General features: G+C 57.2%; 59 protein-coding genes (2 of these 59 running past the window's edge). 31 read left to right on the top strand and 28 right to left on the bottom strand.

Features of this window, described 5'->3' with window-relative positions; genetic code table 11:
* From ACR0DS_RS08575 to ACR0DS_RS08605, 7 genes are all read left to right on the top strand, one after another.
* On the top strand, positions 1-669 hold the 3' portion of the coding sequence (locus tag ACR0DS_RS08575; RefSeq protein ID WP_480486668.1) for a BMP family lipoprotein. It extends 330 nt beyond the left edge of the window; 669 of the gene's 999 nt are visible here — the last part of the coding sequence; its start codon lies beyond the left edge, outside the window; it ends in the stop codon at positions 667-669.
* 95 nt (positions 670-764) lie between these two features.
* The gene (locus ACR0DS_RS08580) at positions 765-2,294 is read left to right on the top strand and encodes an ABC transporter ATP-binding protein (protein WP_480558831.1); all 1,530 of its coding nucleotides are present in this window, start codon (positions 765-767) and stop codon (positions 2,292-2,294) included.
* Position 2,295: 1 nt separating this feature from the next.
* On the top strand, positions 2,296-3,390 hold the full coding sequence (locus tag ACR0DS_RS08585; RefSeq protein WP_480558829.1) for an ABC transporter permease: 1,095 nt from the start codon (positions 2,296-2,298) through the stop codon (positions 3,388-3,390).
* Positions 3,390-4,358: an ABC transporter permease gene (locus ACR0DS_RS08590; protein WP_480558827.1), complete on the top strand. Its 969-nt coding sequence runs from the start codon at positions 3,390-3,392 to the stop codon at positions 4,356-4,358. The genes ACR0DS_RS08585 and ACR0DS_RS08590 overlap by 1 nt, the downstream gene beginning before the upstream one ends.
* A gap of 90 nt (positions 4,359-4,448) precedes the next feature.
* A complete protein-coding gene (locus tag ACR0DS_RS08595; protein WP_480506749.1) occupies positions 4,449-5,372 on the top strand; it encodes a sulfite exporter TauE/SafE family protein in 924 nt (307 codons plus the stop codon).
* A gap of 91 nt (positions 5,373-5,463) precedes the next feature.
* The gene (locus ACR0DS_RS08600; protein WP_480475128.1) at positions 5,464-6,384 is read left to right on the top strand and encodes a sulfite exporter TauE/SafE family protein; all 921 of its coding nucleotides are present in this window, start codon (positions 5,464-5,466) and stop codon (positions 6,382-6,384) included.
* Positions 6,385-6,386: 2 nt separating this feature from the next.
* Positions 6,387-7,154 carry a TIGR02186 family protein gene (locus ACR0DS_RS08605; protein ID WP_480483180.1) on the top strand — a complete coding sequence of 256 codons (768 nt, stop codon included), beginning with the start codon at positions 6,387-6,389 and terminating at the stop codon, positions 7,152-7,154.
* Between the two features lie 3 nt (positions 7,155-7,157).
* Here ACR0DS_RS08605 and ACR0DS_RS08610 read toward each other — a convergent pair whose 3' ends face one another.
* The 6 genes from ACR0DS_RS08610 to ACR0DS_RS08635 all read right to left on the bottom strand — a co-directional run bounded on the left by ACR0DS_RS08610 (position 7,158) and on the right by ACR0DS_RS08635 (position 14,066).
* Entirely contained in the window at positions 7,158-7,886 is a 729-nt protein-coding gene (locus ACR0DS_RS08610) for an SDR family oxidoreductase (RefSeq protein WP_480486666.1), read from the bottom strand.
* A complete protein-coding gene (locus tag ACR0DS_RS08615; protein ID WP_480558825.1) occupies positions 7,868-9,415 on the bottom strand; it encodes an ATP-dependent DNA helicase in 1,548 nt (515 codons plus the stop codon). The genes ACR0DS_RS08610 and ACR0DS_RS08615 overlap by 19 nt, the downstream gene beginning before the upstream one ends.
* Before the next feature lie 60 nt (positions 9,416-9,475).
* Positions 9,476-10,114, bottom strand: coding sequence for an acyl-homoserine-lactone synthase (locus ACR0DS_RS08620; protein ID WP_480475120.1), 639 nt, complete (start codon positions 10,112-10,114; stop codon positions 9,476-9,478).
* An 82-nt stretch (positions 10,115-10,196) separates the two neighbouring features.
* Positions 10,197-10,916, bottom strand: coding sequence for a helix-turn-helix transcriptional regulator (locus ACR0DS_RS08625; RefSeq protein ID WP_209506490.1), 720 nt, complete (start codon positions 10,914-10,916; stop codon positions 10,197-10,199).
* A gap of 367 nt (positions 10,917-11,283) precedes the next feature.
* On the bottom strand, positions 11,284-12,567 hold the full coding sequence (gene ccrA / locus ACR0DS_RS08630; protein ID WP_480475116.1) for a crotonyl-CoA carboxylase/reductase: 1,284 nt from the start codon (positions 12,565-12,567) through the stop codon (positions 11,284-11,286).
* Positions 12,568-12,701: 134 nt separating this feature from the next.
* On the bottom strand, positions 12,702-14,066 hold the full coding sequence (locus ACR0DS_RS08635) for a 1-acyl-sn-glycerol-3-phosphate acyltransferase (protein ID WP_480483172.1): 1,365 nt from the start codon (positions 14,064-14,066) through the stop codon (positions 12,702-12,704).
* A gap of 51 nt (positions 14,067-14,117) precedes the next feature.
* Between ACR0DS_RS08635 and ACR0DS_RS08640 the strand changes: the two genes are divergently transcribed.
* From ACR0DS_RS08640 to deoD, 3 genes are all read left to right on the top strand, one after another.
* Positions 14,118-16,178, top strand: coding sequence for a methylmalonyl-CoA mutase family protein (locus ACR0DS_RS08640; protein ID WP_480558823.1), 2,061 nt, complete (start codon positions 14,118-14,120; stop codon positions 16,176-16,178).
* 124 nt (positions 16,179-16,302) lie between these two features.
* Positions 16,303-16,620 (top strand): H-NS histone family protein, encoded by a 318-nt coding sequence (locus tag ACR0DS_RS08645; protein ID WP_267363820.1) that lies wholly within the window; start codon positions 16,303-16,305, stop codon positions 16,618-16,620.
* A gap of 18 nt (positions 16,621-16,638) precedes the next feature.
* Positions 16,639-17,349, top strand: coding sequence for a purine-nucleoside phosphorylase (gene deoD / locus ACR0DS_RS08650; protein ID WP_480558821.1), 711 nt, complete (start codon positions 16,639-16,641; stop codon positions 17,347-17,349).
* 24 nt (positions 17,350-17,373) lie between these two features.
* Here deoD and ACR0DS_RS08655 read toward each other — a convergent pair whose 3' ends face one another.
* From ACR0DS_RS08655 to ACR0DS_RS08710, 12 genes are all read right to left on the bottom strand, one after another.
* Complete coding sequence (locus tag ACR0DS_RS08655; RefSeq protein WP_480483164.1) at positions 17,374-18,237, bottom strand: urea carboxylase-associated family protein; 864 nt, start codon at positions 18,235-18,237, stop codon at positions 17,374-17,376.
* A 290-nt stretch (positions 18,238-18,527) separates the two neighbouring features.
* Positions 18,528-18,668, bottom strand: coding sequence for a hypothetical protein (locus tag ACR0DS_RS08660; protein ID WP_480483162.1), 141 nt, complete (start codon positions 18,666-18,668; stop codon positions 18,528-18,530).
* A 122-nt stretch (positions 18,669-18,790) separates the two neighbouring features.
* The gene (locus tag ACR0DS_RS08665; RefSeq protein WP_152456842.1) at positions 18,791-19,570 is read right to left on the bottom strand and encodes a succinate dehydrogenase iron-sulfur subunit; all 780 of its coding nucleotides are present in this window, start codon (positions 19,568-19,570) and stop codon (positions 18,791-18,793) included.
* Between the two features lie 31 nt (positions 19,571-19,601).
* A complete protein-coding gene (locus ACR0DS_RS08670) occupies positions 19,602-20,228 on the bottom strand; it encodes a sulfotransferase (protein WP_480558819.1) in 627 nt (208 codons plus the stop codon).
* 96 nt (positions 20,229-20,324) lie between these two features.
* A complete protein-coding gene (sdhA, locus tag ACR0DS_RS08675) occupies positions 20,325-22,130 on the bottom strand; it encodes a succinate dehydrogenase flavoprotein subunit (RefSeq protein WP_480558817.1) in 1,806 nt (601 codons plus the stop codon).
* 18 nt (positions 22,131-22,148) lie between these two features.
* Complete coding sequence (gene sdhD / locus ACR0DS_RS08680; RefSeq protein ID WP_480475100.1) at positions 22,149-22,520, bottom strand: succinate dehydrogenase, hydrophobic membrane anchor protein; 372 nt, start codon at positions 22,518-22,520, stop codon at positions 22,149-22,151.
* A gap of 13 nt (positions 22,521-22,533) precedes the next feature.
* Entirely contained in the window at positions 22,534-22,920 is a 387-nt protein-coding gene (gene sdhC / locus ACR0DS_RS08685) for a succinate dehydrogenase, cytochrome b556 subunit (protein WP_480475098.1), read from the bottom strand.
* Between the two features lie 215 nt (positions 22,921-23,135).
* A complete protein-coding gene (locus tag ACR0DS_RS08690) occupies positions 23,136-23,798 on the bottom strand; it encodes a DUF1194 domain-containing protein (RefSeq protein ID WP_480558815.1) in 663 nt (220 codons plus the stop codon).
* Between the two features lie 54 nt (positions 23,799-23,852).
* Entirely contained in the window at positions 23,853-24,881 is a 1,029-nt protein-coding gene (locus ACR0DS_RS08695; protein WP_480558813.1) for a MaoC family dehydratase, read from the bottom strand.
* A complete protein-coding gene (locus tag ACR0DS_RS08700) occupies positions 24,881-25,087 on the bottom strand; it encodes a DUF1737 domain-containing protein (protein WP_480538983.1) in 207 nt (68 codons plus the stop codon). Before ACR0DS_RS08700 ends, ACR0DS_RS08695 begins: the two co-directional genes overlap by 1 nt.
* A gap of 12 nt (positions 25,088-25,099) precedes the next feature.
* The gene (locus ACR0DS_RS08705; protein ID WP_480558811.1) at positions 25,100-25,654 is read right to left on the bottom strand and encodes an NnrU family protein; all 555 of its coding nucleotides are present in this window, start codon (positions 25,652-25,654) and stop codon (positions 25,100-25,102) included.
* A 6-nt stretch (positions 25,655-25,660) separates the two neighbouring features.
* Positions 25,661-26,518, bottom strand: a complete 858-nt coding sequence (locus ACR0DS_RS08710) for an HpcH/HpaI aldolase/citrate lyase family protein (RefSeq protein ID WP_480558809.1) — start codon at positions 26,516-26,518, stop codon at positions 25,661-25,663.
* A 169-nt stretch (positions 26,519-26,687) separates the two neighbouring features.
* Here ACR0DS_RS08710 and ACR0DS_RS08715 point away from each other — a divergent pair, with 169 nt between their 5' ends.
* Complete coding sequence (locus ACR0DS_RS08715) at positions 26,688-26,993, top strand: hypothetical protein (protein ID WP_480486649.1); 306 nt, start codon at positions 26,688-26,690, stop codon at positions 26,991-26,993.
* Here the strand turns inward: ACR0DS_RS08715 and ACR0DS_RS08720 are convergent, their stop codons facing one another.
* A complete protein-coding gene (locus ACR0DS_RS08720; RefSeq protein WP_267363195.1) occupies positions 26,994-27,749 on the bottom strand; it encodes a sulfite exporter TauE/SafE family protein in 756 nt (251 codons plus the stop codon).
* Positions 27,750-27,910: 161 nt separating this feature from the next.
* On the opposite strand from ACR0DS_RS08720, the gene mdh reads away from it, so the two are divergent.
* From mdh to lpdA, 11 genes are all read left to right on the top strand, one after another.
* Positions 27,911-28,873 carry a malate dehydrogenase gene (mdh, locus tag ACR0DS_RS08725; protein WP_267363196.1) on the top strand — a complete coding sequence of 321 codons (963 nt, stop codon included), beginning with the start codon at positions 27,911-27,913 and terminating at the stop codon, positions 28,871-28,873.
* 308 nt (positions 28,874-29,181) lie between these two features.
* Complete coding sequence (gene sucC / locus ACR0DS_RS08730) at positions 29,182-30,375, top strand: ADP-forming succinate--CoA ligase subunit beta (RefSeq protein ID WP_267363198.1); 1,194 nt, start codon at positions 29,182-29,184, stop codon at positions 30,373-30,375.
* 79 nt (positions 30,376-30,454) lie between these two features.
* On the top strand, positions 30,455-30,988 hold the full coding sequence (locus ACR0DS_RS08735; RefSeq protein ID WP_480483144.1) for a hypothetical protein: 534 nt from the start codon (positions 30,455-30,457) through the stop codon (positions 30,986-30,988).
* Between the two features lie 131 nt (positions 30,989-31,119).
* On the top strand, positions 31,120-31,947 hold the full coding sequence (locus ACR0DS_RS08740) for a glycosyltransferase family 25 protein (RefSeq protein WP_480558807.1): 828 nt from the start codon (positions 31,120-31,122) through the stop codon (positions 31,945-31,947).
* 13 nt (positions 31,948-31,960) lie between these two features.
* Positions 31,961-32,842: a succinate--CoA ligase subunit alpha gene (sucD, locus tag ACR0DS_RS08745; protein WP_209506539.1), complete on the top strand. Its 882-nt coding sequence runs from the start codon at positions 31,961-31,963 to the stop codon at positions 32,840-32,842.
* A 122-nt stretch (positions 32,843-32,964) separates the two neighbouring features.
* Positions 32,965-33,462 carry a DUF805 domain-containing protein gene (locus tag ACR0DS_RS08750; protein WP_480558805.1) on the top strand — a complete coding sequence of 166 codons (498 nt, stop codon included), beginning with the start codon at positions 32,965-32,967 and terminating at the stop codon, positions 33,460-33,462.
* Positions 33,459-34,001, top strand: coding sequence for a DUF805 domain-containing protein (locus ACR0DS_RS08755; RefSeq protein WP_480558803.1), 543 nt, complete (start codon positions 33,459-33,461; stop codon positions 33,999-34,001). Before ACR0DS_RS08750 ends, ACR0DS_RS08755 begins: the two co-directional genes overlap by 4 nt.
* The gene (locus tag ACR0DS_RS08760) at positions 33,998-36,955 is read left to right on the top strand and encodes a 2-oxoglutarate dehydrogenase E1 component (RefSeq protein ID WP_480483137.1); all 2,958 of its coding nucleotides are present in this window, start codon (positions 33,998-34,000) and stop codon (positions 36,953-36,955) included. The genes ACR0DS_RS08755 and ACR0DS_RS08760 overlap by 4 nt, the downstream gene beginning before the upstream one ends.
* Positions 36,956-36,958: 3 nt before the next feature.
* Positions 36,959-38,464, top strand: coding sequence for a 2-oxoglutarate dehydrogenase complex dihydrolipoyllysine-residue succinyltransferase (gene odhB, locus ACR0DS_RS08765; RefSeq protein WP_480558801.1), 1,506 nt, complete (start codon positions 36,959-36,961; stop codon positions 38,462-38,464).
* Between the two features lie 2 nt (positions 38,465-38,466).
* The gene (locus ACR0DS_RS08770) at positions 38,467-38,736 is read left to right on the top strand and encodes a hypothetical protein (RefSeq protein ID WP_480483134.1); all 270 of its coding nucleotides are present in this window, start codon (positions 38,467-38,469) and stop codon (positions 38,734-38,736) included.
* A gap of 72 nt (positions 38,737-38,808) precedes the next feature.
* Positions 38,809-40,197 (top strand): dihydrolipoyl dehydrogenase, encoded by a 1,389-nt coding sequence (gene lpdA, locus ACR0DS_RS08775; RefSeq protein WP_480483132.1) that lies wholly within the window; start codon positions 38,809-38,811, stop codon positions 40,195-40,197.
* Between the two features lie 21 nt (positions 40,198-40,218).
* On the opposite strand, the gene ACR0DS_RS08780 is transcribed toward lpdA, so the two are convergent.
* On the bottom strand, positions 40,219-40,797 hold the full coding sequence (locus ACR0DS_RS08780; RefSeq protein ID WP_480558799.1) for a TetR/AcrR family transcriptional regulator: 579 nt from the start codon (positions 40,795-40,797) through the stop codon (positions 40,219-40,221).
* A 102-nt stretch (positions 40,798-40,899) separates the two neighbouring features.
* Between ACR0DS_RS08780 and ACR0DS_RS08785 the strand changes: the two genes are divergently transcribed.
* Positions 40,900-41,493 carry an NAD(P)H-dependent oxidoreductase gene (locus tag ACR0DS_RS08785; protein WP_480483129.1) on the top strand — a complete coding sequence of 198 codons (594 nt, stop codon included), beginning with the start codon at positions 40,900-40,902 and terminating at the stop codon, positions 41,491-41,493.
* A gap of 19 nt (positions 41,494-41,512) precedes the next feature.
* Here ACR0DS_RS08785 and ACR0DS_RS08790 read toward each other — a convergent pair whose 3' ends face one another.
* The 4 genes from ACR0DS_RS08790 to ACR0DS_RS08805 are packed head-to-tail and all read right to left on the bottom strand — an operon-like array spanning position 41,513 to position 44,418.
* A complete protein-coding gene (locus ACR0DS_RS08790; protein ID WP_480483127.1) occupies positions 41,513-42,118 on the bottom strand; it encodes a pyridoxamine 5'-phosphate oxidase family protein in 606 nt (201 codons plus the stop codon).
* Positions 42,105-42,845, bottom strand: a complete 741-nt coding sequence (locus ACR0DS_RS08795) for a lysophospholipid acyltransferase family protein (protein ID WP_480558797.1) — start codon at positions 42,843-42,845, stop codon at positions 42,105-42,107. Before ACR0DS_RS08795 ends, ACR0DS_RS08790 begins: the two co-directional genes overlap by 14 nt.
* A complete protein-coding gene (locus tag ACR0DS_RS08800) occupies positions 42,845-43,744 on the bottom strand; it encodes a cell division protein FtsX (protein WP_480558795.1) in 900 nt (299 codons plus the stop codon). The genes ACR0DS_RS08795 and ACR0DS_RS08800 overlap by 1 nt, the downstream gene beginning before the upstream one ends.
* Positions 43,741-44,418, bottom strand: a complete 678-nt coding sequence (locus ACR0DS_RS08805; protein WP_480476894.1) for a cell division ATP-binding protein FtsE — start codon at positions 44,416-44,418, stop codon at positions 43,741-43,743. Before ACR0DS_RS08805 ends, ACR0DS_RS08800 begins: the two co-directional genes overlap by 4 nt.
* 182 nt (positions 44,419-44,600) lie before the next feature.
* On the opposite strand from ACR0DS_RS08805, the gene ACR0DS_RS08810 reads away from it, so the two are divergent.
* A complete protein-coding gene (locus tag ACR0DS_RS08810; RefSeq protein ID WP_480558793.1) occupies positions 44,601-45,323 on the top strand; it encodes a zinc-ribbon domain-containing protein in 723 nt (240 codons plus the stop codon).
* Between the two features lie 3 nt (positions 45,324-45,326).
* Here ACR0DS_RS08810 and ACR0DS_RS08815 read toward each other — a convergent pair whose 3' ends face one another.
* From ACR0DS_RS08815 to argH, 4 genes are all read right to left on the bottom strand, one after another.
* Entirely contained in the window at positions 45,327-47,870 is a 2,544-nt protein-coding gene (locus ACR0DS_RS08815) for a TIGR02302 family protein (RefSeq protein ID WP_480558791.1), read from the bottom strand.
* Between the two features lie 36 nt (positions 47,871-47,906).
* Positions 47,907-49,172: a diaminopimelate decarboxylase gene (gene lysA / locus ACR0DS_RS08820; RefSeq protein WP_480545890.1), complete on the bottom strand. Its 1,266-nt coding sequence runs from the start codon at positions 49,170-49,172 to the stop codon at positions 47,907-47,909.
* A gap of 304 nt (positions 49,173-49,476) precedes the next feature.
* Positions 49,477-49,677, bottom strand: coding sequence for an argininosuccinate lyase (locus ACR0DS_RS08825; protein WP_480486634.1), 201 nt, complete (start codon positions 49,675-49,677; stop codon positions 49,477-49,479).
* The gene (argH, locus tag ACR0DS_RS08830; RefSeq protein ID WP_480558789.1) at positions 49,674-51,062 is read right to left on the bottom strand and encodes an argininosuccinate lyase; all 1,389 of its coding nucleotides are present in this window, start codon (positions 51,060-51,062) and stop codon (positions 49,674-49,676) included. The genes ACR0DS_RS08825 and argH overlap by 4 nt, the downstream gene beginning before the upstream one ends.
* A gap of 21 nt (positions 51,063-51,083) precedes the next feature.
* Between argH and ACR0DS_RS08835 the strand changes: the two genes are divergently transcribed.
* The 7 genes from ACR0DS_RS08835 to ACR0DS_RS08865 all read left to right on the top strand — a co-directional run.
* A complete protein-coding gene (locus tag ACR0DS_RS08835; protein WP_480558787.1) occupies positions 51,084-51,650 on the top strand; it encodes a TlpA disulfide reductase family protein in 567 nt (188 codons plus the stop codon).
* Positions 51,651-51,723: 73 nt separating this feature from the next.
* Complete coding sequence (locus tag ACR0DS_RS08840) at positions 51,724-51,849, top strand: hypothetical protein (protein ID WP_480558785.1); 126 nt, start codon at positions 51,724-51,726, stop codon at positions 51,847-51,849.
* Between the two features lie 114 nt (positions 51,850-51,963).
* Positions 51,964-52,350: a hypothetical protein gene (locus ACR0DS_RS08845; protein WP_480558783.1), complete on the top strand. Its 387-nt coding sequence runs from the start codon at positions 51,964-51,966 to the stop codon at positions 52,348-52,350.
* Positions 52,347-53,318, top strand: a complete 972-nt coding sequence (locus ACR0DS_RS08850; RefSeq protein ID WP_480558781.1) for a sterol desaturase family protein — start codon at positions 52,347-52,349, stop codon at positions 53,316-53,318. The genes ACR0DS_RS08845 and ACR0DS_RS08850 overlap by 4 nt, the downstream gene beginning before the upstream one ends.
* A 91-nt stretch (positions 53,319-53,409) precedes the next feature.
* Positions 53,410-53,598 carry a hypothetical protein gene (locus tag ACR0DS_RS08855; protein ID WP_480475045.1) on the top strand — a complete coding sequence of 63 codons (189 nt, stop codon included), beginning with the start codon at positions 53,410-53,412 and terminating at the stop codon, positions 53,596-53,598.
* A 103-nt stretch (positions 53,599-53,701) separates the two neighbouring features.
* On the top strand, positions 53,702-54,535 hold the full coding sequence (locus ACR0DS_RS08860; protein ID WP_480558779.1) for an EAL domain-containing protein: 834 nt from the start codon (positions 53,702-53,704) through the stop codon (positions 54,533-54,535).
* Positions 54,536-54,725: 190 nt separating this feature from the next.
* Positions 54,726-55,690, top strand: partial view of an acetyl-CoA C-acetyltransferase gene (locus ACR0DS_RS08865; protein WP_209598663.1) — the 5' portion only. It continues 211 nt past the right edge of the window; the window shows 965 of its 1,176 coding nt (coding positions 1-965); the start codon lies at positions 54,726-54,728; the stop codon falls past the right edge of the window.

The following is a 55,690-nucleotide window of genomic DNA, read 5'->3' on the forward strand; positions in this document are numbered from 1 at the left end:
GACGTGAACTGGCTGGACATCCCCAACATCCGCCAGATCGGCTTTGCCGAGCATGAAGGATCGTACCTGGTTGGCATGATGGCAGCGATGGCATCGAAATCGGGAACCGTTGGCTTTATCGGCGGTATGGACATTCCGCTGATCCGCCACTTTGGTTGCGGATACGCACAAGGCGCCAAAGCCGTGAACCCGGACATCAATGTTGTCGCCAACATGACCGGCACCACCCCTGCGGCATGGAACGACCCGGTAAAAGGTTCGGAACTTACAAAAGCACAGATCAGCCAGGGTGCTGACGTGATCTATGCCGCGGCTGGCGGTACAGGTGTTGGCGTTCTGCAAACGGCAGCCGACGAAGGCATCCTGTCGATCGGCGTGGACAGCAACCAGAACCACCTGCATCCGGGCAAGGTCCTGACGTCGATGCTGAAACGTGTGGACGTCGCGGTGTATGACGCGATGAAAGCAGGTGACGCCGTAGAAACCGGCGTGTTCACCATGGGACTGGCCGAAGAAGGTGTAGGCGTCGCCATGGACGATAACAACAAAGAGCTTGTTTCGGTCCAAATGAACGATGCGGTGGAAGAAGCCCGCAAAGCCATCATCAACGGCGATATCACCGTTGTCAGCTATTACGAGAACGACAGCTGCCCCGCACTGCAGTTCTGATATCGCGCGGGGCGGAAGGAACCCTTCCGCCCCGCCATCCACTCTGCCATCCGTGCCACCTGCCGGATGGGCTTTTCGGCAGTTGAGGGTAAGACATGACCGTCCCCGCCATTGAGCTCAAAGGGATCTCCAAATCCTTTGGGCCGGTTCAGGCCAACAAAGACATCTCAATCAGCGTCGCCCCCGGTACGATCCATGGGATCATCGGTGAAAACGGTGCGGGCAAATCCACGCTGATGAGCATCCTCTACGGCTTTTACAAAGCCGACAAAGGTGAAATTTGGATCAACGGGACAAAGACCGAAATCCCTGACAGCCAGGCGGCTATCGCCTCGGGCATCGGGATGGTGTTTCAGCACTTCAAGCTGGTGGAGAATTTCACTGTTCTGGAAAACATCGTTCTGGGTGCCGAAGATGGCGGCCTTCTGGCTCCGTCTCTGGCCAAGGCCCGCAAAGAACTGAAAGAACTGGAAGAAGAATACGAACTGTTCGTTGACCCCGACAAACGCATTGATGAGATCGGTGTGGGGATGCAGCAGCGTGTCGAAATTTTGAAGGCATTGTATCGCAAGGCCGAGATTCTGATTCTGGATGAACCGACTGGCGTTCTGACCCCGGCAGAGGCTGACCAGCTGTTCCGTATTCTGGATCGTCTGCGGGCCGAAGGGAAAACGATCATCGTGATCACCCACAAGCTGCGCGAAATCATGGAAAACACCGATACCGTCTCGGTCATGCGCCGTGGGCAGATGACAGCTACGGTGAAAACTTTGGACACCAGCCCTGAAGAACTGGCCGAGCTGATGGTAGGCCGCAAGGTTTTGCTGCAAGTCGACAAGGTGCCTGCGACGCCGGGCAAACCCATCCTTGAGATCGAAAAGCTGAGCGTTTTCGATTCCGCCGGTGTTGAACGGGTCAAAGGTATCGACCTGACCGTGCGTGCCGGTGAGATCGTCGGTATTGCCGGTGTGGCGGGCAATGGGCAGTCGGAACTGCTGGAGGTTCTGGGCGGGATGCGTCCGGGACAAGGCTCGATCAAGCTGAACGGCGAACCGCTGGCCCTAAGCGGAGCCGGATCTGACGGTCAGGCGCGTCGTGCACAGCATATAGCGCATGTGCCGGAAGATCGGCAGCGTGAAGGCCTGATTATGGATTTCCACGCGTGGGAAAACGTGGCCTTTGGCTATCACCGGGACCCCGCTTATCAGCGGGGCCTGTTCATGGACAATGCCGCGTTGCGTGCTGATACCGAAGCCAAGATCGAGAAATTCGATGTCCGGCCACCGGATCCTTGGCTTGCAGCCAAGAGCTTTTCGGGTGGAAACCAGCAGAAAATCGTCGTTGCCCGCGAAATCGAGCGAAACCCTGACCTGCTGCTGGTCGGCCAGCCGACGCGCGGCGTTGACATCGGCGCGATCGAATTCATTCACAAGCAGATCGTAGCCCTGCGCGATCAAGGCAAGGCGATCCTGCTGGTTTCGGTTGAGTTGGAAGAGATATTCTCGCTGTCCGACCGGATCGCAGTGATGTTCGACGGGCATATCATGGGTGAACGGCTGCCCAATGAAACAGATGAAAAAGAACTTGGCCTGCTGATGGCCGGTGTTGCAGGAGAGGCCGCGTAGGATGGAAAAAATGCCTAAATGGGCCGATGTCGTTCTGATCCCGCTGATCAGTCTGATGCTGGCCGCTATCCTGTCGGCGCTGGTCATCCTCGCCATCGGAGAAAACCCCGTCGAAGCTGTTAAGCTGATGGTTTCGGGCGCGTTGGGGTCAACCTATGGCTGGGGCTATACGCTCTATTACGCGACGAATTTCATGTTTACCGGTCTTGCGGTCGCCGTCGCATTCCACGCCCGCTTGTTCAACATCGGTGGCGAAGGTCAGGCGATGCTGGGCGGTCTTGGGGTGGCCATGGCTTGCATTTACGTCGACTGGCCGCATTGGAGCATTGCATTGCTTGCGGCCTGCGCCGCATCAATGCTGTTCGGCGCGTTTTGGGCCGCTATCCCGGCCTATCTTCAGGCCAAGCGCGGCAGCCATATCGTGATCACCACGATCATGTTCAATTTTATTGCCGCTGCCTTTCTGAACTACATGCTGGTCAATGTCATGCGCCCGCAAGGGTCGCAGGACCCGGCAACCGCACGGTTCCCCGAATCCGTCCATCTGCCAACATTCCAGTCAATGTTCTCAACCGCAGAGAACGTGGTGTTCCGGGGGGCTCCGGTAAACATTACGTTCTTCATCGCTTTGCTGGCCTGTGTCGTCGTCTGGGCGCTGATCTGGCGGACCCGGCTGGGCTATGAAATCCGTGCTTACGGCCACTCAGAAACCGGCGCGGTCTATGCCGGCATCTCGCCGGTTCGCATTACCATTGTTGCGATGCTGATCTCGGGTGCGCTGGCAGGTCTGATGGCCATCAACAACGTTATGGGCGAGGCGGAGCGCCTTGTCCTGAACTCGACCGAGGGTGCTGGGTTCATCGGGATTGCAGTGGCCCTTATGGGGCGATCACATCCTTTCGGCGTATTGCTGGCCGCGCTTTTGTTCGGGTTCCTGTATCAGGGCGGGGCCGAGCTGGCACTGTGGGCATCGATCCCCCGCGAACTGATCGTGGTCATTCAGGCGCTGGTGATCCTGTTCACTGGGGCACTGGACAACATGGTACGGATGCCGCTTGAGAAACTGTTCCTTGGTATGCGGAAGAGGGCAGAGTAATGGACTTCTTTGTAACCCTCATCCAGGTTCTGGATTCGACCATCCGCCTTTCCACGCCGCTTTTGCTGGCCTGTTTGGCCGGTCTGTATTCGGAACGGGCTGGCATTTTCGACATCGGGCTGGAAGGTAAGATGCTGGTAGCCGCGTTCTTTTCTGCGGCTGTCGCGGCGGTTACAGGGTCAGTCTGGCTGGGCCTGCTGGCTGGTATCGGATCGTCACTGGTGCTGTCAGGACTGCACGGGTTGGCATCGATAACCTTCCGGGGCAACCAGCTGATCTCGGGTGTCGCCATCAACTTTCTTGCCTCGGGCCTGACGGTGCTTGTCGCCCAAAGCTGGTTCCAGCAGGGCGGTCGCACGCCCTCGCTCTTTGGTGGCGGCCGGTTCGAGCCTATCAATTTTCCATTTTCCGACGCGCTCGGAGGGGTTCCGATTGTCGGCCCGATCTATTCCGAACTGCTCTCAGGCCATTCCATCCTTGTCTATGTCGCATTCCTGATGGTCCCAGCGACATGGTGGGTGCTCTTCCGCACACGGTTCGGCCTGCGCCTGCGAGCTGTGGGTGAAAACCCGGCAGCGGTCGACACAGCAGGCGTGTCCGTGGTTGGCCTGCGCTTCGCAGCCGTCGCGATCTGTGGTGTACTTTGTGGTATTGCAGGTGCTTACCTGGCAACGGCTTTGCAGGCTGGGTTCGTCAAGGAAATGACCGCTGGTCGTGGCTTTATTGCGCTGGCCGCCTTGATCTTTGCCAAATGGCGCCCGTGGCACGCCATGTGGGCCTGTTTGCTGTTTGGCCTGCTTCAGGCGGTAGCACTTCGGTTCCAAAACATCGATCTTGGCGGCGTAGTGATTCCGGTCCAGGTGATGGACGCCCTGCCCTATATCCTGACAGTTGTTATTCTGGCCGGTTTTGTCGGCAAGGCCGTGCCACCACGGGCAGGCGGAGAGCCCTACATCAAAGAGCGCTGATAAGGCCAGTTCCGAATGGAGTTTCAGTCCTGTTCGCTGCAAGGCGGCATGCAGAGTTGATTTTGCATGCCGCAACCGTTCTAAGAGGGTATGCACGTATACCTTCCCATAGCCGAAGTTTCTGTCAGCCCATTCCTGCTGTTGGGGATCGGTGGGGTCGTCGGTGTTTTATCTGGCATGTTCGGTGTCGGCGGAGGATTTTTGATCACTCCGCTGCTGTTTTTTATCGGCATTCCCCCGGCGGTTGCCGTTGCGACATCAGCCAATCAGGTTGTCGCTTCTTCCATTTCGGGATTGCTGGCGCATCTCAGGCGCAAGACCGTGGACCTGAAAATGGGAAGCGTTCTGCTGACCGGAGGGTTGTTTGGCGCGGCCCTGGGTATGGTGGTTTTCAATTTTCTCAAGCATCTCGGACAGGTCGATCTGGCTGTACAGATTTGCTATGTCGTGTTTCTGGGGGCCATCGGAACCCTGATGTTCATTGAAAGCCTTGCCGCCATCCGAAAAGCCAGAAAGTCCGGGAATCAACCTGCCCCCAAGCGACGCCAGCGCACATGGGTTCACGCACTGCCCTTCAAGATGCGGTTTCGGGCATCAAGCCTGTACATCTCGGTCATACCACCTGCACTGGTCGGGTTTGGTGTTGGCATCCTGTCGGCGATCATGGGTGTCGGCGGCGGGTTCATCATGGTACCCGCGATGATCTATGTTCTTGGCATTCCGACAAAAGTGGTTATCGGGACATCCCTGTTCCAGATCATTTTCGTCGCCGGTTTCACAACCATGATACATGCGTCGACAAATTTCAGCGTCGACATAGTGCTTGCCCTGTTCTTGTTGCTTGGCGGCGTTCTGGGCGCGCAATTGGGGACGCAGATCGGTGCACGTCTGAAAGCCGAACAGCTGCGCATTTTGTTGGCGTTGCTGGTCATAGGCGTTGCCGGAAAGATCGGATTTGACCTTCTATTGCCGCCGTTGGAGATCTTTTCTCTGGCAGAGCCTGGAGGGGTATGATGTTGTTTTCCCCGTACCACGCGACAATAACCGCTCTTGAATTCGAGTTTGATAGAAGGCAAGCCAAGACCCAGCGCAAAGTGACGGTATCATGCATATTTACCTGCCCATAGCCGAAGTCTCGGTAAATGCATTTCTACTCCTTGGTCTGGGTGGAATGGTTGGAATTCTGTCGGGGATGTTCGGGGTCGGCGGCGGGTTTCTCATGACGCCGCTGCTGTTTTTCATTGGCATACCACCGGCTGTTGCGGTTGCGACAGAGGCCAATCAGATTGTTGCATCGTCCTTTTCCGGGGTGCTGGCCCATTTTCGACGAAAGACCGTTGACCTCAAGATGGGTACGGTTTTGTTGACAGGCGGTCTAGTCGGGGCTGCATTGGGCGTTGTTGTCTTTAACTATCTAAAAAGCCTGGGCCAGGTCGACCTTCTGGTAACCCTTTGTTACGTGGTCTTCCTTGGTATCATTGGCAGCCTGATGTTCATCGAAAGCCTGAGGGCGCTGCGCAAAGCCAAGAAAGGCGGGGCAGCTCCAGCCAAGCGCCGCCAACGTGGCTGGGTTCATTCGATGCCCTTCAAGATGCGCTTTCGCACATCAGGTCTTTATATCTCGGTCATTCCACCGGTTGTAGTTGGTCTAAGCGTCGGGGTCTTGTCCGCGATTATGGGGGTCGGTGGCGGCTTCATCATGGTCCCGGCGATGATTTACCTGCTGGGAATGCCCACGAAAGTCGTTGTCGGCACATCGTTGTTTCAGATCATCTTCGTAACCGCATTTACCACGATGCTGCACGCGACCACCAACTATACAGTGGACATTGTCCTGGCGGTTTTGCTGCTGGTCGGGGGCGTCATTGGCGCCCAGATCGGAACCGTAATCGGTTCGCGCATGCCGGCAGAACAACTACGCGTTCTGTTGGCGGCGCTGGTTCTGGTCGTCTGCGGCAAGCTGGCCCTTGATTTGCTTCTTGAACCATCCGAGCTTTATTCGCTTGGCAACAGCGGGGGGCATTAAGAATGCTGCGCTATGTCTTTGCCGCTTTGTGCCTGTTCTGCCTGCCCGCCGCAGCCGATGAAGAGCAGGTCGTCCTGGGCCTCAGCCAGGATCGTGTTGCGATCACTGCCGACTTTGACGGGTCTGAGATCCTCATTTTCGGGGCCATCAAACGGGAATCACCCATTCCGCCAGGCCCACCAGTCGCGGTTATTGTAGCGGTTGCAGGCCCGTCCGAGCCCGTAACGGTTCGCCGCAAAGAGCGAAAGCTTGGGATTTGGGTAAACACCGATAGCGTTCTGGTCGACCTGGCACCAAGTTTCTACGCAGTTGCCACCAGCGAACCGTTGGATCAAATTCTGACCGATACCGAAGACCTGCGTCACCGCATTTCGATCGAACGCGCGATCCGGTCGGTCGGAGCGGCGATGCACATCCGTGGTGCTCAGGATTTTGCAGATGCCGTGATCCGTATCCGTGAATCTGAACAGCTGTATTCCATCCGCGAGAACACTGTGGCCGTGGACGAACAAACCTTGTTCCGGACGTCAATTGACATGCCTGCGGACCTGACCGAAGGGGATTACTCAGCTCGGATCTTCCTGACCCGCGGAGGAGAGGTTGTATCGCAATACGAAACCAAAATCGACGTCCGCAAAGTCGGGTTGGAGCGGTTTCTGTACAATATGTCCCGTCAGCAACCCGTTTGGTACGGGCTGATGTCATTGGTTATCGCAATTGCCGCGGGTTGGGGCGCGTCGACAGCGTTCCGACTGTTGCGGGAAAACTGACACTCACCCCCTGCCGATATAGGGCATGGTCGTGGCCATGACCGTCATGAACTGCACATTCGCCTCGGGCGGCAGGGTGGCCATATGCAGAACGGAACGCGCGGCATCTTCAACCGCCATGGTTGGGTCCGGCGTCTGGCCTGCCGCCTGCGCCGCATCCACCAGATCCTGAACCATCTGCGTGCGTGCATTGCCGATATCGATCTGACCACATGCAATTCCAAAGGATCGCCCATCCAGTGAAAGGCTGCGCGTCAGCCCGGTAATGGCATGTTTGGTCGCCGAATAATGTACAGAATTCGGGCGCGGAACATGCGCAGCAATCGAGCCGTTATTGATGATCCGCCCGCCCTGCGGGCTTTGATGACGCATGATCCCAAAGGCCTCGCGCGCGCATAGAAACATACCGTTCAGGTTGACGTTGACGGTTTGATACCAATCGTCCAGCGCGATTTCGTCGACTGTGCCGCCGCGGGCAAAAATACCAGCGTTGTTAAACAGAACATCAAGTCGCCCTGTCCGATCCATGAAGGCGTGGAACGCCTGTTTGACGGCGTCCGGGTCGGTCACATCTGCGGGTAATGCTATGGCCGCCGGGTATTCCTGCGCGAGGGCATTCAGCTTGTCCGCGCTGCGCGCCAGCAGCCCGACCGTCCAGCCCTGCACCAGAAAAAGCTCGGCGGTGGCCCGACCTATGCCAGAGCTTGCACCAGTTACGATGATGGAACCCATGTCTCTTCTGTCTCCAGTGTGAGTGAAACTGCGGGGACCGCGCGCAAATCATCAATCTGCAACGGGTGGGTGGGTTTCGACAGCCGGTTACGGACCACCCAGATCAAACGCTCTTGTGCGCGGGTAATCGCAACATAAGCCAAACGCTTCCACAAAGGTTGCCCGGCCTCGGAACGGCCCATACGGGCCGCGGCGTAAATGTCAGGGGCAAACACCTGAACCGTGTCCCACTGTGATCCTTGTGCCTTATGTATAGTCACCGCAGCCCCGTGCAAAAACGTCGCCCCCATGCGGGCAGCAAAAGGAATGAAGGGCTCTTCCTCATCCGGTTTTTCGATCTGGACAATCGATGCAGCACTGACCTGAGGGTCTTCGGCCCCCATCACATGCAAGCGCGAAAACCCAGGCTTACGACCGGGACCAAGATAAACAACCTGGGCCCCTTTGATCAGGCCGCGCGCCTCAAGATCCAACCGCTTCTTGCGGTGCTTCAACGGCAACTCGATCCCGTCGCAGATCAGCGGCTCGCCTTCCAAAAGCTCCGTATCCGGTGCACCATGAACCTGCCTGAACGCCTGTATCAAACGAATGCGCGTGGCGTTACGCCAGACCAGAACCGGGCTGCGCGCCATCAGATCAACTTCGACCCGCTGCCCCCAAACGACCCTGTCATCCCGGCGGGCGGTGTCTTCGACCAAACGCTCAAATTCTTCAAATCCCATCGACGGATTGGCAAGAGCGTGCGCCAGGTCCAGGATCGGGTTATCCGCGTCTTGCCGATGTACCCGCTGAAGCGTCAGCTTTCGTGGTTCGGGCAAGGCTTCAAACACCATGCTACCGGACTGATTGACCGGAGCCAGCTGTGCGGGATCACCGAACAGCAGAAGGGTCGGGAATATCTCTTTCAGGTCTTCGAACTGACGATCATCCAGCATCGACGCCTCGTCGACAAACCCGATGTCCAGCGGTTCCTCGCGGCGTTTCCAACCTGTAATGAAGTCCGAACCGCGCAATCCGGCAGCGGCCAGCGCTCCGGGAATCGATTTGTTGTTACGATAAAACGCAGCAGCACGGTCCAAAGCTTCGTCTGTCAGACCTTCGATCTCGGGGCGCTCATCATTTCCGGCCAGCCACTCGGCGATACGCTCGTATTCCGGGTCATAAACCGGCGTATAAAGGATGCGGTGAATAGTAGTTGCCGGAACACCGCGAAGGCGCAGAACACTTGCGGCTTTGTTTGTGGGGGCCAGAATGGCAAGGCTGCGCTTGTCTCTGGATTTACGACTTTCGTAGTCACCGGACACGACCTGAACACCGGTCTCCGCCAGCGCTTTGTAAAGTTCGGCCAGTAGCAACGTTTTGCCGGACCCGGCCTTGCCGATGACAGCCATCACGCCAGACTTCCCTGCCCCCGGCAGTTTGAGAAGGGCATCGTCCTCCAGGTCGACACCGGCTGAGCGCAGCATCTCGGCGATGCTGTCATACGCGGCGGCCTGATCATCTGAGAAGGTCACGTTGGGCAAAGACATGGCGCGACCCTACAGGGCCGCGCCAACCATCACCAGATGCGGAATTGCGTTTTCCGGTCCTTAGGCAGACAAGGCAAATCGGTGCAGTTTGGATCGCCCGAAAGCCGCCTTGAACCACATGCGCGAAAGCTCACGCGGGATCCCTGCCCGTTCAGCCACGCGGTTGCAATCATCCGCTGAATAGGGCCACAACCCAACCGAGATCTGGTCACGCCCTTTGCCTTGGGTTCCAAGAACCTTGGGGGACGACCCGATCAGACGATAGATCCGGATCATGCGGGCATCAAAAACACCGGCAATATGCGTCAGGCCAAAGCCTTCCATCATCTCGCCCCCGCTTAGCATGATGGCCCCGGCAGTGTGCGGGCTGGCTGTGCGGGACAGGCAGAACCGGGTCACCTCCCAGATCAGCGGGCTGCAAATCGGCTTGCCGCCGTTGAGATGCCCAAACACCTCATTGATCATTACCCGGCCTGTTGTCGGCAATACCCGCATCGACCCGCCATGGCTGCCATCCGGTTCTTCCCAGATGACATAAAGCGGGTTGAGGTCGTCGTACTCATCCCGCTCTTCTCCTTTTTTGTTGACATGGACATCCCACCCCAACCGGGTTTTGAACTGATCTGCGCGATCCTTGAACATCCCCTCAGCCAGAGTCGGAAATCTGTGTAACTCATCGGCATATAGATAACGCAACATGACTATTCCCCTTGTCGTCCTGTGCAGGAACGAAGGGGGTACAGAGTCGTGGTTAATATTGCGTTTTGAGGACGCTCTGGCCTTAAACGACTATTAATCCCCGGCTGAGTGCCGTTGCGATTGCGTGGGTCGTGTTAAGGGCACCGAGTTTCGACCGGGCGCTTTCAATGTAAACGCGTAGCGTGTGTTCGGAAATCGACAGGGAATGCGCCACCTGAGCACGGCTGTAACCCAGTGCCAAAAGGGTAATGGCGTCGATTTCACGGGGCGACAGGCCGCGCGTGGCATCCGGTTGCCTGTCCTTTTCAAACTCCAGCGCTTTGCGGTTGATGTAGTGCGCAACAAGAATCAACTCACGCCCGTAGGTCGAGATGAAGGTCTGCCAGGTTTGATCGTCGCAGCTGTGGTTAACGGTAAAAAGAGCGAACTGACCGTTTGGCCCTCGGATCGGGATCGAGTATCCCTGATTGCCGACCCCATGGTCGTGGGCATCCTGAAGGAATGATTTGGCCACCTTGCTGGACCAGTCCAGAGACTTCCAGTCAACTGGGTGAAATCGCTGGAAACACCCCAGAATTACAGGGTCGATACGATGATAGTTTTTTTCCCTGTATCGTTCGTCCCAGGCGTCTGAGTAGGTCGTATAGCCGTATTGGTCCCCCGCGCCGTCAACCCAATGATATGTCAGATGTGCGACCTTTAAAGTGTCTCGCAGACACTCGGCAACGATGCTGAGCTCTTCAAGCGTGCTGGTGTTTTCCAAATCCTGTAGGATTTGCCCCAAATCGGTTTTCGTTCCCATCCGCGGGCGCCCGTGCCTCGTTCTTCAGGGACGCAATCTCGGCCGCGGCAATCAGTCTTGTATCATCAAGCTGTTCTGCAAGCGCGCTCAACCCATTCGCAACGGCGAACGCATTGAGGTCCGATAGTACGTCCAATATCCACTCATTTTGCGCCATCAGGGTCTCTCTGAAACAGTTAACGAAGCGTTAACACAACCATAACATGTATGATCTTTTTCGACCTATTCACCGGTTTCTACTCCCCAAAAATAGCGGGAGTAAGAATCGCAAGCATTTGAAACCATGAAAAAGGTCTGCAAACAGCAAACCACCCGCGAACCGGCAGTGCGATTCGCGGGTGGTTTTTGTCTAACGTCCTTAACTTTATCAGCCTGCGTCCAAAACTTCTTCGAGAGTGCGCAGCCCGGTACGCGGCGCCTGAACAAGCACAGACATGTTGCCCGGCTTGTGTTCATTCCGCAGCATTTTCATATGTGCTTCCGGTAGGTCGTTCCAGGCAAACACCTCGGACATACAGGGATCCAGGCGGCGCTCGACCATCAGCTTGTTCGCCGCCGCCGCCTGTTTCAGATGGGCAAAATGCGAACCCTGCAGGCGTTTCTGGTGCATCCACATGTAACGCACATCGAATGTGCAGTTGAACCCGGACGTCCCCGCACAAATCACAACCATGCCGCCTTTTTTCACCACGAAAGTCGAGACCGGGAAGGTGCTCTCGCCCGGATGCTCGAACACCATGTCGACATTGTTGCCCTTGCCGGTGATGTCCCAGATTGCCTTGCCGAATTTGCGGGCCTCTTTGAACCACTCGGCGTATTCGGGCGTATTGACCGTGGGCAGTTGACCCCAGCAATTAAAGTCGCGGCGGTTCAGAACCCCCTTTGCGCCCAGACCCATGACGAAATCACGCTTGCTTTCGTCCGAGATCACCCCGATCGCGTTTGCCCCGGCTGTGTTGATCAACTGGATTGCATAAGATCCCAGACCGCCCGAGGCACCCCAGACCAGAACGTTCTGACCCGGTTTCAGGTCATGCGGTTCGTGACCAAACAGCATACGATAAGCTGTCGCGAGTGTCAGCGTGTAGCAGGCCGCTTCTTCCCAAGTCAGGTGCTTGGGGCGCGGCATCAACTGCTGAGCCTGCACGCGTGTGAACTGGCTGAATGAGCCGTCAGGTGTTTCATAGCCCCAGATCCGCTGGCTGGTCGAATACATTGGGTCGCCGCCGTTGCATTCTTCGTCGTCGCCATCGTCCTGGTTGCAGTGGATGACAACTTCGTCGCCAACCTTCCACCGCTTGACCTTGTCACCAACGGCCCAGACGATACCCGATGCATCAGAGCCCGCGACATGGTACGGTGCCTTGTGGCCATCAAAGGGGCTGATCGGCTGGCCCAGTGCAGCCCAGACACCGTTGTAATTAACGCCTGCAGCCATCACCAGAACAAGCACCTCATTGCTGTCCAGCGTGGGTACATCGACCACTTCCTGCTGCATCGCAGTGTTTGGCTCGCCATGGCGTTCCTTTCGGATGGCCCAGGCGTACATTTGTTTCGGGACATATCCCATCGGAGGGATCTCACCCATTTCATAGAGGTCTTTTTCGGGTGCCTCATACGACGCGATACCGGTTTCGGTGTCCAAAGCCATGCTGGCCTCCTTTTTCAATACTTTTGCCGCGCCGCAGAATCGCGCGCTTTATCAGATGAAATATTGGCCATCGCGAAATATTGCAACCGTTTTTGATGCAATATTGTAATTTTATGACCCAGCAGTTGCAGAAATTATTTTGCAGACGCAGAATTTGAGGGGCGCGCGGAAACCGGTACAGATGCTGCATAATACTCCAGCAGATCACCGCGTTGCCCAGATGCAGAAAGAATATCTCCCTGCCGCTTGAGAATCCGTCGTTCAATCAACTGGTCCAAAGCGCTTGATATGGCCGGCGCATTGTCTTGGGTCTGCTTACCGTCGCGTTCCATCATCGTCTGAATAGAGGACCGCAGATCCTGTTCCGCCATCGGCCCATTGTCACGTATCAGCAAACAGGCCGCAGGGGCCGGAACCAACGGGATCGCGTTCTGGATACGCTGCATCAATGTGCGCGCCAGATCGGTCATCATGTCGTCACTGCCTTCGGCCCGGAACTCTTTCAGGGAAATCGGCATTCCGTACCGGACCGATGCCAGCCCAAACCGCTTGTAGCGCCCGATCACTCGCCGCCAGAACTGCTTGAAAATCCATCGCGCGATGACACCGATCCGGGCCCGAAAACGACGCTCTTTTCCCAGTGCCGCACGGGTAAGAATAGTGTCTTCAAGCACACGGTCATAATTCAAAGCGACGGGAACGAATACAACATCACGCCCCTGCGACGTCGTCCCATCCATTATGTACTTGAGCAATCCAAGCTTTGGGCGGGCGAGCGCTCCTGTCAGGCTTAAACCACCTTCTGGAAACATGGCTTGCGTCACACCGGCTTCGGTCGCATGGCGCACATAGGTGGACAAAACCTGCCGGTAGAGCTCGCTGCCTGACTTGCGCCGGATAAAGTAGGCCCCCATTGCACGGATCAACCGGCTGAGCGGCCAAACCCGAGCCCATTCTCCTACCGCGTAGGATAAAGCAGAGTGCGGGGCCGCCAGATATGTAACCAACACGTAGTCCATATTGCTTCTGTGGTTCATCACAAAAACAACGGTTGCATCAGGGTCGATAGTCCTGACCGCGTCTTCGTCTTCGTAGCTAAGCCGCACTTCGTAGAATGTGTTGCTTAGCAGCCGGGCCAGCCGGATCGCAAAACTGAAATAGGCGAAGGCAGAAAAGGACGGCACGATCTCGCGGGCATAGCGGCGTGCCTGCTCGGACGCAACGGCTTCGGGTATTCCGGTTTCAAGGGCGTGATGCTGGACCGCTTTTCCGACCTGTGGATCATAAATCAGCCGTTGAATCATGTCGTGCCGGCGGGCCAGCTTGAACGGTTGGATCGGACGTTGCAGGCGCTGGTTCAAACGCGCCACGGCACGTTCCAACCGGCGGCGGAAGAACCACCGGACTGACGGGAACAGGAAATGTGAAGCGAAAGTAACCATGGCAAAGACCACGATCAGCACAAAAAGCCAAAGCGGAAGTTCCACGGTTTGCGTCATGGCCGCACCTTGCCACCAATCGCAGCTGCTCACAATCTGAACAATTGCAGGATGCCGCAACGCAGCGAATTGACATGTCCCGAAAATTGCGCTTTAGAACCCATAGACGTAATTTTATTGCCCACCGAAACGCGAGGCCCCTTCATGACGCAGATGCAGAAAGATCGCCCCTGGCTCATCCGGACCTATGCCGGTCATTCTACCGCCAAGGCCTCGAACGCGCTTTATCGTGGCAACCTTGCCAAAGGGCAAACCGGTCTTTCGGTTGCCTTCGATCTGCCCACCCAGACCGGATATGACAGTGACCACACGTTGGCACGTGGCGAAGTTGGCAAGGTCGGGGTGCCCGTTTGCCATCTGGGCGATATGCGAGTTTTGTTTGATCAGATTCCATTAGAACAGATGAACACGTCTATGACGATCAACGCCACCGCCCCTTGGTTGCTTGCCCTTTACATCGCAGCGGCCGAGGAACAGGGCGCTGACGTTTCCAAGTTGCAGGGCACGGTTCAGAACGACCTGATCAAGGAATATCTGAGCCGGGGCACTTATGTTTGCCCGCCAAAACCGTCGCTCAAGATGATCGCGGACGTGGCCGAGTATTGCTATACCAATGTTCCGAAATGGAACCCGATGAACGTGTGCTCGTATCACCTGCAAGAGGCGGGCGCGACGCCAGAGCAGGAGCTCGCGTACGCCCTGGCCACTGCCATCGCCGTGCTAGACGAATTGCGCCCACGAGTACCTGCCGAGGATTTCCCGGCGCTCTGCGGCCGGATTTCCTTTTTTGTGAATGCTGGCATCCGCTTTGTCACCGAAATGTGCAAAATGCGTGCCTTCGTGGATCTTTGGGATGAGATTCTGCAACAACGCTATGGCGTTGAAAATCCGAAATTCCGTCGATTCCGCTATGGCGTGCAGGTGAACTCTCTGGGCCTGACCGAGCAGCAGCCCGAAAACAACGTCTATCGCATCCTGATCGAGATGCTGGCCGTAACCCTGTCGAAAAATGCACGCGCCCGTGCGGTGCAGTTGCCCGCCTGGAACGAGGCGCTTGGCCTGCCACGCCCTTGGGATCAGCAATGGTCCATGCGGATGCAGCAGATTCTGGCCTATGAAACTGATCTGCTGGAATTCGATGATCTGTTCGATGGCAACCCGGCTGTTGATGCCAAGGTCGAAGAATTGAAAGCAGGTGCACGCGCAGAACTGGCGAACCTGGATTCGATGGGCGGTGCGGTTGCGGCAATCGAGTATATGAAATCCCGCCTTGTGGATTCCAACGCTGAACGTCTGAACCGGATCGAACGCAACGAAACTGTGGTCGTCGGCGTGAACAAATGGATGGAAGGCGAGGCTTCGCCCTTGCAGACCGAAGATGGCGGCATCATGGTCGTTGATCCTGCGGTAGAACAGGAACAGATTGACCGCCTGAATGCGTGGCGGGCTGAGCGGGACAAAGCGGCTGTTGCAGCGACCTTGTCCGCGTTGCGCCAGGCGGCTCAGACAGGAGCGAACGTCATGGAGCCGTCCATTGCCGCTGCCAAGGCGGGTGTGACAACCGGGGAGTGGGCCGAAGAGATGCGCAAGGTTTTCGGCACTTATCGTGGCCCGACCGGCGTTTCCGGTTCGGTCTCGAACAAGACCGAAGGGTTGGAGGACCTGCGCGCGGCGGTTGATGCCGTCAGCGACAAACTGGGACGGCGCCTGAAATTCCTGGTTGGAAAACCGGGGTTGGACGGCCATTCCAACGGCGCCGAACAAATCGCGTTCCGTGCCCGCGACTGCGGCATGGATATCAGCTATGAGGGTATCCGGCTGACCCCGGAAGAAATTGTCACCTCAGCCCGCGATGATGACGCACATGTCATCGGGTTGTCGATCCTGTCCGGTAGCCATCTGCCTTTGGTCGAAGATGTAATGGATCGGCTGCAAAAGGCTGGCCTGTCTCACATTCCCGTGGTTGTCGGCGGAATTATTCCGGATGAAGATGCCGCAAAATTGAAAGCCATGGGTGTAGCCAAGGTTTACACCCCCAAAAACTTTGAACTTAATGCGATCATGAGCGATATTGTAACGCTGGTTGACCCCAAAAACCTCGCAGCCGAGTAACTGAGGTTTTAGAACCTTAATTCCCCGTTTCTTCCCTTTGGATATTTGGGATGGAATAAACCATTCGCTAGAATTACGGTGCGCGCTCAAGTGTACCGTAAAATATATCCTTTGGAGATGAATGATGGGGTTCAATCTTGAACAAATGTCGCGCAAAGACCTTTTGGCATTGCGCGACGATGTCGAAAAAGCCTTGGTAGGAGCGGAAAAACGCGAGCGCCGTGAGGCTTTGAAAGCCGCAGAAAAAGCTGCCGCAGAATTCGGGTATTCGCTGTCCGAACTTTCAGGCGATGCACCCCGCGCATCCAAGCAAAAGAAAACAAAAGAAAAATACCGCAATCCTGGCAATCCGGAACAAACCTGGACAGGTCGTGGCCGCAAACCGAAATGGGTGCATGACGCGTTGCAGGCGGGCGCCGATATTTCCGATCTAGAAATCTGATCAGGGCGGAGCGAAACAATGACAATTCATATCGGCGCTGAAAAAGGCGAAATTGCAGAAACTGTCCTATTACCCGGAGATCCTTATCGGGCGAAATGGGCAGCCGAGACGTTTTTGGACGATGTGAAACAGGTCAACAACGTCCGGGGAATGCTTGGGTTTACCGGAAATTGGAAGGGAAATCCTGTAACGATACAGGGTAGCGGCATGGGAATGCCCTCGCTCTCCATTTACGTAAACGAGTTAATTCGCGATTACGGTGCAAAAACCCTGATCCGAATTGGGTCGTGTGGCGGAATGCAGGACAGTGTCAAAATTCGAGACGTCATTCTGGCAATGACTTCGACGACGCTGAGTACGCCGTCACGCGGTATCATGAAAGAACTGAATTTTGCGCCCTGCGCCGATTGGAGCTTGTTGCAGGCGGCCGCGAAGGTGGCGGCTGCCAAAGGAACCCCTACCCATGTCGGTGGGATTTATTCTTCGGACGTTTTCTATGATGAGCGCCCGGACCTGAACGAACAGATGGTGCGTCACGGGATTCTCGGCGTCGAAATGGAGGCGGCCGAGCTCTATATCCTGGCAGCGCGCCACAAATGTCGTGCTCTGGCAGTTCTCACCGTTTCCGATCACCTTCTGACGGGAGAGGCTCTGCCATCCTCGGAACGTGAAAGCAGCTTTGGAGACATGGTGGAAATCGCGCTACAGGCCGCATTCCCGGGCAACTAGCAGTAAGGTGGGTGCCCGCCGATCCTAACGCCCGTGCGTGCGATCATAGCCATTGCGCGCCGGGCTTTCCCAGCCATCCAGGTCTGTGACCGTCGCGGCAAATGTTTCGACCAACAAGGGATAACACGCGGCGGTGTCCGAGGAATGCTCGGACGAGCAATCCCCACCCGGACAGGCGCTGAGATTGCCAAGCAGATCGATTTCGGCAAAGAATTCCAGATAGTCGCCGGGGCGAACGGGCGATGCTTTCATGAAATACTGACCAGTATCCCGAGTGAAACCAGTACACATGAAGACGTTCAGAACGTCGTGCACCGCGGGTTCGGCCTCATCCATCGGGATATTCAGATGATCCGCCAACGCGCGGGTCAGGTTGGAATGGCAGCAATGATGATACTGCGTGCCGGACAGCAAATTGCCCGTATATGGATCACAACGCGTGCCAATCACGTCATGAACCGACCCCCCATGGGTATCGATCCCGTACCATTCCAGTGTATCCGCTATGATCGTGGCCATCGGCCGCAGATGTGGGAAACTGGACCACATCCGCTCTCCGGTGGTCAGGTGCGTGCCATGCAGAGCCCGCGTTTTTCCGGAATAAAAGCGCTCGGACAAATCATTGCGGTTCCACAGGTTCAAATCGCCAACCTGCGGTCCTTCAACCGATGTGATACGAAAGAAATGCCCGGCAGGTACATCAAAACAGCGCGCCTCACGCGGAGGAACCAGGACTTCGCCGGTTTGGACTGCCCGTTGGCGTACAGATCTGATCCAGGGCAAATCTGGTCGCGGCAAGGCATCGTTCGGATAACAAATGACAGGGGCGACCGAACGACGGGCTTCGGCATCTTCTGGGGGGCGGGCAGTATTCTCAGAACCGGTCATGGCGTGCAGAGTGGCGGATTCTATGGCTCGCGAAAAGCCCTATTCTCAACCATCACTTGCCTTAAGACAGCGCATAGGTTGGTCCGGCGCAGCGACTGCCGCTCCACAAAAGCTACACCGCCAGATGCCATGGCGTCTGTCCTGTCGCCAACGACAATCCCGTGTCAGCGTGGAATGGCGCGACCGCCAGAAAAAATAGGCGAACACTCCGGCGGCCAACAAAAGCAGAAGAACAGGCATTCCTCTGCTTTGCCGATTGACCGAAGTTTTTCAAGGGCTGTCGTATTGGATCAGGCCGCGTTTGCGTATTCGAACAGCTCGGGCTCTTTGTCGGCTTTAACCGGTTCCGGCGTGTAGTAGGCCCATGCCTGCTCCAGCAGTTTCAGCGCTTCTTTAGTGTCGATTTTTTGTTTGGATGTGTTTGCATTCATTGGAGTGATCCTGACTTAAACTCATCACTCCTCCCTGAGCGAAAAATAAGGCAATGCAGCCGGGGCTACATCGCCTTATTTTGCAAGATCGACATGCGTTTGCCGCAATTCGGTGCAGGTGATTATACCGCGCGTTCGACCATCATCTTTTTAATCTCGGCAATCGCCTTGGCCGGGTTCAGACCTTTGGGACAGGTCTTGGCGCAATTCATGATGGTGTGGCAGCGATAAAGCTTGAACGGATCTTCCAACTCGTCCAGGCGCTCACCCGTGGCCTCATCCCGGCTGTCGATGATCCAGCGGTATGCGTGCAACAGAGCAGCGGGGCCAAGATACCGGTCGCCGTTCCACCAGTAGCTGGGGCAAGAGGTCGAGCAGCTGGCGCACATCACACACTCATAGAGACCATCCAGCTTTTTCCGATCTTCGATCGACTGCTTCCATTCCTTTGCAGGACGGTTGGTCTTGGTTTCCAGCCACGGCATGATCGACGCATGCTGGGCATAAAAATGGGTCAGATCAGGGATCAGATCTTTGACCACAGGCATATGCGGCAGCGGATAGATCTTCACGTCGCCCTTGATCTCATCCATGCCATAGATACAGGCTAGCGTGTTGATCCCATCGATATTCATCGCGCACGAGCCGCAAATACCCTCGCGGCATGAACGGCGAAATGTCAGGGTCGGGTCGATTTCGTTCTTGATCTTGATCAGCGCGTCCAAAACCATCGGCCCGCACGTGTCCATATCGACAAAGTAGGTATCGACACGGGGGTTCTGACCATCATCCGGGTTCCAGCGATAGATCTGGAACTTGCGCACATTGGTCGCGCCATCCGGCTTTGGCCAGGTCTTGCCGGTCGTAATCCGGGAATTTTTGGGCAGGGTCAGTTGAACCATGTCAATTCTCCATTCAGCACAAGGCCGCCTTTCAGCCTGTCCGGGCGCGCTGGGACGCCCCTTGGTTATAACGCCCCCAATGGGCGATGTTCACGTCAAAATCCGGCGCGAGCCAGTCCGCAACGCGTTGCGGATAATCACAGTCGATATCAAAGCACAGGAAGCGCGGGTTGCCGTTAAAATAGGCTTCTACCTCGGCATGGTGCACATCATACATATGCGCCCAGCCGTGTTTCACTTCATCCACACTCAGGCCATTGGCTTTGCAGCACCGATCCAGATACCCGCCACCGGAATGGTTGGCACGCGAAACAATCCAGTCATCCTTGTCCCGTGTGTTCAGCAAGAAATAGGCATCCGGGTAAGCAGCATGCAATTCACGGAAGAAACGCGCCCCGTCCACCATGAAGCGGGAGTTGACGAAAGCGATGTCAGTGAAGGCCCGCACCGCTCCGAACCCGTCCAGTGGTCGTCGCCCCATGGCAATGTTGGTCAACATCCGGTGCGCAAGATTTCGACCCTGGTCATCTTCCCAATGAACTGACGGTATCCCGCTGTTCTTGAACAGCCTGTGAAACGAGGTCGTCGCACAGCGGTTCAGCCCGATCAGGATAATCTTGGGATCGCCTGAACCGGATTGCAGGACCTCGACCGTCATGACAAGCACCGGACACGGATCGACCGCTGGCCAATGGCCGTTGCGGTCTTCGTGTGTATTTGGCGCTTGCTCACCATTGCCTGCTGTCCGAGCCTTTTAGAACGTACGTGCCTTGGGCGCGATTTTCTTCAGGCTGATGCCACCTTCGTCTTCGGTCGTCAGCGGATCGACGATCACGGGACGATAGCTGAGCTCAACCTTGTTGCCTTCGACCCGGCTAACCGTATGAACGCGCCAATTTTCGTCATCACGTGCAGAGAAATCCTCGTGCGCGTGGGCACCACGGGATTCCTTGCGCGCCTCGGCGCCGACGATCGTAGCCAGCGCGTTGGGCATCAGGTTGGTCAGCTCCAACGTTTCCATCAGGTCACTGTTCCAGACCAGCGACCGGTCGGTGACTTTCAGATCGTCCATCTTGGCAGCGATTGCCGTCATCTTCTCGACGCCTTCGGCCATGGTCTTGGCGGTACGGAACACGGCAGCATCCGCCTGCATGGTTTTCTGCATCTCAAGCCGCAACTCGGCGGTCGCGATGGAACCGCTGGCGTTGCGCACCGCGTCGAACCGGTCAAAGGCCTTATCGACCGATGCCTGGTTCAGAACCGGGTTCGCAGCTTCTGCATCCACAACTTTGCCTGCCCGGATCGCCGCCGCGCGGCCAAAGACCACGAGGTCAATCAGCGAGTTCGAGCCCAAGCGGTTCGCGCCGTGAACCGAGGCGCAACCGGCCTCGCCCACTGCCATGAGACCCGGAACCACAGCTGTCGGGTTCTCGGCCGTTGGGTTCAGAACTTCACCCCAATAGTTTGTGGGGATACCGCCCATGTTATAGTGCACGGTTGGCAGAACCGGGATCGGTTCCTTGGTGACATCCACGCCGGCAAAGATCTTGGCGCTTTCCGAGATGCCGGGCAGACGTTCTGCCAAAGCTTCGGCTGGGAGGTGACTGAGGTTCAGGTGAATATGATCTCCTTCCGCACCGACACCACGACCTTCGCGGATTTCCAAGGTCATCGAACGCGAGACGTAATCGCGCGGTGCGAGGTCCTTATACTGGGGCGCGTAACGCTCCATGAACCGTTCGCCTTCCGAGTTGGTCAGGTAACCGCCCTCGCCACGCGCGCCTTCGGTGATCAGGCAGCCCGATCCGTAGATGCCGGTCGGGTGGAACTGAACGAACTCCATATCCTGCAGCGCCAAGCCCGCGCGGGCCACCATACCGCCACCGTCACCGGTGCAGGTATGGGCCGAGGTCGCGCTGAAATAGGCGCGGCCATACCCGCCGGTCGCCAGCACAACCATCTTGGCATTGAAGACATGCATCGTGCCATCGTCCAGCTTCCAGCAGACAACACCCTGACACTGGCCGTCATCGGACATGATCAGGTCGATGGCGAAGTATTCGATATAAAACTCGGCATTGTTCTTCAGCGACTGGCCATACAGCGTATGAAGGATCGCGTGGCCGGTCCTGTCCGCAGCGGCACAGGTGCGCTGGACTGCCGGGCCTTCGCCGAATTCAGTGGTGTGACCACCAAACGGGCGTTGATAGATCTTACCCTCTTCGGTTCGGCTGAACGGAACGCCATAGTGCTCCAGTTCGTAAACAGCCTTGGGCGCTTCCCGAGCTAGGTATTCCATCGCATCGGTATCGCCCAGCCAATCCGAGCCTTTCACAGTGTCGTACATGTGCCACTGCCAGTGGTCGGGCCCCATGTTTGACAACGACGCGGCGATACCGCCCTGAGCGGCCACAGTATGCGAACGGGTTGGGAAAACCTTGGTTACGCAAGCCGTGCGAAGACCCTGTTCCGCCATACCCAGTGTTGCCCGCAGACCGGCCCCACCGGCACCGACAACGACCACGTCATATTCATGCGTTTCGTATTCGTATGCAGCCATTTCTTTCAGCTCCGGGAATTAAAGGGCAATGCGAGCGACGGCAAAGATGCCAGCCGCAGCCGCGCCATAAGACAAGCAGGTCAACAGAATGATCAGGACCTTTTCAAGCGTGCCGTGAACATAATCTTCAAGCATCACCTGCGCACCGTCCGCGAAGTGTTTGAAGCCAACCGCCAGCGTCAGTGCTGCCACGATGGCTGGGAAAGGTCGCGAGTAGTAGTCGAGAACGACCTCGAATGGCTGGCCCAGGATCGGGCCAAAGGTGAATACAAACAACGGCACAAGGATCAGCAAAGCAACCGAGCTGACTTTCATCGCCCAGAAATGGGCAGTACCGGATTTCGCCGAGCCAAGTCCAGCGGCGCGTTTGCGGTCGGTCAGATAACGCATGTCAGGCCTCCAATCACGCGACGAGGACAAGGGTCAGAAGGGTCAAGACGACCGATCCGATAACAACAGCCCAACCCATTTTGGTCGCTGTCGGAATATCCAGACCAACTGCATTGTCCCAGATCAGATGCCGCACACCGGCCAGCGTGTGATACCAAAGCCCCCAAACGGACAGCGCCATCACAAGGTCTCCAAGCATCGAGGTTATTACCCCATTCGCTACGGCAAAGGCCTCGGGCGAGGTTGCAGCGGCCAGAAACCACCAGACGATCAACAGAGCTGCGAGCAGAAGGGCGTTACCGGTGATGCGCGTCAGGATGGACGTGATCGACGTCAGCTGCGGGCGATAAATCGACAGATGCGGCGAAAGTGGGCGATTGCCCCGATTTACATCGGCCATGGCGGCTCCTTTTCGGTTGGCTACCGAACGTTTTAATGGTTTTTGCGACACTGTCACGTGCTGCGAGTGCAAAAACCATCAAATTGCGCTCAATTATACGGATAATTCAATTATGTGATCACACAAAATAATCTCGTGATCACATATCACATTCCGCACTGTCAATGTTAGCGTTTTCAAGGCCGAAGAGATGTGATCACGAATCTCTCAAGCCGTCATTTCAGGTCTGCCGTTTGCTGCGTCACTTCGCGCAGCAGTTTTCGACGAATTCGTTCCGGGTAATCCGCGAACCCGGTGGCAGAAACGACAAAGGCACCTTCGCCTACGATGACATTCTCAAAGAAATATGCCGTCAGGTCCGGTTCGCTTTCCTCAATAGCCAGCGCGTTGACAACGATTCCCTCGGCGCGCAGGGCCGCATGTACCCGTGTAGGTTCAATCCCTTCATTGGACACACCGTCCCCTGACAGGTCAATCAGATGCCGTCGGCAGTCGGAAACCGAATCGAATGAACTCAGGGTCATTTGAAGCGCCTCGCCGATAGCCGTCGAAAAATTCCGCCAGATGCGCGGATCGGCAGCAACCTGGCCTGCGAACTGATCCAGCGTGGCAAAGCTATCGATATGGGTCCAGGGAATAGTGATCCGCTGGCGCGATGAGCCGGTCCACTGCACCAGCATCAGCCGCGCCTGCCCCCGCACCAGCGCCTCGGACACGATCGGGTCGCGCAAACCTGCGGCCAACCCATCCATCTGAATGCGATATTCGCTGCTATCGACTGAACCAGAAACATCCACGGCTAAAGCCAAGGCCAGATCGCAGGCCTGAGCCGCCGGTGCCAGAGTGACGCTGGCCAATATTGCGCGTAGCAGGTTCATTGTGCAAACCTATCACGCCTTGCAAGCCGTGGCGTCACATATCCGTCAGATCACCTATTTGGGCATCAAAGCCCAATAATCGAGATCCAGCAGAACGTCTGGCAGGTAACGCCCTTCTTCGTTCTTCAGCTTGAACGGATCACCGCCTTTGGTCGCGACCAGACGCAATCGCACAGCGCCTATGCCGGCAACCCCGGTTTCCGCTTTGTCCAGAACTTCGGACCATGCCTTGATCGTATCACCCGCAAAACACGGGTTAGCATGGGCACCACCATTCAAGCCGACAATCATCTGCGCATTTGCAAGGCCATTGAAGGACAAAGTCCGCGCCATCGAGATTACATGCCCACCATAAATGAGCCGCCCTTCGGGACGGAACGTCAGGTCGTAATGCACCTTGGCGGTGTTCTGCCACAGACGTGTGGCCAGCATATGTTCGGCCTCTTCGACGGTGACACCATCCACATGATCGATGGTTTCACCGATCTCATAATCGCCCCAGCGATGCACCTCGCCCGCGAGGGCAAAATCGTAGTTTGCAAAATCGAGCCCTTCCGGCACGGTCAGGTCCTGCGGATCAAGTACAGCCTTCAAATCAGGAACAACCGTCTCGGGCGCGGGTGCATCCATTTTTGCCTTACGCACCATGACCCAACGCACATATTCAAGAACCACCTCGTCCAATTGGTTCAACCCGCGGGTGCGAACCCAGACAACACCGGTTTTTCCGTTGGAATTCTGCTTCAGGCCGATAACCTCTGATACGGATCGCAGCGTATCGCCAGCATAAACGGGCTTCAGCCAACGGCCTTCGGCATAGCCAAGATTGGCAACCGCGTTCAAGGAAATGTCAGGCACGGTTTTGCCGAACACGATGTGGAACGCGGCCAGATCATCAATCGGGCTTTCCGGCAACCCACAGTCCCGAGCAAACTCATCCGAAGAGTAAAGCGCATGACGTGCGGGATAAAGCGCGTGATACAAGCCGCGCTCTCCCTCGGTCACGGTGCGAGGTACTGCATGCTGCAACACCTGCCCTACAGAATAGCCCTCGAAAAATCGGCCCGGATTTGTTTTCGCCATTACTGCTGTCCCAGTTTCATGTCGGGGGAATAGTCGGCCTCGGCCTCTTTGGTCACGGCCTGCGCACAACGCATTACGTTGCCGTTGGCATCAAAGGCGTAAGCCGGGTCGCCATACAGCTCCCATCCCTTTGACAGGGCGTCGGACACCTTGTGACAGAAGGCCGAAGTGTCTTCTTCGGTCAGCAAGCGATAAAGTTTCGACATCAAATCAAATCCTTATGAGCTGAACGGAGATGGGCCAACCAGCCCGTGGATGTATCCGATAATTCCCATCAGAACGATCGAAGCCACAAAGAACATCGCATCCTTGCCGTAAGTGCCAGGCTCTGCCGGGGTCCACTCGGGTTCAGACTTGTTGATTACAATGACTTCGACCACCGCCCAGGCCAGAAGGCCACCAAACAGGATGATCGAGGCCAGATCGCCGTTCACCAACAGGTGCGCAAAAGCCCACAGTTTGAACCCGCCCAGCATCGGGTGGCGCAGCTTGTTCAGCAGCCGGCCTTTTGTGCCCGCAGGGCTCATCATATAAATCGCGATCAAAACCAACAGGTTGTTGACGTGAACCAGAAAGGTTGGCGGCGCCCAAACATGGATGAAGTCGGTCATGCGATACCCGAAGATCATCAGTAGGATCGACGCGACCAATGCCAGGGCAACAGCGCCTTTACCCGCGTCACCCATTGCGGCGCGGCGTTCAGGTGCCACACGTTTGAACAGATGCGCCCCCCACCACAGCGCCACACCCAAGATCAGAAGAACAAAGCCCATGCTGGCCTACCCCGCTTGCAAAGCTAATATCGCCTCTGCTTTTGCCAGAATTTCGCGGGCAGTTACAACGTGCAGATTTTCGACAATCTTGCCATCGACAACAGCGACCCCTTGGCCAAGGGCCTCGGTCTCTTCAAAGGCCGAAATCTGGCGGCGAGCCAGGTCGATCTCGTCATCCGATGGCGCGAAGGCGGTATTTGCCACTTCGACCTGGGCCGGGTGGATCAGCGTTTTGCCATCAAAGCCCATATCGCGGCCCTGCGCACATTCGAAAGCCAGACCTTCGACATCCTTGAAGGCGTTGTAAACGCCGTCGATGATAATCAGCCCTTCGGCCTTGGCGGCCAGCAAGCACAGCCCTAACGAGGACATCATAGGCAGGCGATCTGGGCGGAAGCGGGTTTGCAACTCTTTCGCCAGATCATTTGTTCCCATCACGAATCCGGCCATCAGCGGATGCGCGGCAATTTCTGCCGCGTTCAGAATTCCACGCGGGGTTTCCATCATGGCCCAGATCGGCAAATCTCCGGTGATCGCAGCCAGCGCATCCACGTCAGCCGCCGAATTCACTTTAGGCAACAGGACTACGTCGGCATCCATTTCGCGCGCAGCCTCGGCATCCGCACGGCCCCATTCGGTGTCCAACCCGTTTATCCGGACAATCTTGACGCGTGACTCGTAACCTCCGGCAGCCAAGGCCGCCTTAAGCGTTTCGCGCGCATTGTCCTTTTCGTCGGCCGCGACCGCATCTTCCAGATCGAAGATGATTGCATCTACCGGCAGAATGCGGGCCTTTTCCAAAGCCCTCTCCCGGGACCCAGGGATATAGAGAACCGAACGATAGGGGCGCTGACGAGGATCCATGGACCACTCCCATTGAAATAAAGTTGCGCGGAATGGGGCATTTTTTACCGGAAAGTTCAAGCCCAAAATTGCCGCACCGCAGCAAACAGGGCGCAACGTGCTTTGCCTTAACTGAATTTCGGCCCCTACGCCGCACCCTGACCAGCAGAGGGAACCGAAAGGATTCGGGATGCGAAAGACAATGTTCAAGATGACGATGGGACTTGGGATCATGGTTCTGGCGGCACAACAGGCACAGGCCCAGGGGCAAAACTGCGCACCGCGAGAGGATGTGCTAAGAAGGTTGACCGACACTTATGGCGAAACGCGCAGGGGCTTTGGTCTGGCCCAGCAAGGCGCAGTCATGGAACTTTTCGCCTCAGCTCAAAGCGGCAGCTGGACCATCACGGTGACCTTGCCCAACGGGGTCACCTGCCTCGTCGCTTCGGGGCAAGCTTTTGAGGCTGTAGCCGAAGCGCTGCCCCCGAACGCCTGATCAGGTAAGTGCGTCCCAGATCAGTTTACTGCCTGTGAGGGTCAGCAGCACATAAGCAATTCCAAAGAACAGGCGTTCGGACAACATGAAATGTGCGCGGACGCCCAGCCACGCACCGAGAACAGCAAACGGTGTTAACAGCATATCGGCCCATGCCGTCTGCCACGTGAACATGCCCAGATAAGCGTAGGGTACAAACTTCGCGATATTAATCACCCAGAAAACCAATACCGTACTGGCTTGAAACTCGGTCTTTGTCAGCCGTTGGGACAACAGGTAAACGGCAGCTGGAGGGCCTCCGGCATGGCTGACGAAGCTGGTGAAGCCCGCGACCAGCCCTGCAAACAGGCCAGCGGAGGGTGGCAACCGTCTGGCAAACCCGCGCACCCAGCCTTTTGACTGTGCGATGTGCCAGATCACGAACCCGACCGAGATGCCGCCGATCAGCAGGCGCAGCAGGTCATCATCCGTTGAGCGGTAAAGCCATGCCCCCATTGCCACACCGGGTACAGCACCCAGGATCAGCAGGCGCGCATCCCTCCAGCTCCACCGCTTCCAATAAGGGCCCAAAGTGGCCACATCGATCACCATCAGAATCGGCAGCATCAGGGCCAGGGCCTGCCCGGGCGTTAGGATCAAGGCCAGAATCGATGATGACGCAAAAGCCACGCCCGAGCCGAAACCGCCCTTTGAGATACCCGCAAATATCACCGCCGGGATCGCCACTGCAAAAAACATCAGGTTTAATTCAAACATGCACCGGTCCCGGTTTTGGCTTGTCTCAAAGGCCCTTTAGCGCAACCACATGGGGTCTCGCAAACGGTATGCGGTTGTATGCCACGTCGCAGAACTCTTGCCTAATGCCGTTTTAGCGACTAGCACAGCCGCGATTTCAAAACCGACCGGAGATATTCCAAATGGCCAGACCCAAGATTGCGCTGATCGGCGCGGGGAACATCGGCGGCACGCTTGCGCATCTTGCAGCTGTCAAAGAACTGGGTGACGTTGTCCTGTTTGACATTGCTGACGGATTGCCACAGGGCAAGGCGCTCGACATCGCCGAATCCGGCCCGTCCGAAGGCTTTGACGCTTCGATGAAAGGCACCAGCGACTATGCCGATATCGCCGGCGCGGATGTCTGCATCGTGACCGCAGGCGTAGCCCGCAAACCGGGCATGAGCCGCGATGACCTGCTGGGCATCAACCTGAAAGTCATGAAGTCGGTCGGCGAAGGTATCGCAGCGCATGCGCCCGATGCGTTCGTGATCTGCATCACCAACCCGCTGGACGCCATGGTCTGGGCGCTGCGCGAATTCTCGGGCCTGCCGCACAACAAAGTCTGCGGCATGGCTGGCGTGCTGGACTCAGCACGTTTCGCGCATTTCCTGTCGGAAGAGTTCAACGTCTCGATGCGCGATGTAACCGCGTTCGTATTAGGCGGACATGGCGACACCATGGTGCCGTCGGTTCGTTATTCGACCGTTGCCGGTATCCCGCTGCCTGATCTGGTTGAAATGGGCTGGACCTCGCAAGAAAAGCTGGATGCCATCGTACAGCGCACCCGTGATGGTGGCGCGGAAATCGTAGGCCTGCTGAAAACCGGGTCGGCTTATTACGCGCCCGCCACTTCGGCGATCGAAATGGCCGAAGCCTATCTGAAAGACCAGAAGCGTGTTCTGCCTTGTGCGGCGTACTGCAGCGGTGAGTTGGGTGTTAACGGCCTTTATGTCGGGGTGCCGACTGTCATCGGCGCTGGTGGCGTCGAGCGCATCGTAAACATCAAGCTGAACGAAGACGAGCAAGCCGGTTTCGACAATTCGGTCAACGCCGTGAAAGGCCTGATCGAGGCATGCAAAGGCATCGACAGTTCACTGGCGTAAAACTGCCAGACAATTTGAATTTGAGGCCGGCCCAATTGTGGGCCGGTTTTCATTTGCCACCGCGGAACCCGGCCGCATATGTTGGCGCAAACGTCGCAAATCCCTTTTTTCGAATGTGATTTCAAAAAACTGTGCAGGATTATCGAATCAATTGATGACACTCGAGCTTTTGTGATCACACCCTAAAAACCCGTGATCACAAATGTTGAAAATCTTCGGCAATTTCCCGTCACAGATCAAAAAACCCTTTAAATTTACCCGCTAGACACGCCTATAACGGTTAAACGCAGTCAGACGGGACAATTTCGATGAACATTCACGAATATCAGGCCAAGGCTCTTCTTCGCAGCTACGGCGCTCCGGTCTCCGATGGTCGCGCCGTGCTGCGCGCCGAGGAAGCCAAAACCGCAGCCGGTGAACTGGATGGGCCGCTTTGGGTCGTCAAGGCGCAGATACACGCGGGTGGCCGTGGCAAAGGATCCTTCAAAGAAGCCGACGCTGGTGAAAAAGGCGGTGTCCGTCTGACGAAATCGGTCGAGGAAGCGGCCGAAGAAGCCAAGAAGATGCTGGGTCGCACTCTGGTCACCCATCAGACGGGTCCGGCAGGCAAGCAGGTCAACCGCATCTATATCGAAGCCGGTTCCGGCATCGAGCGTGAGTTGTACCTGGCCCTGCTGGTAGATCGTCAGACCAGCCGTATCTCGTTTGTCTGCTCGACCGAAGGCGGCATGGACATCGAAGAAGTTGCCGCCGCGACGCCCGAGAAAATCCTGTCCTTCTCGGTTGACCCGGCCACCGGCTACCAACCCTACCACGGTCGCCGCATCGCGTTTTCGCTGGGTCTGGAGGGCGCGCAGGTCAAGCAATGTGTCAGGCTTATGGGCATCCTCTACAAAGCCTTCGTCGAGAAGGACATGGAGATGCTGGAGATCAACCCGCTGATCGTATCCGACAGCGGCGACCTGAAAGTGCTGGATGCCAAAGTTGGCTTTGATGGCAACGCGGTCTACCGCCACCCGGATATCGCTGAACTGCGCGACACGACCGAGGAAGACCCCAAGGAACTGGAAGCCAGCAAATACGACCTGAACTACATCGCACTGGACGGTGAGATTGGTTGCATGGTGAACGGTGCCGGTCTGGCGATGGCCACGATGGACATCATCAAGCTTTATGGGGCCGAGCCTGCCAACTTCCTCGACGTGGGCGGCGGTGCGACCAAAGAGAAGGTGACCGAGGCGTTCAAGATCATCACCTCGGACCCGCAGGTCAAAGGCATTCTGGTCAATATCTTCGGCGGCATCATGCGCTGTGATGTTATCGCAGAGGGCGTGGTGGCTGCGGTGAAAGAGGTCGGGCTGCAAGTTCCGCTGGTCGTGCGTCTGGAAGGCACCAATGTCGAGAAAGGCAAAGAGATCATCAACAATTCGGGTCTGGACGTGATCGCGGCGGACAACCTGAAAGACGGTGCCGAGAAGATCGTGAAGGCGGTTAAGGGTTGAGCAGAGTGGGAGGAAGATTTGCAGAAATGCAAACCTTCCTCTGTCCTCGGGATGAGTATCACTTTCAAAGGCCGATTGAATGAATTTCCAGAAGATCTCCTTGGCAACCGCAATTCTTTTAGCTGGTTGCACGAACGCGCCGGTAACACGAAGCAGTGCAATTGAAGAAGCGAGTGTGCTGTTTGAAACGGTCTGCATGGCCAGCTTGGGTAATCCTTCTCAAGCAACTCAAACGCTGGAGAACTCAGACCTTGAACGTATTTCTAACACGTCCGAGGGAGGAACTCGGTTCTTCAGTGAGCCGAATTGGATCTATGCAGTCACCGGAACCAGAACTTCTGATTTTGGAACCAGGGGCAGGGTCGAGTATGACTACTGCTATATAGCGTCGAAAAACCTAACCTCCACTGACGTAGAAGAAATACAAAAGCGGATGGCTGCAAAGCACATCGATGGTTCATCTACTTATCAGACGACCAGAAGCTCTTCGAGAACTACGCTGAGAGCCGACAAACCCATTGCAGGGCGAAATGTCTACATCGTCTCCGGGCAACCTCCGAAACAACCCGCTGGACAGCAATACTCGTCCATCGAACTTCAACAGATAAGATAGCAAGCGAAGGAGCCACTAAAATGGCAGTCCTCATCGACGAAAATACCAAAGTGATCTGTCAGGGCTCTACCGGCTCGCGGACCAAATCGCTGTTGGTACAGACTGCCTGATCTGACTGGAAATGTAACCCCATGACCATCCCCATCTTCCTCATAGGCCTAGAACGCGCCACCGGGCGGGCGCGTTTGATGGCGCAGGAGCTGCAAAAGGCAGGCCTGTCGGCAACGCGCATCAACGCTGTTGATTGCGACGCCGCCACCCGTGAGGAATTCCTGCGTGAATGCCGGTCTGAGGGACCTTGGGGTTATTTCCATACCAAGGACATGGCCTGCACCCTCAGTCACGCCAAAGCGTGGGAGGCCGTTGTCGCCTCTGGCGCGGAGCAGGCTTTGATACTTGAGGATGATGTTTTCCTGTCGCCAGAACTGGCGGATTGGTTGAACGATGCATCCTGGTGGCCAGAGGATGCCGATATCGTGCGGTTCGAACGCTGGCGCAGCACAAAGCTTTACCTCGCACTTGAGTGCAAAAGCTCATCCCATCTGGGTCGGGAACTGCGCCTGATGCACTCACGCCACCCCGGCGGTGCCGCATATGTGTTGACCCGAAATGCGGCAGAACATTTCCTGGCGCAAAAGCCCTATGACATCACGCTGGATGGCCTGTTGTTCAACCCGTCAGCCTCGGCTGCGGCGCGTCGGGTCAATGTCTATCAGGTGGTCCCTGCGATGGTCGAGCAAGGCAACGAAGCGCCGGGCGAAATCCAGATGGGTGCCTCCCGCGCACGCCCTACGGGCTGGCCGCTGGTCCGACAAAAAATCAGGCGCGCTATCGCCGAAATCAGCAGCGGCCTGCGCACGATGGCCAACCTGGTCCTTGGTCGCGCCACGCTTCAGAAAATTACCTATGCGCCGCAGGTTCTTCCAGCGGCAGAACCCCATCAATCCAACACCGCCTAGAGAAAGGGACAAAATGGCAGTCCTCATCGACGAAAACACCAAAGTGATCTGTCAGGGCTTTACCGGCTCGCAAGGTACATTCCACAGCGAACAGGCCATTGCCTATGGCACCAAGATGGTTGGCGGCGTAACCCCCGGCAAAGGCGGGATGGAGCATTTGGGCCTGCCCGTGTTCAACTCGGTCCACGAGGCCAAGCACGTGACCGAAGCCAACGCATCGGTGATCTACGTACCGCCCCCATTCGCGGCGGACTCGATCCTCGAAGCGATTGATGCCGAGATGGAAGTGATTGTCTGCATCACCGAAGGTATCCCGGTTCTGGACATGATGAAGGTAAAACGCGCGCTGGAAGGCAGCAAGTCGCGCCTGATCGGCCCGAACTGCCCCGGTGTCATCACGCCTGACGCCTGCAAGATCGGCATCATGCCCGGCCACATTCACAAACGCGGGAGCGTGGGTGTCGTTTCCCGCTCGGGTACGCTTACTTATGAAGCCGTGAAACAGACAACGGATGTAGGACTGGGCCAGTCCACCTGTGTGGGCATTGGCGGCGACCCGATCAAAGGGACTGAGCATATCGACGTGCTGGAATGGTTCCTGGCAGATGACGAGACCACTTCGATCATCATGATTGGCGAAATCGGCGGCTCGGCCGAGGAAGAGGCTGCGCAGTTCCTGGCCGATGAGGCCAAGAAAGGCCGCAAAAAGCCGGTTGCAGGCTTCATCGCAGGCCGCACAGCCCCTCCGGGCCGCCGCATGGGCCACGCGGGTGCGATTGTCGCCGGTGGCAAGGGCGGTGCCGAGGACAAGATCGAAGCCATGCGCTCGGCCGGTATCGTCGTGGCCGAAAGCCCGGCGCAGCTGGGAGAGGCTGTGTTGGAAGCGATTGGGTAAGTGATGGCTGCCGGTCGCACATGTGTGCAGAGGGCAGCGCCCGACTGCGGGTGGGTGCAACGCACCCGCCCATGGGGCGGTCGGGCGCTGCCCCGGCAGTGCCGCCGAGTAAGTGAGTGTTAATGGGGCCGAAACAAGCCATATCGACTGGTATTCGAAAAGCACTCGTCTTTTCAGGCAGGGCTACGCGAGCCGAGTTTTGGTGGTTCGGACCATTGGCGGCTATGCTGCCAATAATTGTAACTCTGCATCTTGACTGGCGTGTTTCCTTCGGCTGGGGAATCGGGCGGTTAATAGTAGTGATGGCAACCTCTATCCCTTTGCTCGCGGCTATGAGCCGACGGTTACAAGATACTGGAGAAGATGGTCATCAGGCCCTGTATCCTTTCATGCCAATTATACTCATCTGGATTGGGCACCAGGTCTTCTTGTTGTTCAGTTTATTGATAGGTGGGCCAATTTTGTGGCTGATCTTGGCATTCCTGACCCTTGGGCCGATGTTTCTAGCGGCACTCGTCGCGAGTGTGATGGTAACAGCAAATATCATCGGAATGATGCTTGTCGCGTCTGAGCCGGGGAGCAACCGGTTTGGTGTGCCAAATGGAGAAGTGACCGCATGACCTTCTCCGACGCCATACGCACCTGCTTCTCCAAGTTCTTCACCTTTTCGGGCCGTGCTTCGCGGCCCGAATACTGGTTCTTTTTTCTGTTCATCGTGATCTGGAACATCATCGCTGGGATCATCGACTGGCAGTTCTTCACGCAGGTCGCGGTGACGGAAACCGAAACCTCGAAATCCGTGTCAGCCACGTCCTCGCAACCGGTGCAGGGCATCGTCGGCCTGATTGTATTCTTTCCTCATTTGACGGTCGCTTTCCGGCGGATGCACGATACCGGTCGCAGCGGGCTGTATGCTCTGCTGCCGATCCTGTTGATCCTTGGCGCCGGAGCTGTGCTCGTTTTCGGTATCGGCCTGGCCTCTCATTTCCAGCATGGCGGCAGGCTGGATATCCTGTTCACCCGCGCCACGTTGCTCATCGTTCTTCCGACACTACTGGTACTGGTGGTGTCGCCCCTCCTGGTTCTATGGTGGCTGACACGCCCCAGCCAGCCAGGCACCAATCAATACGGTCCCAACCCAACAGAGGTAGCCCTATGACCGAACATTCGCCCAATTCCGCCTTTCATGCCTCAAGCTTCATGCAGGGGCATAATGCCGAATATCTGGAGCAGCTTTATGCGCAATACACAAAGAACCCCGGTGCGGTGGACGCCGCATGGGGCGCGTTCTTTGATGCCATGGGCGATGATGCCCCCGATGTTCAACGCGAAGCCGAAGGCCCGTCCTGGGCGCGCACCGACTGGCCGCCAATGCCAGCAGACGACCTGACTGGTGCGCTGACTGGTGAATGGGCCGAGATTGACGCCAAAGCGGCGGGCAAGAAGATCAAGGACAAGGCGGCTGAAAAAGGGGCTGAGGTCAGCGACGACCAGATCAAACGCGCCGTGCTGGACAGTTTGCGAGCACTGATGCTGATCCGGGCCTATCGCATCCGGGGCCATCTGGCCGCGGATCTGGACCCGCTGGGCATGCGCGCTGCCAGCACCCATCCTGAGCTGGACCCGAAGACTTACGGTTTCACCGATGCCGACATGGATCGCCCGATCTTTATCGACAACGTGCTGGGACTGCAGGTCGCTTCGATGCGGCAGATCGTTGAAATCGTGAAACGTACATATTGCGGCACCTTCGCACTGCAATACATGCATATCTCGAACCCGGAAGAGGCCGCCTGGCTGAAAGAGCGGATCGAGGGCTATGGCAAGGAAATCGCATTCACCAAAGAAGGCCGCAAGGCGATCCTGAACAAAATGGTCGAGGCCGAGGGCTTTGAGAAGTTCCTGCACGTCAAGTACATGGGCACCAAGCGGTTCGGTCTGGACGGAGGCGAGGCGCTTATCCCGGCGATGGAACAGATCATCAAGCGCGGTGGCGCGCTTGGCCTCAGTGACATCGTCATCGGGATGCCGCACCGGGGCCGCCTGAACATTCTGGCCAACGTGATGGGCAAACCTTATCGCGCGATTTTCAACGAATTCCAGGGCGGTAGCTTCAAACCCGAAGACGTGGATGGCTCTGGCGATGTGAAATATCACCTCGGCGCCTCTAGCGATCGCGAATTCGATGGCAACAGTGTGCACCTGTCACTGACCGCCAACCCCTCTCACCTTGAGGCGGTAAACCCGGTGGTTCTGGGTAAGGTCCGCGCCAAGCAGGACCAACTGGGCGATACAGATCGCACAAGGGTCATGGCGATATTGCTGCACGGTGACGCGGCCTTTGCCGGTCAAGGTGTTGTGGCCGAGGGCTTTGGCCTATCCGGCCTGAAAGGGCACAGAACCGGCGGCACCATGCACATCGTGGTCAACAACCAGATCGGGTTCACTACCGCGCCGCATTTCAGCCGCTCGAGCCCCTATCCCACCGATATCGCGCTGATGGTCGAGGCCCCGATCTTCCATGTGAACGGCGACGACCCCGAGGCGGTAGTTCACGCCGCGAAGGTGGCGACCGAGTTCCGCCAGAAGTTCCATAAAGACGTGGTTCTGGACATCTTCTGCTATCGCCGGTTTGGCCATAACGAGGGCGATGAGCCCATGTTCACCAACCCGATCATGTACAAGAAGATCAAAACCCATAAGACAACGCTTTCCTTGTATACCGAGCGGCTGGTCAAGGACGGGCTGATCCCCGAGGGTGAGATCGAAGATATGAAGGCCGCTTTTCAGGCCCACCTGAACGACGAATTCGAGGCCGGGAAAGACTATAAACCCAACAAGGCCGACTGGCTGGATGGGCGCTGGTCGCATCTTGACAAGAACAAGGATGACTATGTCCGGGGTGAAACAGCGATCTCGGCAGAGACACTGGCAGAAATCGGAGCCGCGCTGACCAAGGCTCCTGGCGATTTCGCAATGCACAAAACCGTTGAGCGGTTGCTGGAACATAAGAAACAGATGTTCGAGACTGGTGCAGGCTTCGACTGGGCCACGGGCGAGGCACTGGCGTTTGGCTCGTTGCTGACCGAAGGATATCCCGTGCGTCTGGCCGGACAGGACGCAACACGGGGCACCTTCAGCCAGCGTCACTCTGGGTTTGTTCATCAGGAAACCGAAGAACGGTATTACCCGCTTAACAACATCCGTGCCGGGCAATCCCAATACGATGTCATCGACTCGATGCTGTCGGAATACGCGGTGCTGGGTTTTGAATACGGCTATTCGCTAGCAGAACCGAACGCTCTGGTTCTGTGGGAGGCGCAGTTCGGCGACTTTGCCAACGGTGCGCAGATCATGTTCGACCAGTTTATCAGCTCGGGCGAAAGCAAGTGGCTGCGGATGTCCGGTCTTGTCACATTGCTGCCGCATGGCTTTGAAGGGCAAGGCCCGGAACACTCGTCAGCGCGTCTGGAACGGTTCCTGCAAATGTGCGGTCAGGACAACTGGATCGTGGCGAACTGTACGACACCCGCGAACTATTTCCACATCCTGCGCCGTCAGTTGCACCGTACTTTCCGGAAACCGCTGATCCTGGTGACACCGAAGTCGCTGCTGCGTCACAAGCTGGCCGTCAGCACGGCGGACGACTTCACCACAGGCTCCAGCTTCCACCGGGTGCTGTGGGATGACGCGCAGAAGGGCAACTCTGACACCAAGCTGGTGGCCGATGACAAGATCAAGCGCGTCGTCATGTGTTCCGGCAAGGTCTATTTCGACCTGCTGGAGGAACGCGACGCGCGTGGCATCGATGACATCTACCTGATGCGGATCGAACAATTCTATCCGTTCCCGGCACATTCACTGATCAACGAACTCGAACGGTTCAAGAATGCCGAGATGGTCTGGTGTCAGGAAGAGCCCAAGAACCAGGGTGCGTGGACCTTTATCGAACCCAACATCGAATGGGTCCTGTCCCGTATCGATGCAAAACACACTCGCCCGACCTATGCCGGTCGCGCCACATCGGCCTCGCCCGCAACGGGGCTGGCCAGCCAACACAAAGCCCAACAAGAAGCGCTGGTTAACGAAGCGCTGAGCATTGAAGGAAAGTAAGCGATGACGATTGAAGTTCGTGTTCCCACGCTTGGCGAATCGGTCACCGAAGCCACAGTTGCAACCTGGTTCAAAAAGCCCGGTGATGCGGTCGCCATGGATGAGATGCTGTGTGAGCTGGAGACAGACAAGGTCACCGTCGAGGTTCCTTCTCCCGCAGCGGGTGTAATGGGTGAAATCGTGGCAGCCGAAGGCGAAACCGTCGGTGTTGACGCCTTGCTGGCAACGATTGCGGCGGGCGAAGGCGCAGCCCCGGCGCCAGCCGCAGCCCCGGCAGCGGCACCTGCCGCATCAGGTGGGTCGGTTGACGTGATGGTTCCGACACTTGGTGAGTCTGTGACGGAGGCAACCGTTTCGACCTGGTTCAAGAAGGTTGGCGACAACGTCGCGCAGGATGAGATGCTGTGCGAATTGGAAACCGATAAAGTCTCGGTTGAAGTTCCCGCACCGACTTCGGGTGTTCTTGCGGAAATCGTTGCTCCAGAAGGATCGACCGTGGATGCGGCTGCCAAGCTGGCCGTCATCACCGGAGCTGCCGCTGGTGCAGCAGCCGCGCCGGCACAGGCAGCAGCGGCGGCGCCCGCAGCAACAAGCACCGGAAAAGACGTCGCAAACGCACCGTCCGCCCAGAAAGCAATGGCCGAAGCCGGACTGTCGGCTGATCAGGTCACCGGAACAGGCCGCGACGGTCGCATCATGAAGGAAGACGTAGCCAAAGCCGTTGCAGCAGTTTCAGCCCCGGCACCTGCGGCGACTGCGCCCGCCCCTGTGGCCCAAGCCCCTCGCGCCCCTGTGGCTGCCGAGGACGAGGCCCGCGAAGAACGCGTGCGGATGACCCGCCTGCGCCAAACCATTGCCAAACGTCTCAAGGACGCACAAAACACCGCTGCGATCCTGACCACCTACAACGAGGTGGACATGACCGAGGTCATGGCCCTGCGCAATCAGTACAAAGACCAGTTCGAGAAGAAGCATGGCGTGCGTCTGGGCTTTATGTCCTTCTTCACCAAGGCCTGCTGCCACGCGCTGAAAGAAGTGCCCGAGGTCAATGCGGAGATTGATGGAACCGACATCGTCTACAAGAACTTCGTGCATATGGGCGTTGCCGCTGGTACGCCGCAGGGTCTGGTCGTTCCCGTGATCCGTGATGCCGACAGCATGTCCTTTGCCGCGATCGAAAAAGCCATCGCCGAAAAGGGCAAGCGCGCCCGTGACGGCAAGCTGAGCATGGCTGAGATGCAGGGTGGCACCTTCACCATCTCGAACGGTGGTGTCTATGGCTCGCTAATGTCCTCGCCGATCCTGAACCCCCCTCAGTCGGGTATTCTGGGCATGCACAAGATCCAGGACCGCCCGATGGTCATCAATGGTGAGATCAAGATCCGCCCGATGATGTATCTGGCCCTGTCTTATGACCACCGGATCGTCGATGGCAAAGGTGCCGTTACCTTCCTCGTTCGTGTGAAAGAGGCGCTGGAAGACCCGCGCCGCCTGCTGATGGACCTGTAAGCATGGCAACGCATGTACTTTGGCAAGCCGACGTGGCCGATTTCAACGCCTGGCTGAAAGTGTTCCGCGAGGACAAACCGATGCGCAAGGCCGCGGGTATCCGCGACCTGCACGTCTGGCGCGACCCCGACCAAAAAGACCACGCCATCGCGATGTTCGAGGTTACAAACCTGGACAAGGCCAAAGCCTTCTTTGGTTCTGAAGAATTGGCGATGCATCACGAGCGGGGCGGAATTGCCCATATCTCGATCAAGCTGCTGGAACCTGTTTGACAATGACTATTTCCGACCCGCCAAATCGGGTCGGGGAAGCGCCGGAACGTCCGGTCGATTTAGGAGAATGTAATGGCAAATTATGACGTCATCGTAATCGGCGCCGGGCCCGGCGGCTATGTCTGCGCGATCCGCTGCGCTCAACTGGGTTTGAAAACCGCCGTGGTCGAAGGGCGCGAAACACTGGGCGGTACTTGCCTGAACGTGGGCTGCATTCCCTCCAAGGCGCTGCTGCATGCCAGCCATCAGCTGCACGAGGCCGAGCATAACTTTGCCAAGATGGGCCTGAAGGGCAAAGCGCCTTCAGTCGATTGGAAGCAGATGCAGGCCTACAAGGACGAGGTCATCGACGGCAACACCAAAGGCATCGAATTTCTGTTCAAGAAGAACAAGATCGACTGGCTGAAAGGCTGGGGATCAATCCCAGCCGCAGGTCAGGTCAAGGTGGGTGATGAGGTCCACGAGACCAAGAACATTATCATCGCCTCTGGATCGGAACCATCTTCTCTGCCCGGTGTTGAAGTTGATGAGAAGGTTGTCGTGACTTCAACCGGTGCTTTGTCGCTGAACAAGGTCCCGAAGAAAATGGTTGTGATCGGCGCGGGTGTGATCGGGCTGGAACTGGGATCGGTTTACAGCCGCCTGGGCGCCGAGGTGACGGTGATCGAGTTCCTCAAGGAGATCACGCCGGGCATGGACCCTGAGGTGCAAAAAACCTTCCAGCGCATTCTCAAGAAACAGGGCCTGACCTTTATCATGGGTGCAGCGGTGCAGAAAACCGAAGCGACCAAGACCAAGGCCAAAGTTACCTACAAGCTGCTCAAAGACGACAGTGAACATGTGATCGACGCCGACACTGTGCTGGTTGCCACAGGCCGCAAACCCTATTCGGATGGTCTGGGGCTGGACGCTTTGGGCGTCGAGATGACCCAACGTGGTCAGATCAAGGTTGGTGCCGACTGGCAGACCAACGTGCCGGGCATCTATGCAATTGGCGACGTGACCGAAGGCCCGATGCTGGCACACAAGGCCGAAGACGAAGGAATAGCCGCTGCCGAACAGGTTGCAGGCAAGCACGGTCATGTGAACTATGGCGTGATTCCGGGCGTGATCTACACTTGGCCAGAAGTCGCGAATGTTGGTGAAACCGAAGCGACGCTCAAGGAACAGGGTCGTGCCTATAAGGTCGGCAAGTTCATGTTCATGGGCAATGGGCGCGCCAAGGCGAATTTTGCGGCTGACGGGTTCGTCAAGATTCTGGCCGACAAGGAAACCGATCGCATCCTGGGTGCCCATATCATCGGCCCCGGCGCGGGTGATCTGATCCACGAGGTCTGTGTGGCGATGGAATTCGGTGCTTCTGCCGAGGATCTGGCGCTCACCTGCCACGCGCATCCGACGTATTCCGAAGCGGTGCGCGAGGCTGCCCTGGCCTGCGGAGACGGCCCGATCCACAGCTAACACCCCTGACCCCGGCGGCAATCAGCTTGCCGGGGTCAGCCATGCATCCAGATAGGTTTCCAGCCTGTCTGTGAACGTTGTCGCTGAATGCAGCGCGCAATACTGTAAGGACATGGCCTGAATGGCAAAGGCCTGCACGCCTTCTGCCAACAGCTCGGATGGTACATCCTTGCGTACCTCTGCTGTTTCAAGCCACATCATCACGACCCGGAAATACCGTTCAAAACAATAGGCAATCGGCCCAATATCTGCGATAGCCGTTGCCCCCGAGTATCTGATCAACAGATCGAACACGTACCGTTCGGACGTCATGAATTCGTGGACCGGTTCCAGCGAAGCGATAATCTCTGGTACCGTTTTGGGTGGGGTACCGGATTGGGCCTGATCCAGGCAAGCATTCAGATTGTCCGCTATCAAGATTTCCATCAGCGCGTCCTTGTCGCGGAAGTGTGCAAAGAAGGTCCCCTTGGCAACACCCGCGGCCTTTACAACTTCATCCACCCGCAAGGCTTCATATCCGCCATGTCGGATAACCTCTTCCGCAGCTGATAGAAGCTTGGCGCGGGTCTTGATGGTACGTTTCTGGATCGTTTTTTGCATAACGCCCAATCGCACATTTTTTGACCGTGGTCAAATTTAATATTGACCGTGGTCATTTTTTGATTCTATAAACTGACCGTGGTCATTTTTAGGAGAACCCCGATGCACCCCAAGAAAATCCTCATCCTCGATGGACATCCGGCAGAAAGCAGCTTGTCACGCACATTCGCAGAAACCTATGGCGAGGCAGCCCGCAAAAACGGACATGATGTCCGAATAGTCCATCTGAGCGACTTGCAATTCGATTTTGATTTCGGTCAGGGCAACTATCACGACTTCAAGCCGCTTGAACCGGTTCTGGAACACGTGTTGCAGGACTTCGAATGGAGCGACCATCTGGTCCTGACCACACCTATGTGGTGGGGCGGGCTGCCTGCAAAACTCAAGGGATTGATTGACCGGATGTTCATACCGGGGCGGACATTCGACACCCGCAACACGACGATGGCTGGCCTGCCAGCCCCGATGCTGACCGGACGCACGGCACGCGTTATCCTGACCTCAGATACGCCGGGCTGGTTCATGCGCCTGATGTACAGGCAAGCGCTTATTCGACAGGTTCGGGGCCAGATCCTCGGTTTTGTTGGCTTCAAACCAACGCGATTCACTTACTTTGCAGGCGCAAGCTATCCCAAACCGGGCAGCGTTGATCGCTGGATCAAAAAAGTGTCCAGAATCGGAGCCGCCGCAGCTTGACTGAACAACCGTCCGCTACCTACCACATTGTCTTGGCGGCGCGTGCAGCCCAGTCTTTGTCATATTGCGCGCCGCCCTCTTCACCCTCTGACGCCTCCGACAAAAGCTGCCCAATCGTCGGAAGGTCCTTGCTTTCGTCGCCACAAGTCCAAGTGCGGGCGCGCATCAGTGCACGCGCGCACTGACTGTAAATCTCGTCAATCTGCACGACGATAACCGTCGCCGGAACCTTGCCAGCCTTTTCGAACTGGTTGCGCAATGCCGCGTCTGCGGTCAATCGGGCTGTTCCGTTTACCCGAACGACATTGTCAGAACCCGGCACAAAGAACATCAGCGAAACGCGCGGGTCCCGAACAATGTTGCGCAAGCTGTCCAGGCGGTTGTTTCCCCGCCAGTCAGGCAACGCCAGCGTTTTTGGGTTTAACTCACGCACAACAGCACCGTCGTCCCCACGTGGGCTTCCGTCCACACCCTCGGGACCAACTGTACTGAGAACACAAAGGCGCGCGGCTTCAATCCACTTGCGATAGAGCGGAGTTAAGTGTCGAACGACCTTTCGCAACGAAGCAGCACCCGGCGTTCCGTACAACGCCTCGAGATCTTCTACTTTTTCAATGAATTCCATCAGGATCAAACCCCACTTCGCGCATCAATTCGTTCGAGCGTGTTTCGATGACTTCCTCCAACCGCGCGAGGAACTCATCGCGGGCAACACCTGGTTTGATCGGCTCCAGAAAATCTACAATGGCAAGGCCGGGTTTACGCATCACGCCTGTACGGGGCCAGAACACGCCAGCATTCGTCGCAACCGGAACGCATGGAAAACCAAGGCCTTCATACAGGACCGCTGTACCAACCTTGTAGGGTTTCTTTACTCCCGGTGCCACACGCGTGCCCTGCGGATAGATCACCAGCTGACCGGGTTCGGAGAATTCTTTTGAGACGTCCTTGACCATTTTTGCCACAGCCGCTCCGCGCTTGCCGCGATTGACCGGAATACAGCCAAGGCGTCGTGCATACATGCCAATGACGGGTGTGAACAACAGCTCGCGCTTCATGATAAACTTGCCGTGCGGAATGGCGTCGAAAATCATGATTATATCAAGGAACGACTGATGTTTGGCCCCGATGACCACTTCATTCGTTGGGGCATTGCCCCGCACCTCGCAGCGAATACCAACCATCCACCGGGCCAGCCACATGGTGCTTTTGGCGTAGGTTTTACACGCTTTCAGCGCACCGTTTTTGGAAAACAGAGCATAAGGCAGAAACGCGATGCCAAGGACCAGCATCCAGGCATAGATCACAATCATGAAGATGAGGGAACGAACCCACTGAATTGCCATCAACATCAGGAAAGCTCCTTCAACTTGCGTCGGGCTGCGGCCCATGTGGCAACAAAGGCAACGGCTGCCCCAAGGACGGGGATAAGAACCGGCAACACCCAGTCTTTACCCTGAAATCCAACTCCGGTCAGAAATCCGCCCGCGTCCGAAGCTTCGGGCAAAAGCAAGACACCAGTCATTCCCAGCAGGGTCCCAACCGAGGCGCCGAAAAACGCGCGATAGGTAAACCGCCGTACAAAAGCACCTGCGATGAAACCATCCTGCGCGCCAACCAATCGCAGAACTTCGATAATCTGCGCATTGGCCGCAAGTGATGCGTTGGCCGCAAGAGTGATCATCGCAGCGGTCGCGCCACCGATCAGCAGGATTGATATCCACCCCAGACGACGCAGGGACATCGCAGCATCGACCAGCGGTTCGCGCCATCGCGTGTGATCATCAAGAACCGCGCCGGGCACCTCGGCCCCCAATCGCAATCGCAGTCCGATTGCATCCAGCCCCGGTTCACCCTCGATGATCTCTATCAGCTGCGGGATTGGCAAAGTATCCAACGGCAGGTCCGGCCCGAACCAAGGTGACAGCAACGCGGCTTGTTCATCTGCGCTAAGCGCACGGGCAGACGCGACACCTGGTGTCTGGCTGAGGACGGTCAATGCCGCTTCTGTCTGGGCAGCAAGCTGCTCGGCCGGTGCGTTGATGCGCAAGGTTGCAGCGCCCGCCAGTTCCGAAGCCCACCGATCCGCGATGCGGCCAGAGGCGAGGGACAAAGCCAAAGCGAAAACAGCAAGAAATGCCATGGCACCAGCGACAAACAGGGTCAGGTGGGCGGTGTAGCCGGTTGGCGGAACAACGCGGTCAGCACGGGTATCGCCGCGCAGCAGGTTTCGGATATCAGCCCCAGTCACAGGTCTGCCCCCGCCAGATGCAGCTTTCGCTGCGAAATCCGCAAAACACGCGCCTGAACATGGCTTTTTGCAGCTCGGATCAGGCTCAGGTCATGGGTGGCAATCAGAACGGTCTTTCCCATGCGGTTCAGCTCAACCAGAAGGTGCAGCAAACGTTGCGACATCTCCCAATCGATATTGCCCGTGGGCTCATCCGCCAATATGACATCGGGCGACAGGATGACGGCACGCGCCAGAGCCGCTCGTTGACGTTCACCGCCGGATAATTCCGGTGGCCGTGCTTCGAGACGTGCACCAAGCCCCACCCAGCTAAGCAGTTCGGTCAGATTGTCTTGCCCGGACGATTCCCCGCGCCCGGAGACCATCAGTGGCAAGGCGACATTTTCAGCAAGCGTCATATGGTCAAGAAACTGGCAATCCTGATGCACAACGCCGACACGGCGGCGCAGCACGGCCAGCTGATCCCGATCAAGGGTCGAGACGTCCTGATCAAACACGCTAAGACGCCCTGAGGTCGGTAACAGCGCCCCGTAACACAACTTGAGCAATGTCGTCTTGCCCGCCCCCGACGGCCCGGTCAGAAAATGGAACGACCCTGGCTGTAATTGAACCGAGACATCGCTCAGCAACTCGCCGCCACCGTAGGTATAGCTGACATTTTCCAGCTCGATCACACGTGCCCCCAATATTTTGCCGCTCTTCTTGCCCGAGCAGGGCGACGGTTTCAATGGCTCTACCGAGTCCAATTGGTGACACTTGACCTATGAAACCGAAAACGCCCTTTGCTGTTGGGTCTTAACGGAATATCATCCCTGAAAAAACTATTATCGGCCCTTCACCCGGTCGAGGAGGCAGTATGCGTCTTACATGTCCGAATTGCACTGCGCAGTACGAAGTTCCTGACGAGGTCATCCCCGAGGAAGGCCGCGACGTGCAGTGTTCGAACTGCGATCAAACCTGGTTTCAGGCCAAGCATCCATCCGAGCCGACGGTTGAACCGAACGCGCCCGAGGACAAGCCTGTTGTGGCAGATACACCTGACACCGAGGTCGAGGCCCAGAAGGACGCCGAGCCCGCAGAAAAAACAGCGCCAGAGGCTGAAAAACTTGCTGCATCCACAGGAAATGTTGCCCCATCAGTCGCCAGTATCCTGAAAGAAGAAGCCGCACGAGAAGCAGAGTTGCGCGCGCAGGAAGGCGGCGGCCTGGAAAGCCAGCCCGATCTGGGCCTGGAAGCCCCACCAGAGCCAAAGGTCAGGCCCAAACGCCCTGCAACTTCGGAAACCGCCGTTGATGCCGGGCAAAAGGATGCACTGCCGGATGTCGATGCCATCAACTCGAGCATGCGGTCCGACCCCGCAGAAGATGTGGCGCAGGCGCCCCGCAAGTCCGGTGGGTTCTTGCGTGGTTTTGCGCTGATGCTGATCATCGGCGTGGTTCTGTACCTGATCTACGGGAATGCCCGCCAAATCAGCGAGGCTGTACCGCAGGCCGATCCGCTGCTCAGCTCATATGTGTCGCTGGTGGATCAGGCGCGAATCTGGCTCGAAACTCAGTCAGGATCTGGAGCGCAGAACTGAGAGCTAGAACCGCTCCAGCAACCGCTTGAGGTATTCCAACTCGATCTGGGGACGGTCTGTTTCACCGGTCCGGCGACGGATTTCATCCAGCAACTCGCGGGCCCGGCGATAGACATCTTCGCCTTGCAACAGGTTCTCGTCGGTTGAAATCGAACCCGCAGCACCCGGGTTTCGGCCCAGCGGATCGCGGTTGTTGGCCTGCATGTCGCCGTCTTGTGTTCCCTGCCCCGGTTGGTTCTGCTGTTCCTGCGCCATAGCTTCACCCAGCGACCGCATCCCTTCGCGCAACGCTTCCATCGCTTCGGACTGACGGTCGATAGCTTCGGCGAGATCATCGCCACGCAGGGCCTGCTCGGCCTCGTCCATGGCACGCCCGGCACGATCCAGCGCTTCGCGGGCGGCGTCACCTTCGGGTGTGCCGACACCGGGCAATCCCTGTTGCTGGCGACCCAGCTCGTCTCTCAACGCTTGCTGTCGGTCGGCGAGCGAACCTTGCCCCTGCTCACCGTCTCCGGCCTGATCCGAACCTTCACCCTGTCCGCCCTGCCCTTCGTGGCTTTGCCCCCGACCTTGACCACCGTTGCGACCTTCGTTCCCTTGGCTTTCACCTGATTGCGCGCCGGGGTTGAACTGTTCCTGCAAATCACGAAAAGCCTGATCGCTGAGACCCTGCTGTTCGCGCAGGGTTTCTGCGAGACCTTCCATGGCCTGCTGGCCTTCGGATTGCTGCCCTTGGCCCTGACCCTGAGTTACACGCATGTTCTCCATCATCTGCTGGAATTCTTCCAGCGCCTGCTGGGCTTCGGCCATGCGACCTTGTTCCATCAGTTCCTGAATACGGTCCATCATGCGCTGCAGGTCATCCTGCGTCATTTGCAAAGATTCACTATTCTGGCCGGGCTGACGTTCGCCGTCTTCTCCATCTTGCTGTGCCAGACGTTGTAGTTGCTGAAGGTAATCCTGCGTCGCCTCGCGCAATTCCTGCATCAACTCCGCTATTTCTTCATCGCTGGCCCCGTTCTTCATCGCCTCGGTCAGACGTTCCTGCGCGCGGCGCATCCGTTCCAATGCATCCGCCAGCGTCCCGTCCTCGATCACCACGGCAAGGTCCCACAGGGCTTGTGCAATCTCTTCCTGTTGTTTGGGTTTCAACCCGTATCGATGAAAAGTTTCCAATCGCCTCAGAACAACCCGCAGACGCAGATAGGCTGTGTCAGAACGAAACAGATCCTCAGGGCGGTGCGACACAGCCCTCAGCAATTGCGAGACACGAGGCGCATTGGATCGCGACCAAAGCAGATCGCGCCTTTGCTCAATCACGGCTGCCGCCAGCGGATCAAAGAAGCGCCGTGCTGGCAAAGCCGTCTCATAGGAATCCGAAGACGTTTGCTGATCCGCTGCATCCGTTGCCATCAAGGTAATCCTGACCGGCAAATGCGCCCACGGATGCTGCGAGAAATCCTCGATCAGGTCTTCGGTGAAATCTGCCCGATCACCGGTGATCGGCATGGGTAATTCAATTTCGATCACCTCGCGCGGCTCTGGCTCGGCCGCCAGTCCGTACCGACGGTCAATCGCCGCCAAATCCAGCTCAATCCGGGCCAAGCCCGAAACCACTCCGTAATCATCGCTGGCGGAAAATGGCAGCTTCATCTGCCCGCCCGCTTCAGACTCGGCGGTACCGGAAACTGCAATCTGCGGAGCCGCGTCGTCAATGACCTGCACCGACCAGTCCCGCCCCACCGGTCCATCAATGCGCAACTGACCCGAGCGTTCGGCAACAAACTCCTGTTCCGGGTCTGTTGCCGCCTCGGTTCCGCTGGCAGAACTGCTTTCGGTCAGACTATGTGCACCGACCTCACCGTAAAGTCGCAAGGTGATGCGACTGCCCTTGGGAACAGAAAGCGCCGCCCCCGTCTGATCAGCAAGATATAAGGTCGGCAAACCTGTGTATCTGGGGGGTTCCACCCATCCTTCCCAAGTTGGGCCCTGTCCAGCGACGGTTGTACCCGGCGCCATGTCCGCCACTGAACCCACGCGCCACAACGAACCAAAGATCAGCGCCACGACAAATGCCAGCAGAGCGGCATAGCGCAGCGCATACGGATCACGCGACGCAAGCCGAAGATCTGGTTTCACAGCCTCAGCAGTGGCCGCACGCTGTGCCATGCGGGCTTTGTGCGCCTGCCACAAGGCAACCGAGTCCCCATCGTTGGTACCGATTGCCTGATCATCCAGCAAAGCCTGAATAGGTCGACCGGGCAGAGCCTCATCCAGCCGCGCCAGCGCATCAGCGCGGGACGGCAGTTTGAATTTCGTGACACCGCGGAGGGATGCTACACCAAAAGAGATCAACGAGAGCGCACCAGCACCCCAGACGATTTCAATGGGCAGATGATCCTGCAGCCCCAGCATCAGAGCGGCGAGCAAAGCCAGAACAATCGAGAACGCAGGCCAGAACGCGCGCAGCACCTGTTCAGCCACCATGCCAAGATGGGTTAGCCACAGGGACAGGCGCGGAATGGGCAGGTTCGTACTGTTGGTCAAGACGGGCCTCCGGGACGGGCCCGCGCGGTTATCGCGTCAAAGCCACGATGGTATGGTATCGCGGTTTATGATTTCGTCAAAGCTTGGCCGTTCACGAATGACTGCAAATTGATCGCCATTCACCAGAACTTCAGGGATCAACGGACGGGTATTGTATTCGCTGGACATCACCGCACCGTATGCACCCGCGCTGCGAAATGCGACCAGATCACCCGATTTCAACGGTGGCATATTGCGCTGCTTGGCAAAGGTATCCCCGGATTCGCAGACCGGGCCTACGATGTCATAGGCTTGCTGTTCCACGCCAGCCGCCGGTTCCTGCACCGCTATGATATCGTGGTACGCTTCGTACATTGCAGGCCGGATCAGGTCATTCATCGCCCCATCAAGGATCAAAAAGTCGCGACCTTCGCCTGATTTCACATAGATGACCTTGCTGACCATGATCCCGGCATTGCCCGCGATCAGGCGGCCCGGCTCAATCTCGATCTCACAGCCCAGATGGCCCAGTGTTTTCTTGACCAGCGCACCATATTCAATCGGCAAGGGCGGTGCGTCGTTCGACCGGGTGTATGGAATGCCCAAACCACCGCCCAGGTCAAGGCGCCTAATGTTGTGACCTTCAGAGCGGAGGCGCTCGGTCAACTCGGCCAACTTTGTGTAGGCCAACTCATACGGTTCAAGTTCGGTCAGTTGCGAGCCGATGTGAACGTCGATGCCGATCACCTCCAGCCCCGGCAGGTCGGCGGCGTGAGCATAAACTTCCGAGGCGCGGGCTATCGGAATGCCAAACTTGTTCTCGGACTTGCCCGTGGCAATCTTGGCATGCGTCCTGGCATCAACATCCGGGTTCACCCTGACGGTAATCGGCGCGATCACGCCAAGCTCAAGCGCAATGGCGTTGATCACTTCCATTTCGGGCTCGGATTCGACATTGAACTGGCGAATGCCGCCGCTCAGCGCCATGCGTATCTCGTCCGCTGTTTTCCCCACACCTGAGAACACGATCTTGTCACCGGGAACACCAGCCGCCTTCGCACGCAGATATTCTCCGCCCGAGACCACGTCCATCCCCGCACCTGCTTGGGCCAATGTCTTAAGGATCGCCTGATTGCTGGCCGCCTTCATCGCGTAGCAGACCAGATGATCGGTGCCGTCCAACGCGTCATCGAACAGCTTGAAATGCCGCAGCAATGTAGCCGTGGAATAGACGTAGAACGGTGTTCCAACCGCGGCTGCGATTTCGGAGACGGGGACATCCTCGGCGTAAAGCGCGCCGTCGCGGTACAAAAAGTGATCCATGCTTGCGCGCTTAGACCATAAAAGGACTTCGGATCAATGGATTCTGTATCCTTAGTCCCGGTTTAGTTTTGCGTTGAAACACCAACTCGGCCATAGCCCGAGATTGAAATGCCGGTGCCCGATTGTTTTGGTTCGGCCGCAGGTTCCGGACGTCGCGCTGACGAAGGCTCGCAAGCCGCCAAAACAGCAAGAGCACAAACCAATCCCAGAATTTTCATTTCAATACCATTTCTTTGTGTGACAGGTAATCGATACGTGGACCCAACATGAGGTGCCGGGACCATGGGCGCAACATTCAAAAGGATCAGAATCCAAGATAAATGCCCAGCGGTCCGCGGCTTAGGCCGACACCCCCGCCAACATACGCGCCGCTTGATCCAACCCCAATGGTGGCACTGACCGTGGGTTGAGGGGCAGTTGGTTGATCAGGCTCGCCATCAGCCCCGCACCCGGCCAGCACCAGACCGGAAACCGCAATCAGGATCGCACGTAGCGCGGTTGTCATACCATTGCCTTCCATCGTTCGATCTGGGCCCGCACCTGATCGGGGGCGGTACCACCGTAGGACTGCCGCGAGTTTACCGAATTGTCGACGCCAAGGACAGAGTAGACATCATCCGAGATATCACCATGGACCGATTGCATATCATCCAGCGTCAGGTCGGGCAGATCACAATCCTTGCCTTCGGCCATGGCCACCAGTGATCCGGTGACGTGATGCGCATCCCGGAACGGCAGGCCCAGCACCCGCACCAGCCAGTCGGCCAGATCCGTAGCGGTCGAGAAACCCGAGCCGGCGGCGGCGGCAAGGCTGTCGCGGTTGGCGGTCATGTCCTTGACCATCCCTTCCATCGCAGCCAGTGCCAGCATCCAGTTGTCGGCGGCATCAAAGACCTGTTCCTTGTCCTCCTGCATGTCCTTTGAATAGGTCAGCGGCAGGCCCTTCATCACCATCATCAGCGCGGTATTGGCCCCATAGATACGCCCAACCTTGGCGCGGATCAGTTCGGCTGCATCCGGGTTCTTTTTCTGCGGCATGATCGACGAGCCGGTCGAAAACCGGTCGGACAGGGACACGAAACGGAACTGGGCCGACGACCAAATCACCAGCTCCTCGGCAAAGCGCGACAGGTGCACAGCGCAGATCGAGGCGGTCGACAGGAACTCCAGCGCGAAATCGCGGTCGCTGACGGCATCCAGCGAGTTGGCGGCGGGGCGATCAAAGCCCAACGCCTGCGCCGTCATATGGCGATCAATGGGGAAAGATGTACCCGCCAGTGCGGCGGCCCCCAACGGGGATTCGTTCATTCGGGCACGGGCGTCGCGGACTCGGCTCAGGTCGCGGCCGAACATCTCGACATAGGCCATCATGTGGTGGCCCCATGTTACGGGTTGCGCAGTTTGCAGGTGGGTGAAGCCGGGCATGACCCAATCGGCGCCTGCTTCGGCCTGTGCCAAAAGCGCGCGAATCAGAGCCAGCAGACCAGTTTCAGCCGCGTCTAGCTGATCCCGGACCCACAGTTTGAAATCCGTCGCCACCTGATCATTGCGCGAACGCCCTGTGTGCAAACGGCCAGCAGGCTCGCCGATGATCTCTTTCAGCCGCGCCTCGACATTCATGTGTATGTCTTCCAACGCAGTTGAAAACTGAAACGTGCCGCTCTGGATTTCTGACAAAACGGTGAGCAGCCCTTCCCGAATGGCTTCAGCATCACTATCACTTATGACGCCTGTAGCAGCCAACATGGCCGCATGGGCGCGCGAGCCTTCGATGTCCTGGGCTGCCATCCGCTGATCGAACCCGATCGAGGCGTTGATCGCCTCCATGATCGCGTCTGGACCGGCGGCAAAGCGGCCGCCCCACATCTGGTTCGAGGATTGATCGGTCATGTAAGAAAACCCGGAGTTGATATGCGCCTATTTCGTTTGATCCCCCTTTATATGGCCCTTGCGCTAGGTGCAAATGCCGCTTTGGCAACCGATGCCGCGACACTGGGCCCCTTACGGGAAGGCAGTCTGAAGCGCCTTATCCTGCATGAAGAACCCAAACCGGCAAAAGTGATCGAGTTTCAGCTGGAAGATGACGGGGGTGTCGGCACGCTGGCCGATTATGAGGGCAAGTATGTTCTGCTGAACTTCTGGGCCACCTGGTGCGCCCCCTGCCGCAAAGAAATGCCTCAGATCGCCGAGTTGCAGGACGAGTTCGGGGGGGACAAGTTTCAGGTTCTGACCCTTGCCACAGGCCGCAACTCACCAGCAGGGATCAAGAAGTTCTTCGAAGAAAATGGCATATCCAACCTGCCGCGTCACCAGGACCTCAGCTCGGCTGCCGCGCGCGAATTCGGTATCATCGCATTGCCCATCACGGTCATTCTGAATCCCGAAGGTCAGGAAATCGCGCGGTTGATCGGCGACGCCGAATGGAATTCGGACAGCGCGAAGGCGATCGTGTCGACGCTTGTTGGCGCAGAAAGCTGAGGAAATAGCCTTATAGTCAGCGAGTTCAGTGAATCGCGATATCCTTCGGGCATTCAACCCGGAGGATATTTTTATGAAATCAATTGAAGGAATTGCCGCGATGGCGGGTGATTTCTGGATAGCCGCTGATGCTGCTACCGCCAAAGATGTACGCAAGAAGGGAAAGGGAGATCCAGTAACCTACGCGATCTCCGACTAGTATTCCTGCTTCTCGAATGGCTGCGATCAGAGCCTTGATTTTGCAACACAGCTGACGTCACGCCACCTTTGACAGTTTCCATCCTCCTTTGCACTCTGCGCTCAGGAGGATGGAATGCCGCTGGAAATTCTATTGGTGTTGGTCGTTGGAGGCATAGCCGGGATTACGGTATTGTTGCATCTGACAGGCAAGTCGCGGTTGCACGTGCTGACGCCAGACACGGCGCCACGCCAGTGGCTGCGGCATTTCCCTGAAGACACGGTGATCGACGTGACAATCGCCCATGACGGTCACGCGGCGCTGGTAAGAACCCAGAACGGGGCTGGGTTGATCTGGTCCTTCGGCGCCGACACAGTAGCGCGGCATCTCCAGGACTTCGACTGGTTTGAGACCGCCAATGGCATCGAAGTTCGGTTTCACGACTTCAGCACCCCACGCGCGACTCTTCACCTTGACCAGACCGAACGCCAGCACTGGCAACACTTGATGAGGCCCGCATGACAGACCAGGTAAGCTTTCCCGATGCGGTGCAATGGGCCGTCCCGTTTTTCATCGCTGCTATTCTGGCAGAATTCCTGTGGATCGCAGTCAAAGGCAAAGGCGGGCGGTATGAAACGCGCGATGCTGTAACCTCGCTGATCATGGGGGCCGGGAACATCGCGTCGGGCTTTTTGCTGGGCTTTATTGCCTATGCGTTTTTCATGTGGCTGTGGCAGATCACTCCTTTGGACCTGGGCACGTCAATTCCCATTATCATTCTGTGCTTTGTCCTGGATGATCTTCGCTATTACTGGGTACACCGTTTTGGGCATCGCATTCGCTGGGTCTGGGCCAGCCATGTCAACCACCACAGTTCACAGCACTACAATCTGACCACAGCTCTGCGGCAGACTTGGACCTATACCTTTACGTTCATGATGGTCGTTCGCGCGCCGCTGATCCTGCTGGGTTTCCATCCGGCCATGGTTCTGTTCGTCGGTGGATTGAACCTGATCTATCAGTTCTGGATTCACACCGAGGCCATCGGCAAGATGCCCCGATGGTTCGAAGCGGTCATGAATACCCCCAGCCATCATCGCGCGCATCACGGCCGGAACGCACGGTATCTGGATTGCAATTACGCCGGAGTTTTCATCATCTGGGACAAGATGTTCGGGACATTTGTGCCTGAACAGGAAAACGATCGGGTCGATTACGGGCTGGTTCACAATATCGGCACCTTCAACCCTTTGCGCGTTGCGTTTCACGAATGGGTCGGCATCTGGCACGACGCCACGCAGCCCGGCCTGACACTACGGCAACGTCTGGCCTATTGTTTCGCGCCTCCGGGGTACAGCCACGACGGCAGCCGCGACAACTCGGAACAGATAAAAGCTAAGCACCTGGCTCGCCACCCCGAGGACCGGGGAACGCCCGGATTTGAGCAGGTCGACAAGATCCTGCCGAAAGGACAGGCGGAACAGGCCTGACACAGCTGTCAGGCCCCACTACGACTTGAACTCCAGCCTTTGCACGCCATATCGGTCATTGAATGTGGCGCATAGTTGAGCGAGGGGCGGCATGAAACGTTTGGCAACCATTTCGACCTTCGTCGGGTTATTTGGCCTGTTGCTGGCCATGCTTGCCGCGCTCGGCAGCTTTGTTGGCACGCTGATCGCACTGGGTTTTGTCCTGATGATTCTGGGTGCGACAGGAGCCCTTCTTGGAGCCGCGGTATCACTGGCCCGTGCCGGACATTCCGCGCGCTGAAACCGCATTAAGCAACTTCTTCTGACGCTTTAACCGCAGATTCATCTGTTTGCCCCGAAACTGTGTCAAAACACCTGTTTCGGACACAAGAGAATCTGCGCCTATGGGAAACAAAAAGCTCGCCAATCTTCCCGAAGGGTTGGACACCCCTTTGAATGCAGCAGTGTCAACACGGGATCGTTCGGTGGTTCAGATGGCAACCGATGCTGTGAAGCACAAGCAATGTCGGTTGGCCTTTCAGCCAGTTGTTCAGGCGCACCCGCCGCATGGCATCGCGTTTTATGAAGGGTTCATTCGCGTGATGGATGAAACAGGGCGTGTTATACCCGCCCGCGAATTCATGCCGCAGGTTGAAAACACCCCGATCGGACGTGATCTCGACTGCGTCGCGTTGGAACTTGGTCTGCGCACGTTGGTGAAGAACCCCCAGATCCGCCTGTCGATCAACATGTCCGCCCGCTCGATCGGTTATTCCAACTGGTCCAGTATACTGGACCGGTTTCTGAAACGGGACCCGCAGCTGGGCGAACGGCTGATCCTAGAAATCTCCGAAAGCTCTTCCATGCAGGTGCCTGAATTGGTGGTCGACTTCATGGACCGCCTTCAGGATCGCGGCATCGCGTTTGCGCTGGACGACTTTGGTGCCAGCAACTTCAGTTTCCGCCACTTTCGCGAGTTTCTGTTCGACGCCGCCAAGATCGATGGTCAGTTTATCAGGGGCATCAGCAACAGCCCCGACAACCAGGCTTTGGTGCGGGCCCTGATTGCCGTAGCGCGTGAGTTTGAAATTCTGGTCACTGCCGAATCGGTCGAAACTCAGAAGGATGCGGCATTTTTGCTTGAAAGTGGCGTGGATTGCATGCAGGGCTTTTTGTTTGGCGCGCCCAGTGTTTCGCCCCCGTGGAAACAGGAAAAAATTTCAAAAACAGCAAGTTGACCCGTGGGTGATCGACATTTTTCCGCCATTTCCCAAGCTGAGACAAGCTGCCCGTTGCTGCAAGTGCAGCATTACGCTATTGCAGAAGTACTTGAGCGGGGGATAACGGGGCGCTCTTGTTTCGAGAGGGAAACTCTCGGCCTGCGCCGTCAGACATTCCGCCAGACAATGACGGTAAAGGACTGATCATATGACCAACGTAGTAATCGCATCCGCCGCACGAACAGGTGTCGGCAGCTTTAGTGGTTCGTTTGCGAACACCCCCGCACATGATCTGGGCGCGGCCGTCCTGGAAGCAGTTGTTGAGCGCGCCGGGATTGAAAAAGGCGAAGTCAGCGAAACCATCTTGGGTCAGGTGCTGACTGCGGCTCAGGGCCAGAACCCGGCTCGGCAGGCGCATATCAACGCCGGTTTGCCGCAGGAAAGTGCCGCCTGGGGAATCAACCAGGTTTGCGGCTCGGGCCTGCGTGCGGTCGCATTGGGCGCTCAGCACATCCAACTCGGCGATGCCGACATCGTCGCCGCTGGTGGCCAAGAGAACATGACCCTGTCGCCCCACGCAGCTGCCCTGCGCGCCGGTCACAAGATGGGTGATATGAAATATATCGACACCATGATCCGCGATGGTCTGTGGGATGCCTTCAACGGCTATCACATGGGCCAAACGGCGGAAAATGTTGCCGAAAAATGGCAGATCAGCCGCGACATGCAGGATGAATTCGCTGTCGCCTCGCAGAACAAGGCTGAGGCGGCGCAAAAAGCTGGCAAGTTTGTCGACGAAATCGTGCCCTTCACCATCAAGACCCGCAAGGGTGACATCGTGATGGACAAGGACGAATACATCCGCCACGGCGCTACAATGGAAGCCATGGCAAAGCTGCGCCCCGCCTTCACCAAGGACGGATCGGTCACAGCTGCAAACGCTTCGGGCCTGAACGACGGCGCGGCCGCAACCCTGCTGATGTCAGCTCAAAACGCAGAGAAGCGCGGAATCGAACCTTTGGCGCGCATCGCGTCCTACGCAACTGCCGGGCTGGACCCGTCGATCATGGGCGTTGGCCCGATCTACGCTTCGCGCAAGGCATTGGAAAAGGCGGGTTGGTCCGTCGACGATCTGGACCTTGTTGAAGCCAACGAAGCCTTTGCCGCGCAGGC

The sequence above is a fragment of the Ruegeria sp. AF5 genome, assembly GCF_056541905.1.

Excerpts from the sequence above, each read along its gene's own strand:
- ACR0DS_RS08840 (WP_480558785.1), top strand. The coding sequence starts at position 51,724 with ATGAAATCAATTGAAGGAATTGCCGCGATGGCGGGTGATTTCTGGATA.
- ACR0DS_RS08595 (WP_480506749.1), top strand. The coding sequence starts at position 4,449 with ATGCACGTATACCTTCCCATAGCCGAAGTTTCTGTCAGCCCATTCCTG.
- ACR0DS_RS08590 (WP_480558827.1), top strand. The coding sequence starts at position 3,390 with ATGGACTTCTTTGTAACCCTCATCCAGGTTCTGGATTCGACCATCCGC.
- ACR0DS_RS08585 (WP_480558829.1), top strand. The coding sequence starts at position 2,296 with ATGGAAAAAATGCCTAAATGGGCCGATGTCGTTCTGATCCCGCTGATC.
- ACR0DS_RS08855 (WP_480475045.1), top strand. The coding sequence starts at position 53,410 with ATGAAACGTTTGGCAACCATTTCGACCTTCGTCGGGTTATTTGGCCTG.
- lysA (WP_480545890.1), bottom strand. The coding sequence starts at position 49,172 with ATGGATCACTTTTTGTACCGCGACGGCGCGCTTTACGCCGAGGATGTC.
- ACR0DS_RS08835 (WP_480558787.1), top strand. The coding sequence starts at position 51,084 with ATGCGCCTATTTCGTTTGATCCCCCTTTATATGGCCCTTGCGCTAGGT.
- ACR0DS_RS08740 (WP_480558807.1), top strand. The coding sequence starts at position 31,120 with ATGACCATCCCCATCTTCCTCATAGGCCTAGAACGCGCCACCGGGCGG.
- ACR0DS_RS08825 (WP_480486634.1), bottom strand. The coding sequence starts at position 49,677 with ATGACAACCGCGCTACGTGCGATCCTGATTGCGGTTTCCGGTCTGGTG.
- ACR0DS_RS08655 (WP_480483164.1), bottom strand. The coding sequence starts at position 18,237 with ATGACCGGTTCTGAGAATACTGCCCGCCCCCCAGAAGATGCCGAAGCC.
- ACR0DS_RS08695 (WP_480558813.1), bottom strand. The coding sequence starts at position 24,881 with ATGGCGAAAACAAATCCGGGCCGATTTTTCGAGGGCTATTCTGTAGGG.
- ACR0DS_RS08615 (WP_480558825.1), bottom strand. The coding sequence starts at position 9,415 with ATGTCTTTGCCCAACGTGACCTTCTCAGATGATCAGGCCGCCGCGTAT.
- ACR0DS_RS08720 (WP_267363195.1), bottom strand. The coding sequence starts at position 27,749 with ATGTTTGAATTAAACCTGATGTTTTTTGCAGTGGCGATCCCGGCGGTG.
- ACR0DS_RS08780 (WP_480558799.1), bottom strand. The coding sequence starts at position 40,797 with ATGCAAAAAACGATCCAGAAACGTACCATCAAGACCCGCGCCAAGCTT.
- ACR0DS_RS08795 (WP_480558797.1), bottom strand. The coding sequence starts at position 42,845 with ATGTTGATGGCAATTCAGTGGGTTCGTTCCCTCATCTTCATGATTGTG.
- ACR0DS_RS08690 (WP_480558815.1), bottom strand. The coding sequence starts at position 23,798 with ATGAACCTGCTACGCGCAATATTGGCCAGCGTCACTCTGGCACCGGCG.
- ACR0DS_RS08845 (WP_480558783.1), top strand. The coding sequence starts at position 51,964 with ATGCCGCTGGAAATTCTATTGGTGTTGGTCGTTGGAGGCATAGCCGGG.
- ACR0DS_RS08715 (WP_480486649.1), top strand. The coding sequence starts at position 26,688 with ATGCGAAAGACAATGTTCAAGATGACGATGGGACTTGGGATCATGGTT.
- ACR0DS_RS08645 (WP_267363820.1), top strand. The coding sequence starts at position 16,303 with ATGGGGTTCAATCTTGAACAAATGTCGCGCAAAGACCTTTTGGCATTG.
- ACR0DS_RS08755 (WP_480558803.1), top strand. The coding sequence starts at position 33,459 with ATGACCTTCTCCGACGCCATACGCACCTGCTTCTCCAAGTTCTTCACC.
- argH (WP_480558789.1), bottom strand. The coding sequence starts at position 51,062 with ATGACCGATCAATCCTCGAACCAGATGTGGGGCGGCCGCTTTGCCGCC.
- mdh (WP_267363196.1), top strand. The coding sequence starts at position 27,911 with ATGGCCAGACCCAAGATTGCGCTGATCGGCGCGGGGAACATCGGCGGC.
- sucC (WP_267363198.1), top strand. The coding sequence starts at position 29,182 with ATGAACATTCACGAATATCAGGCCAAGGCTCTTCTTCGCAGCTACGGC.
- ACR0DS_RS08625 (WP_209506490.1), bottom strand. The coding sequence starts at position 10,916 with ATGGGAACGAAAACCGATTTGGGGCAAATCCTACAGGATTTGGAAAAC.
- ccrA (WP_480475116.1), bottom strand. The coding sequence starts at position 12,567 with ATGGCTTTGGACACCGAAACCGGTATCGCGTCGTATGAGGCACCCGAA.
- ACR0DS_RS08705 (WP_480558811.1), bottom strand. The coding sequence starts at position 25,654 with ATGGGCTTTGTTCTTCTGATCTTGGGTGTGGCGCTGTGGTGGGGGGCG.
- ACR0DS_RS08860 (WP_480558779.1), top strand. The coding sequence starts at position 53,702 with ATGGGAAACAAAAAGCTCGCCAATCTTCCCGAAGGGTTGGACACCCCT.
- ACR0DS_RS08770 (WP_480483134.1), top strand. The coding sequence starts at position 38,467 with ATGGCAACGCATGTACTTTGGCAAGCCGACGTGGCCGATTTCAACGCC.
- ACR0DS_RS08700 (WP_480538983.1), bottom strand. The coding sequence starts at position 25,087 with ATGTCGAAACTTTATCGCTTGCTGACCGAAGAAGACACTTCGGCCTTC.
- ACR0DS_RS08735 (WP_480483144.1), top strand. The coding sequence starts at position 30,455 with ATGAATTTCCAGAAGATCTCCTTGGCAACCGCAATTCTTTTAGCTGGT.
- deoD (WP_480558821.1), top strand. The coding sequence starts at position 16,639 with ATGACAATTCATATCGGCGCTGAAAAAGGCGAAATTGCAGAAACTGTC.
- ACR0DS_RS08620 (WP_480475120.1), bottom strand. The coding sequence starts at position 10,114 with ATGTTGCGTTATCTATATGCCGATGAGTTACACAGATTTCCGACTCTG.
- sucD (WP_209506539.1), top strand. The coding sequence starts at position 31,961 with ATGGCAGTCCTCATCGACGAAAACACCAAAGTGATCTGTCAGGGCTTT.
- ACR0DS_RS08600 (WP_480475128.1), top strand. The coding sequence starts at position 5,464 with ATGCATATTTACCTGCCCATAGCCGAAGTCTCGGTAAATGCATTTCTA.
- ACR0DS_RS08670 (WP_480558819.1), bottom strand. The coding sequence starts at position 20,228 with ATGACGGTCGAGGTCCTGCAATCCGGTTCAGGCGATCCCAAGATTATC.
- ACR0DS_RS08850 (WP_480558781.1), top strand. The coding sequence starts at position 52,347 with ATGACAGACCAGGTAAGCTTTCCCGATGCGGTGCAATGGGCCGTCCCG.
- ACR0DS_RS08660 (WP_480483162.1), bottom strand. The coding sequence starts at position 18,668 with ATGAATGCAAACACATCCAAACAAAAAATCGACACTAAAGAAGCGCTG.
- ACR0DS_RS08605 (WP_480483180.1), top strand. The coding sequence starts at position 6,387 with ATGCTGCGCTATGTCTTTGCCGCTTTGTGCCTGTTCTGCCTGCCCGCC.
- ACR0DS_RS08810 (WP_480558793.1), top strand. The coding sequence starts at position 44,601 with ATGCGTCTTACATGTCCGAATTGCACTGCGCAGTACGAAGTTCCTGAC.
- ACR0DS_RS08710 (WP_480558809.1), bottom strand. The coding sequence starts at position 26,518 with ATGGATCCTCGTCAGCGCCCCTATCGTTCGGTTCTCTATATCCCTGGG.
- ACR0DS_RS08760 (WP_480483137.1), top strand. The coding sequence starts at position 33,998 with ATGACCGAACATTCGCCCAATTCCGCCTTTCATGCCTCAAGCTTCATG.
- ACR0DS_RS08785 (WP_480483129.1), top strand. The coding sequence starts at position 40,900 with ATGCACCCCAAGAAAATCCTCATCCTCGATGGACATCCGGCAGAAAGC.
- odhB (WP_480558801.1), top strand. The coding sequence starts at position 36,959 with ATGACGATTGAAGTTCGTGTTCCCACGCTTGGCGAATCGGTCACCGAA.
- ACR0DS_RS08790 (WP_480483127.1), bottom strand. The coding sequence starts at position 42,118 with ATGGAATTCATTGAAAAAGTAGAAGATCTCGAGGCGTTGTACGGAACG.
- sdhA (WP_480558817.1), bottom strand. The coding sequence starts at position 22,130 with ATGGCTGCATACGAATACGAAACGCATGAATATGACGTGGTCGTTGTC.
- ACR0DS_RS08610 (WP_480486666.1), bottom strand. The coding sequence starts at position 7,886 with ATGGGTTCCATCATCGTAACTGGTGCAAGCTCTGGCATAGGTCGGGCC.
- ACR0DS_RS08580 (WP_480558831.1), top strand. The coding sequence starts at position 765 with ATGACCGTCCCCGCCATTGAGCTCAAAGGGATCTCCAAATCCTTTGGG.
- ACR0DS_RS08665 (WP_152456842.1), bottom strand. The coding sequence starts at position 19,570 with ATGGTTCAACTGACCCTGCCCAAAAATTCCCGGATTACGACCGGCAAG.
- ACR0DS_RS08640 (WP_480558823.1), top strand. The coding sequence starts at position 14,118 with ATGCCGCAACGCAGCGAATTGACATGTCCCGAAAATTGCGCTTTAGAA.
- sdhD (WP_480475100.1), bottom strand. The coding sequence starts at position 22,520 with ATGCGTTATCTGACCGACCGCAAACGCGCCGCTGGACTTGGCTCGGCG.
- sdhC (WP_480475098.1), bottom strand. The coding sequence starts at position 22,920 with ATGGCCGATGTAAATCGGGGCAATCGCCCACTTTCGCCGCATCTGTCG.
- ACR0DS_RS08635 (WP_480483172.1), bottom strand. The coding sequence starts at position 14,066 with ATGACGCAAACCGTGGAACTTCCGCTTTGGCTTTTTGTGCTGATCGTG.
- lpdA (WP_480483132.1), top strand. The coding sequence starts at position 38,809 with ATGGCAAATTATGACGTCATCGTAATCGGCGCCGGGCCCGGCGGCTAT.
- ACR0DS_RS08750 (WP_480558805.1), top strand. The coding sequence starts at position 32,965 with ATGGGGCCGAAACAAGCCATATCGACTGGTATTCGAAAAGCACTCGTC.